The organism is Maricaulis sp. ABE4_448 (assembly GCF_056160825.1).
The window spans coordinates 1-55,054 of the sequence record NZ_JBSWXX010000005.1; the positions used below are offsets into that span (position 1 = coordinate 1).

Here is a 55,054-nt window from a genome sequence, read left to right on the forward strand (position 1 = left end):
GTTTTCGCATTTTCGAACCGCGAAACCGGTACCCACTTTCGCTGAAAATGCCGGTCCTTGGTGGTCGCATTTTCGAACCGCGAAACCGGTACCCACTTTCGCTGAAAATGCTCTAGAGATTTTTAGCCAGCGCGTCGAACTCGAGCAGGCGCGCGGCCAGGGCTTCGAATTCGCTCAGCGGCACCATGTTGGGGCCGTCTGAGGGAGCATTGTCGGGATCCGGATGGGTTTCCATGAAGACGGCGGCGACGCCTACGGCCACAGCCGCACGGGCCAGGGTCGGCACGAATTCGCGCTGACCGCCCGTCGTCGTGCCCTGCCCGCCCGGCTGTTGCACGGAATGGGTCGCGTCGAACACGACCGGCGCGCCGAAGCTGGCCATGATCGGCAGTGACCGCATGTCGGAGACGAGCGTGTTATAGCCGAAGCTGGCGCCGCGCTCGCAGGTCATGACGTTCGGATTGCCGGCATCGGCCACTTTGGCGATGACATTCTTCATGTCCCAGGGTGCCAGGAACTGGCCCTTCTTCACATTCACCGGCTTGCCGGTTTCGGCCGCCGCGATCAGCAGGTCGGTCTGGCGGCACAGGAAGGCCGGGATCTGGATCACATCGACGGCCTGGGCGGCGAGTTTCGCCTGCTCGGCCGTGTGCACATCGGTCAGCACCGGCAAGCCGGTCTTCTCCCGGATCTCGGCAAACACCGGCAGCGAGGCTTCCAACCCCATACCGCGCGCGCTCGAGAGCGAGGTGCGGTTCGCCTTGTCATAGGAGGTCTTGTAGATCAGGCCGACGTCGAGGCGGTCGGCGATCTCGCGCAATTGCTGCGAGACCTCCAGCCCGTGCTCACGGCTTTCCAGCTGGCAGGGGCCGGCAATGAAGGTGAGCTTGCGGTCATTGCCGATCTCGATCGGATCACGACCGGGACGGGAAACGGAAATCACGGAATTGACCTGGCTCATTCACGGCCTCCTTCGGGCCTCGTTCTGCTGCCGGCCTGCAGCCAGCGCTGGTGTCGCTCGTCTGATCCGATATCGGGTCGGCGGCGTATTCAGACAAGGCCCTTATCGATCCACAGGACACTCATGGCAACTGCAACCGCCACCGCACCTGCACTCGTCTGGTTCCGGCGCGATCTGCGCCTGGCCGATAATCCGGCACTGCATGCGGCGGTCCAGAGCGGCCGGCCGCTCCTGTTTGTCTATATCCGCGAAGAGGATAAGGGCCTGCGCCTGTCGCCGGGCGCCGCGGCCGACTGGTGGCTGCATCATTCGCTGACGGCCCTCGCCGCCGATATCGAACGCCTGGGCGGAAGGCTCAACCTGCGCCAGGGCGCGGCCGCGGATCTCATTCCGCAGATTGTTCGCGAGACCGGTGTGCGCGAGGTCTTCTGGAACCGGGTCGACTGGCCCTGGATCGACGCCCGCGACCGCGATATCGCCGAAGCATTGCGGGCGGAGGATGTCCGGCCGCGCGCCTTCCGCGCCACGACCCTGATCGACCCGGCAAGCGTGCTGAACGGCTCTGGCAAACCCTACAAGGTGTTCAGCGCTTTCTGGCGAGCTGCACAGAAGGACTTCTCGCCCCGCGCGCCCCTGCCCGCACCGGACCGGCTGAGCCCCGCCGGCGCAATCGCCAGCGACACGCTGGCGGACTGGGACCTGCTGCCGGTCAAGCCCGACTGGGCATCCGGTTTCCATGATCGCTGGACGCCCGGCGAAACGGCCGCGCGCAAACAGCTCGAAACCTTCCTCGGCGATGCGCTGCCCGGCTACAAGACCGATCGCGACCGGCCAGACCTGTTCGGCACCTCGCGCCTGTCGCCGCATCTGGGCTGGGGCGAGATTTCCCCCCGGGCGGTCTGGCACCGCGTCCAGCTGCAGGCCGAACGCGGCCAGTCCTTCGGCGCGGCCGAGAAATATCTCGCGGAAATCGGGTGGCGCGATTTCGCCTATTATCTCGTCCATCATTTCGGCGATCTGCGGCAAAAGAATTTCGACCCGCGTTTCGATCACTTCCCCTGGCGCGACAATCCCGAAGGCCTTGACGCCTGGCAGCGTGGCCGGACCGGCATCCCCATGGTCGATGCCGCCATGCGCGAACTCTGGAAGACGGGCTGGATGCATAATCGTCCGCGCATGATCACCGCCTCCTATCTGATCAAGCATATCGGCTGTCACTGGCGTGATGGCATGGCCTGGTTCGAGGACACGCTGGTCGATGCCGACCCGGTGGTGAATGCCGCAAGCTGGCAATGGGTCGCGGGCTCGGGCGCGGATGCTTCGCCCTATTTCCGCATCTTCAATCCGGCGACCCAGGGCGAGAAGTTCGACCCGGAGGGCCACTATGTCCGCCGCTGGGTTCCCGAACTCGTTGCGCTTGCCAAGCGCGACATCCATACGCCCTGGGAGGCATCAGCCGGTGAGCTCGCATCACAGGGCGTCGAGCTGGGGCGCACCTATCCACGCCCCGTGGTCGAACTGAAAGCCGGCCGCGAGGCCGCCCTCGCCGCCTTCGAACACATGAAATCGGAAGTCGCCGAAGCCGACGGCTAAATGTCCTGCAGGACGTAGCGGATCGTCTGGCCGCGCGCCTCAAAGGCACAACCGACCCAGCGTCCTTCGGCGTCATACCAGAGATCGACCGTCAGCGTGCCGGTCATGCGGATGTGGCGTGCCTCGATCGTGCCGGACGACGTCTCGATCGTTTCCAGGCCCAGATCCTCGATCTCCACAGGCATGGGTGCACCGGTTTCGGTATTCAGGATGCGCCGCACGGCAGTATCATAACCCAGCCAGTGGCTCGACGGGACCAGGTCCGTCAGACCGGTGTCGCCTTGCCCGACATCGACGGTCACCCGATCGCCATCCTTCAGTGTCTCGGCTTCCAGCGAGACCAGCTGGCCGTTGCGCCAGACTTCCTCGGCGGCATGTTCATAGCGAAATACGGTGATAGGGCCGAGGCCCGCCCGAAGTTCGATATCGATATCGACCAGAAGCGCGCCATCCTGCCCCTCATCGAAACGCACTTCATGGCGGCCAAAGGCCTGACCATTGCGTAGCACATCAAATACGATATCGGCCGGCGGTTCGGCGGGAACGGGCGCGGACGAGGTGAAGGCGGCGGACAGGAGGGTCAGGAAGAAGGTTTTCATACCCTGTCTACGCGCGAAGGTGCGATCCGGATCCCCGGATTTGCGTTTTGTGGCTGGAGACCCGACAAGACCGTGCCTATATCGCCCGGACCGTCCGCAAACTGGAGAACGCCCGTGACCCCCGCCAAGTCCGTCATCGACCTGATCGGAAACACGCCGCTGATCCGGCTCAACGCAGCCTCGGAGGCCACCGGCTGCGAGATTCTGGGCAAGGCGGAATTTCTCAATCCTGGCGGGTCGATCAAGGACCGGGCCGCCCTGGGCATTATCCGCGCCGCGGAAGCGTCCGGCGCGCTGAAGCCCGGCGGCGCGATCGTCGAGGGCACGGCCGGCAATACCGGGATCGGCCTGGCCATGGTGGGTGCGGCGCTGGGCTACCGGGTGGTGATTGTCTTCCCGCGCACCCAGTCGAAGGAAAAGAAGGACGCGATCCGGCTTCTCGGCGCCGAGCTGATCGAGGTCGATGCCGTCCCCTATTCCAACCCCAATCACTATGCCCGTTATTCCGGCACGCTGGCTGAGGAACTGGCCAGGAGCGAACCCAATGGCGCGATCTGGGCTAACCAGTTCGACAACACCGCCAATCGCGACTTCCATGCGGCCACCACGGCACAGGAAATCTGGGAGCAGACGGACGGCAAGGTGAACGGCTTCATCTGCGCGGTCGGTTCGGGCGGCACGCTGGGCGGCCTGTCGGCGGGCCTCAAGGCGAAGAATCCCGATGTGCAGATCGGCATCGCCGATCCCGGCGGCGCGGCGCTCTACGGCTATTTCGCCCATGGCGAGTTGAAGGCCGAAGGCACGTCGATCACCGAAGGCATCGGCCAGAGCCGTGTCACCGCCAATCTGGTCGACACCAAGGTCGACCGGGCCTATCGCATCCCCGATGAGGAAGCCCTGCCCCTGATCTTCGATCTGATCACGCAGGAAGGCCTCTGCCTGGGCGGATCGTCGGGGGTGAATATCGCCGGCGCCATCCGCATGGCGCGCGATATGGGGCCCGGCCACACCATCGTGACCGTGTTGTGCGATCACGGCTCTCGCTACCAGTCCAAGCTCTACAATCCGGACTTCCTGCGCGAGAAAGGCCTGCCGGTGCCGGCCTGGCTGGAGGCATGACCGACCCGCTGATCTTTGCTGACGAGGCCAAACGCCGGCTCGGTGACCCCGGCACGATTTTTCTCGACGCCAGCTGGACGTTTTCCGGCGGACCGGAATTCCGGTCCTCCGGCTATATTCTCGGTGCCCGGCCCTTCGACATTGACCTGGTCGCCGCCGACTCGCATCTGCCCCACATGCTGCCAGAACCGCAAGAGTTCGAACGCCATGCGCGCGAACTGGGTATCGGGCGGGACAACGCGCTGATCGTTTATGACCGGATCGGCATCTTTTCCTCGGCGCGGGTCTGGTGGATGTTCCGCGCGATGGGCCATGCCGATGTCCGCGTGCTCTCCGGCGGCCTGCCGCACTGGATCGAAATGGGCGGTCCTGTCGCCGATACCGCAGCCCATCTGTGGCCGGCCGGTGACTTCGTCGCGCGCTTCCAGCCCGAACGGGTTGCCGACCGGGACACTGTTGCGGCTGCCCTGGGCACGCCGGGCACGCAGATCCTCGACGCCCGTTCCGGCGGACGCTTCACCGGGCGGGTCCCCGAAACGCGCATCAATCTGCGCAGCGGCCACATGCCCGGCGCGCTGAACCTTCCCTATGGCACGCTGGTCGATGAGGACGGCCTTTACACCGGCCAGCCGGAAAATTTCACCCAGGCCGGTCTGCGCGACGATACAACCGTCATCACGACTTGCGGATCGGGGGTGACGGCCTGCATCCTTGCGCTCGGACTTGAAAGACTGGGCCGCACGGCCGCCGTCTATGACGGCTCCTGGATCGAATGGGGCAGCCGCGACGACACACCCGTCATCACCGGCCGGGACTGAACAACGGATTGAGGAATTTGATGAAGGACGAAACCCGGCTCACCCGGCTTGGACGGCCGCATGATGAACGCGGACAGGTCAATCCGTCCGTCGCCCGCGGCTCGACCATGCTCGCCCCGTCCGCGGCCGAGCTCTACGACTTCCCGCCGGGGCGCGTGCATTACGGCCGGGTCGGTCTGGAGACCCACCAGGCCCTGCGCGGCGCGCTGACCGAGCTGCAGGGTGGTGCCGGCTGTGCCCTGACCTCCTCCGGGCTGATGGCCAACACGCTGTCCATCCTCGCCTCGGTCGAGGCGGGTGGAACCGTTCTGGCGGCCGATTGCATCTATGGACCGGTGCGCAACTTCCTTTTGACCACCATGCCAAAATTCGGTGTGAAGACGGAATTCTTCGCGCCGCGCATGGGCGCGGAGATCGCCGATCTCGTCACGGACGAAACCCAGGCCATCCTGCTGGAATCGCCCGGCTCCCTGACGATGGAAATGCAGGACATTCCCGCCATCGCCAAAGTGGCGCGTGAGAAAGGCGTCATCACCATTATCGACGATACCTGGAGCGCGGGGCTGACCCTGAAGCCGCTGCAGCTGGGCGTCGATTATGCCGCCCAGGCGCTGACCAAATATGTCGGCGGGCATTCCGATCTTCTGCTGGGCGCCGTAGTGGCGCGCGACGAGGCGCTGTTCGCACGCCTGCAGGCGACCGAGCGCAGCTTCGGCTTCCACACCGCGCCCGACGATGTCTATCTCGCCCTGCGCGGTTTCCGCTCCATGGCCGTGCGCATGGAGCGCAGCTTCGCCAGCGCCATGACGATCGCCGACTGGCTGAAGTCCCGTCCGGAAACGGGCCGCATCCTGCACCCGGCCCATGCCGACCACCCCGACAACGCCCTGTTCCAGCGCGACTTTACCGGCGGCTGCGGCCTGTTTTCGGTGGAGTTTCCCGGCTGGGACATCCCGAAAAGCGAGCGCTTTCTCGATGCGCTCGACGTGTTCGGTATGGGCTTTTCCTGGGGCGGCTATGAGAGCCTGGCAATCCATTGCGACCCCCAGCTCAAGCGCACCAAGACCGCGCACCGCCATGACGGCGCCCTGATCCGTTTCGCGATCGGCCTGGAAGCGCCGGAAGACCTCATCGCCGATCTGGAACGGGGTTTTGCCGCCATTTCCTGACCCAGCCTGAAAGGAACGTAGAGATGTGGCTTTTTCTTCTGTGGTGGTTGGTCGACGATCACATCGCGGCCGCGCTCGACGCCCCCGGTGTCGGCGAATTGCCGATCTGGGTCCCGCTGATCATCGGCATCGCCTTCTCGGTGACTTTTTCCGCCAATGGCGGCGGGAGGGATCGCTGCCGGGATTGAGCGGCACGCCTTCGATTGCATGGGTTTTCCGAATTATGAACCGGTATTTCGGGTGCTTTTCTTCTTTGGAAGGGTGAATATCTTGGGTCGGCCCGTTGAAGAGGCCCGCCCCCGGATTGGATCCCGCCATGCAGAGCCAGACCCAGATCGCCGCCGACTTCCCCGCCATAAACCGGGGCTACAATAACGTCTTTCAGCCGGGCCGGCTGAGCGTCGGCCTGGTCCTGCCGCTTGAAAACCATGCCTCTACGCCCGTTCCGGACATGCAGCACCATGCGGAGCGGGCGCGCTTGGCCGATCAGCTCGGCTTTGCCGCGCTCTGGCTCCGCGATGTACCATTCAACGTGCCGAATTTTGGCGATGCCGGCCAGCTCTTCGACCCGTTCACCTATCTTGGCTTCCTGGCAGGCCGGACCGAGAACATCGCGCTCGGCGCCGCCAGTATCGTATTGCCGCTGCGCCACCCCGCCCATGTCGCCAAGGCCGCAGCGAGCGCCGACATCCTGTCAGACGGGCGTCTGATCCTCGGCATTGCGTCGGGAGACCGGCCCGAGGAATACCCGGCGATGAACCTGTCCTACGAGGAGCGCGGTGACCGTTTCCGCAGCGCGTTCGAGTATATCCGCCAAATGGCCGACCACTGGCCTGCGGTCTCCAACCCCTATGGCCGGTTGGCGCACGATATGGACATGTTGCCCAAACCCGCAGGACCACGCCTGCCGCTAATGATCACAGGCAGCAGCCGCCAGTCGGCGGACTGGCGCGCCCGTAACGGCGATGGCTGGATGACCTATCCCCGGGAACCGGTCCTTCAGGCGCGCGCCATCGCGGACTGGCGTGCCGATGTGGCGACTGCAGGACAAAGCGACAAATCGGTCATGCAGCCTCTCTATTTCGACCTCTCGCCGGATCCTGGCGCCGCGCCCGAACCCATTCATCTCGGCTTCCGCTCCGGCACCCGGTATTTGCGCAGCCATCTGGAAACCCTGCGCCGGATCGGCGTGAACCATGTCGCTCTCAATCTGCGTTTCAACCAGGCAGACATGGTGACGAGCCTGGAGCATCTTGCCCATGAACTCGGTCCCGATTTCCTCGCCCCCAAAGGCCCGAAAGGATAAACCATGCCCAAGACCATACTGATTACAGGCGCCACCGACGGGATCGGACTGGAAACCGCCCGCGCGCTGATCGCGGCGGGCCATCGCGTATTGCTGCATGGCCGCAATCCGGACAAGCTGGAACGGGTGGCCACAGAGCTCGGCGGCGATGTCGAGACCTATCGCGCCGACCTCTCCCGCCTGGCCGAGGTCGATGACCTCGCGGCCGCGATTTCTGCCAAGCACGCGCGGCTGGACGTGCTGGTCAATAATGCCGGCATCTACCGTACGCGAGAAACGGAGAGCCCGGACGGGCTGGATGTGCGCTTCGCGGTCAACACGATCGCGCCCTACCGGCTGACACGCAGACTTCTGCCGTTGCTGGATGACCAGAGCCGCGTGGTGAACCTTTCCTCGGCCGCCCAGGCCCCGGTCGACCTGACAGCGCTGGCCGGACCGCCACAGCTGGGCGAAGGACAAGCCTATGCCCAGAGCAAGCTCGCCCTGACCGCCTGGTCTTTCCAGCTCGCCGAGAAACTGGGCTCTGACGGCCCCGCCATCATCGCCGTCAATCCAGGCTCGCTGCTCGCCAGCAAGATGGTCAAGGAGACGTTCGGAATTGAGGGCAGCGACCTTCAGATCGGCGCGGACATTCTGGTGCGTGCATCACTATCGGATGCGTTCGCCGAAGCCTCCGGCAGGTATTTCGACAATGATTCACGCCGCTTCGCACCGCCACTCCCGGACGCCACCGACCCGCATAGACGCGGCGAGATCGTGCGGACGATCGAGGACGTACTGGGCCGCATCCTCACCTAGGCGAAACGTACCGGTTAGCCAAAGGGACGCGGAGCGGGAACAAGCTCGAACCCTGCAGCCCTGAGCGCGTTCCATGTGAGCATCGACCCGGCACCGAAGTTGGTATCAGGCCGGGGTCGAGCGGAGCGGGAACAAGGAAAAAATGGCGCCCCCGGCAGGACTCGAACCTGCAACCATCCGCTTAGAAGGCGGGCGCTCTATCCGGTTGAGCTACGGAGGCCAGACAGGCTCGGGTCTAGTGCGACCAGGGCTGTTTGCGATCGGCAGAGAAATTGTCCGCATAGGACTTCTCGTACCGCTTGGGTTCGTGCGGCTCGACGACCTGGAAAGGGATGCCCTGGCGCTTGGCATAGGCCACGGCGTCTTCCTGGCTATCGAACTTCAGGCGGATCTGGCTGCGCATGTCCGAGCTGGACGTCCAGCCCATCAGCGGGTCCGGCTTTTTCGCCATCTCCGGCGAAAATTCGAGCACCCACTTCTTCGTCTTGCCGCGGCCCGACTGCATCGCATTGCGGGCCGGACGATAGATCCTCGCGAACATGCGCGTCTCCCATTTCAACCGCATGGACCGGCGAAAACCGGTCATTGGTCGGGGCGGCAGGATTCGAACCTGCGACCCTCTGGTCCCAAACCAGATGCGCTACCAGGCTGCGCCACACCCCGAATATTGCCCTTATGTAAGCGCCCTCGCCTTTAGGCAAGCCTACTGCGCGTCTTCGGGCGTATCCTGTGCAGGCGTATCCGCATCCGGCGCGTCATCGGTCCCGGCATCCATATCTTCAGCCGCTTCTTCAGCGGCTTCTTCCGGGGCCGGCGCCACGTCGTCCGCACCCTCGTCCTCATTGGCGAAAAAGGCATGGCGGACGGTGTCGCCCGGGCGGATACCCAGTTCGAACGTGCGGCCGGCGGCCAGTTCCAGCACACCGGACACCACGGCATCCGATGCCAGGCTGCGGCGCGAGCCGGCCTGGGCGTGGCCGACAATCTTCACGATCTCGCCGTCCGGAGCAATGAAGACCAGATCGAGATCGATCAGCGTGTTTTCCATCCACATCGCCGTGCGGCGGGGCGGAGAATAGTGGAAGAGCATGCCGGCATCGGGATCCAGCGTCTCGCGCCACATCAGGCCGCGTTCCAGCTGTTCCGGTGTGGTCGCCAGCTCGGCCGCGAAGACATGACGGCCGTCGGCGCTGTCGATGACGACCGGTTCGGGCCCGCCAAACGCAATGGCGGACGCTTCCGCGGTTGGGTCGGAAACGGTGGCGTCGGGCGTTGCGGCCGCCGGTTCGGCGTCCTGCGCCCAGGCCGGCGCGGAGACGCCGACCAGAAGGGAAAGGATCAAGCTGCGCATGTGCCGGAAGCTAGCGGGCGTCTGCGCGTTGCGCAACGCCGGACAGACGCCGCGAGCCCGTCATCAACAGCCGGAGCAGACCTGCCCGGCTCAAGCGCCCTGGGCAGGCCGGATTTCCGCGGCCAGAGCGCCCTTGGGACCCTCGATGCAGCGCACGTCCAGTGTGTCGCCCGGCGCCACATCGTCCAGGCCGGCGCGGCGCAGGGTGGCGGCATGCAGGAAGACATCGCCCTCCACTTCCGCGCAATTGACGAAGCCATAGCCCCGCAGCGGATCGAACCATTTCACCACGGCTTGACAGAAAGGCGCGCTGGATACGGCATAAGGGTGGAAACGCCGCGGCCGCACCTCGGCCTGCGTGTCGCCGCCACTCATCTCGACCAGTTCGATGGCCTGGCGCCCCTTGTCGCCATTGACTGCCTTGCAGACCACTTTGGCGTTTGGCAGGGCCGGACCCTGCCCGAAACGGCGCAGACAGCTGGCGTGGAGCAGGATGTCGCCCTCGCCGTCAGCCGCGTCAATGAACCCGTACCCGCGCGCGGGATCGTACCACTTAACGCGGCCCTCCAGTTGAAGCACTTCGGTGTCTTCAAAAACTTCGTGAGCCAGAACCATGATATCGCTCGCTTAAACAACCCTCGAGTGAAGATTTGTACACAAATTCATGACTGAAGAGAAGACGAATCGGCCAACTGGTTGCGTTTTGCGACTTCGACATCTAGTCGCTGCGAGCTATTCTCAGGATAATTAACGCAATATGTTGTGGATGAATTGATTTTCAATCACAACCTGATGCGCTTTCTGTAACTTTGTCGTAAGAAAGAAAATTCGCCTGACAGGCGAATTTTCCAGCGTGAATCCGGTTCGGGAATTCACAAGGCGTGTAATTCCCGCCTCATCGCCGCCGTGCGCCGACACAAAATCGTGGAAAACTCGAAATTTTCCCGACGTATCAGCCGAGTTCTTCGTGCAGGCGGTCGCTGTCAGCGAGACGGGCGACGGCACGGGTCGAGCGATAGATGGCGCTGTTCGAGCCGTGCTCGGAGCACTCGACGGATTCCACCCAGCAGCGTCCGCCCGTCGCCTCCCGGACGATCTCGTCAGCCCTGTGAAAGGTCATCTCGGCCATGCGCTCGCAGCTCGTGCCGGGCACCACCCGGACGCGGGCAATGCCGCGCTCGCCCAGCGCTTCGAGCGCCGGGCGTTCCGGATCGTCCTCAGCGACGAGAAGCGAGTGATCGAACATCTCGTGCAGCCAGTCGCGGATCTTGCCGAAACCGCCCTTGCCGAAATCGAGCACCCAGCCACGCTTGTCGAGCTGTTCGGCGGCAAACACGAAGCGGAAACCGAAGGAATAACCGTGCAGGAGACTACAATCGCTGTCCGCCGCCCATTGCCGCGAGCAACAGGACAGGCCGCGCTCATTGCCATAGGTCTTGGTGGAAAGATGGGCCATTGCCTCACGCTCCCGACATCGCATCCGTGATCAAGGGGACTAACCTGCCCCACCCTCGCCGGCATACCCAGCGATCCTACCACGTCTGCACATGAGAAGAAGGAGATCGCGTGGCAGGCCCTAGGGGAATCGAACCCCTCTTTCCAGGTTGAAAACCTGGCGTCCTAACCGATAGACGAAGGGCCCGCGGCGATGAGGGCCGTCGTATAGAAAAGCCTGAGACCGCTTGCAAGCGGGAATTTCGCAAAAACGTCAGTCTTGCGCAGTTGCCAGGTCGTCCAGTTGCAGCTGCACGCGCTTGCGGCCCTGCCAGGCATCACACTTCACCCGGCCGACCGCATGCCACAGCCCCTCGCCTGCACTCAGCAGCGCCTCACCCAGCGGGGTGTCGGCGGTGCGGAAACTGATCCCCTGCACGCTCGCACCGCTGAGATCCTGCAGCGAAAAGCGCACATGGTCGGCCCCGACCCGCTTGGCGAAACTCACCCGCACCCGGGACAGTGCGAAGCGCGGTTCGGGATTGCCCTGACCGAAGGGACCTGCGCGCTCGAGCATTTCGGCAAGCTCGACGGTCACGCCCGACGCGGCGAGCACGCCATCGGCCTTGAGCGCCATGGCATCGCCCGCAGCGGCCAGTTCCGGCGCGAGCCGTTCGTCCAAATAGGCGACCAGCGCATTGATTCTGTCGGCCTCCACCGTCAGACCGCCGGCCATGGCATGGCCGCCCCCGGCCAGCAGCAACCCCTCATGGCGCGCCGCGGCGATGGCGCCGCCGAGATTGACGCCCGGCACGGAGCGCCCCGATCCCTTGCCGATCGCGACTTCGCCCCGGCGATCAATGCCGATGACAATGACAGGTTTGGAAAACCTGTCCTTCAGGCGGCCGGCCACAACGCCGATCACGCCGGGATGCCAGCCCTCGCCCGACGCCACCAGCACGGCCCTGTCTGCGCCCTGTCGCTCCAGCTGGGCCAGGGCTTCCTCCTGCACCGCCGTCTCGATCGTGCGGCGTTCGGCATTGAGCGCGTCCAGCTCGGCAGCGATACGCGCGGCCTCCTCAGGCTCGTCGGTGGTCAGCAGATGGGCGCCCAGATCGGAACGGCCGACCCGGCCGCCAGCATTGATTCGCGGACCGATCAGGAAGCCGGCGTGATAGACGCTGGCCTCGCCGTCGATACCGGCCGCATCGGCCAGGGCCTTGATACCCGGCTGCTGCCACTGGCTCATCACACGCAGCCCCTGGGCCACCAGTGCGCGGTTGAGCCCTTCCAGCGCCACGACGTCGCAGATCGTGCCGAGGGCGGCCAGATCCATCCACTGCATGATGTCCGGCTCGCCAGCCTCTCCAAAGGCGCCACGCCGGCGTCCCTCGCGATTGAGCGCCGCCAGCAGGACAAAGGTGACCCCGGCCGCCGCCAGATGGCCGCACCCGGAGGTGTCGTCGGGACGATTGGGATTGACCAGCGCCGCGGCCGGCGGGAAATCGTCATCCATGAGGTGATGGTCGATCACGACGATATCGAGCCCGATCCCGGCGCCGTGCCGCAGGGCCTCATGCGCCGCGGCACCGCAGTCCAGCGTCACGACGAGTTCGGCGCCGCGCTCGCGCAGGGTTTCGAAGGCCTTGGCAGACGGTCCGTAGCCTTCCTCGATCCGGTCGGGAATGTAGATCTCGGCACCCTGGCCCACATGGCGCAGCCAGCGCACCAGCTGGGCGGCAGACGTCGCACCGTCGACATCATAGTCGGCAAAGACCGCGATGCGCCGGCCCGCCTCGACGGCATCCCAGATCAGCCCCGCGGCCTTGTCCATGTCGGCGAGTGCCGAGGGGTCGGGAAACACGTCACGCAGACGCGGCGACAGATACTGTCCGGCCGCTTCCGGCGGCACGCCGCGCGCAGCGATGACCCGGGCCAGGGCGTCGGTCAGGCCGTGCTGGCGGGCAATGGTGGTCACAGCCGTCTCGTCGGCCTCGCGCAGACGCCATTTGCGTCCGCTCAGCGAGTTCTCAACGCCCAAAAGTGCGCCGGTGTGCCGTGTCGTGGCGTCCGTGACCATCCTCTGTCCGTGCTAGCCCTGCGGCCGGGCCGACCGGATGCGGCGTACCGAGTGGTCAGCCGAGTCGAGCAGGAGCGTATGCGTGTGAACCTGACCGGCGGACTTGCGGACACCGTCGACCAGATCGCCGTCTGTGACCCCGGTGGCCACGAAGAGGCAGTGGCTCGCCGCCAGCTCGGCGACATCATACTTGCGGTCGAGATCGGTTACGCCGACCCGCGCTGCCCGGGCGCGCTCATCATCATTGCGGAAGAACAGGCGGGCCTGCATCTGGCCGCCAATGCACCGCAGGGCCGAGGCCGCCAGCACGCCTTCGGGTGCCCCGCCCTGACCGATATACATGTCGACCCCAACGCCGAGGCCCGCCGCGCCCATGGCGCCGGCCACATCGCCGTCCGGGATCAGGCGGACACGGCCGCCGACCGATTTCACGCCATCGATGATGTGCTGGTGACGCTCGCGTTCCAGGACGCAGACCGTGATGTCGGACGGGGCGACACCCTTGGCCTTGGCCAGATTTTTTACATTCTCCGCCGCGCTGGCATCAAGATCGATGACGCCGGAGGGCAGGCCCGGACCGACGGCAATCTTGTCCATATAGGTATCCGGCGCATGCAGCAGCCCGCCGCGCAGCGCAAAGGAGACCACGGCCAGCGCATTGGCTTGGCCCTTGGCCGTCAGCGAGGTGCCTTCGAGCGGGTCGAGGGCGATATCGATCTCCGGCCCCTCGCCGGTCCCGACCTCTTCGCCGATATAGAGCATGGGCGCTTCGTCGCGCTCGCCCTCGCCGATCACGATCCGGCCTTTCATCGGCATGGCATTGAGACCATTGCGCAGAGCGTCAACGGCGGCCTGATCAGCGGATTCTTTCTCGCCGCGGCCAATCCAGTCAGAGGCCGCAACGGCCGCGGCCTCGGCGGCACGCACGGCCTGCAGTGCCAGATTGGTCAGGGCACGAGTATCGCTCATTTACAAAGTCTCCGGTCATCGCCCGGCACGGACCGGGTCGGTCTTGATCTAACGCTGCGGGGATTGCGGCGGCGTCGTGCGCGCCTGCCCCTCATTGACGAAATCGGATGCGCTGGACGGTGTGCCCTGCCCTTCGCGGTCTTCCGCCTCGGCATTCAGGGCATCGCGGCGCTCCAGCAGCCGGCGGGTCTGGGCGTCCATTGCATCGCCTTCGCCTCGCGGAAGCGAGCGTTCGGGCACGGTATGCGGTGCGGCACGATCTTCCACACCTGCTTCCAGGCGCTCCTCGACCCAGTCGGGATGCGTGGCTTCCATATTCGGCATATCGACCGCTGCACAGCCTCCCAAGAGGGCGGCAAGACCGGCAGTCGTGACAAAGCGATGCATGACAACTCCTCGCGCTGGACGCGCGACGCGCTTTCTATACGCTGATCGGTGTCAGAGTCACCTGCCGAAGACAAGGACAATCAATGCCGGGCAAGACGGAAAACGACGCGCAAGACCGCGACTCCAATCCCTGGGCCGGCATGACCGCAGCGGAATGGGAGGCGCTCGACGAGGTGTCGCGCAATCTCATGCAGGCCTCGCTGAAGTCGCAGAAACTGATGTCCGAGGTCATCCAGAAGGCACTGGAAGGCGAATCCGTCCTGCCCAAGGCCGACCCGTTCAACGCTGCCCCGGAATTCGGTGAAGTGTGGAATCACATCGTGCATCAGCCCGAGCTGATGATGCAGGCTCAGGCCGAGCTGATGAAGGGCTATCTCGATCTGTGGTCCAACACGACCAGGCATTTCGTGGCCGGCGAGGATGATGCCGTCAGCGCGCCGGTCATCGAGCCGGAGAAAGGCGACAAACGCTGGAAGAGCGAGGACTGGTCCACCAATCCGGTATTCAACGCCATCAAGCAATCCTACCTGCTCAACCAGCATTTCCTGATGGGTCTGGTTCGTAATGTCGACGGTATCGACGAGCGCACCCGGCGCAAGGTGGAATTCCTGACCCAGCAGATGACCGACGCCCTGTCACCGACCAATTTCGCCCTGACCAATCCGGACGTAATCCGCGAGACGATGGTCTCGCGCGGCGAGAACCTGACGCGCGGTCTGCAGAACCTGATGAATGATCTGGAAGCCGGTCACGGGCGGCTCGCCTTGCGCCAGACCGATACCGCCGGCTTCCAGGTCGGCAAGGATCTCGCCACGGCGCCCGGTCAGGTGATCTTCCAGAACGATGTGATGGAGTTGATCCAGTACGCCCCGGCCACCGAGACGGTGAAACAGCGGCCGCTGCTGATCGCGCCGCCCTGGATCAACAAGTACTACATCATGGATCTGCGGGAAAAGAACTCGATGATCCGCTGGCTCACCGAGCAGGGCTTCACGGTCTTCCTGATTTCCTGGGTCAATCCGGGCCCGGAACTCAAGGACAAGACCTTCTCCGACTACATGCATGAAGGCCTTTTCGCAGCGCTTCACGCCATCGAGGCGGCCACGGGCGAAACATCGGTGAATGCCGTGGGCTATTGCGTCGGCGGCACCCTGCTCGCCAGCGCCTTGGCCTGGCTTGAGGCCGAAGGCCAGGCGGACCGGATCGCGTCGGCGACCTTTTTCGCCGCCCAGACGGATTTCGAGCAGGCCGGCGATCTGCTGCTCTTCATCGATGAATACTGGCTCAAGGAGATCGAGCGTATCATCGACGCCCAGGGCGGCGTGCTGGACGGGCGCTCCATGGCCGATACTTTCAACCTCTTGCGCTCGAATGATCTGATCTGGTCCTTCGTGGTCAATAACTATCTGCTCGGACGCCAGCCCCAGGCTTTCGATCTCCTGTTCTGGAATTCCGACCAGACCCGCATGCCCAAGGCGCTGCACCTTTGGTATCTCGACAATCTCTACCGCAATAACCGCCTGTCGCGCGGCGAGCTCGAACTAGACGGCCACCGGCTGGACCTGGGTTCAGTCAAGACGCCCGTCTACATGCAGGCCTCGCGCGAGGACCACATCGCGCCCTACCCGTCCGTCTATCGCGGCGCCAAACGCTTTGGCGGGCCGGTCCGCTTCATGCTGGCAGGATCGGGACATATTGCCGGCGTGATCAATCATCCCGCGGCGAAAAAATACCAATACTGGACGAACAACAAGCTGCCCGCGAAAATCGAGACCTGGGTCAGGGGCGCCAAGGAGCATCCTGGCTCCTGGTGGACTGACTGGCGCGATTGGCTCAATGAGCGCTCCGGCAGCGATGTCCCCGCCAGGACACCGGGAGACGGCAAGCTCACCCCCCTCCGACCCGCTCCGGGCGAGAATGTCCTCGTGCGCAGCGACGCGCCTCAGAAGGCCGGTGATTGAGCCAGGCCGGTGCGGCACCCCAGCCTTTTCAGAGCTGAGCGAAACTCCGCATAGGCATGCATAAAATCTCAACAAAATCCTGACATTACAGCAACTGCCCCTTGCTCGCACCGCACTGCGCTGCAAAGACTGCAGTCAGACCGTTAACGTCGCTGAGGAGACAAGGACATGCTTGACACCCGATCGCTTGTCAGCGCCCTTGCGCTTATCCTGACGATCGGGATCCTGCTGCACTTCGTGAACTGGCGCATCCATCGCACCAGCGAGGGTGCGAAATACTGGTGCATCGGGCTGAGCGTCCAGACCGTCGGCCTTTTCCTGTCGACCGCCTTCAATATCGGACCGGACACCGATCCGGTCTTTCTCTTCTTCATGAACATGATGGTCAGTTCCGGTCATGTCCTGATGCTGTTCGGAACCGCCTCCTTTGCCGAACGTCCTTTCCGGCCGCACGTCTATGCAGGCCTCGCCGGCATCATGGCCCTGGGCTATGGCTGGTTCTGCCTGGTCGACACGAATGTTGTCGGCCGGGTCCTGACGCTCGCCGGCATCCTCATCGCGACCAACATGCTCAGCCTCTCCCGGCTTTGGACCATCGCCCGGCGCGACGGACCGGCCGGCGCCGTGGTACTCGGCGCCGCAATGGTCGCCACAATCCTGGTCTCCACGGCCCTTTTCGTGCTCCAGCTGGCCAATGCCGGAGCCAGCGTGGAAAACGTCTATGACAGCGATAATCCGCTCCTGCCCATCGCCGTGATGACGCTGATCGCCTTCGAGACGACGACAATCTTCGGCTATCTGCTGCTGAGCGCCGGCTATTCCCAGGCCCGGCTGAGCGAAATGGCGCTGACCGACCCGCTGACCGGCCTGGCCAATCGCCGGGCCTTCGACCGGGAAATCGTGCGCCGCCTGGCAACGGCAACCGCGCCGGACCGCCAGATCGCGATGATCCTGTTCGACATCGACCGGTTCAAACAGGTCAATGACACGCATGGCCACGATGTCGGCGACCGGGTTCTGCAGCACATTGCCACGATCGCCCGCTCGGTCTCGCGGCGGCGCGATATACTCGCCCGGATCGGCGGCGAGGAATTCGCAATCATCGTCGATGAACGCGACAGCGCCGCGCTCGAGCCCCTGGCCGGTCGCCTGCGCTCGGCCGTAGAGGCCGCGCCCGCACGGGTCGAGGGACTGCACGTTCCGGTCACGGTTTCAGCCGGGTGCGCCCGTGCGGTCTGCCGCGATGCGGCCGATGTGGAAAAACTGTTCCGCGCCGCCGACACAGCGCTCTACAGCGCCAAGTCAAACGGGCGAAACCGGGTGGAAATGGCCGCTTCCGCCGGACAAGCCTAGCGCTCGAAGCGGACGCGTACCGGCGCGCGACTCCCCGGCCCCTGCATCGCCGTGCGGACATGGGATTGGAAGCGCAAATTGGTCATCATCACCTGATCGTCGAACGCCTCAGCAAGAAGATCATTATCGACGATGAAGCTTTCGGTTTCCGACGGCTGCGGCGCGACAAAATAAATCCAGGCAAACTCGCCATCGACCTCGGCGCCGACATAGTTCAGCTCGAACAGGTCGCCCTCACCGTCCGCCATCCGGAACCGCTCACCGGCATAGGCGCCGACCGTTTCCAGCCCGGCTTCGGTCCCGAGGAACTGCGCCGCATCCTGTTCGTCGCGATCGAGCGCGGTCAGGAGGTCGTGGGCGAACAGCCGGTGCACGATCTCCATCTCGCCGGTGCGCGGATTGACGGCAATCTCGGTGACACCCGCGTGGACGCGGTGGGCGCTGGCCGGCGCTGCAACAAGCAGAACACCGGCCAGGCCTGTCAGAAGTGTGCGAAGCCGCAGCATTCGCGCAGATCCTTCCTATTGCGGACGCGTACGGATCGAGTCGCGCGTCACGCGCTGATCCATATCGTCCATCATCGTGCTGCTGCTCGATGAGGATGACCGGTAGACTTCCAGCCGGCTCGGCTCGATGCGCGGCGGGAAGAAATTGTCGGACCGGTCCGCATCGGCAGTCTCGTGCAGCGGATCGAGCTCCACCGACACGACTTCACGATCGGTCAGATAGGTCCAGGTGACATTCTCCGGATTATAGCGCCAGACCTCGGCCGGGATCCGCACGATCTCGGTGCCGCCATCCGCGAAGGTGAATTCGAGAATGATCGGCATCACCACACCGCCCTGGTTGGTGAAGTCGAGATAGTAGATGCGCTCGTCGCTGTCGACGATCGCCGCTTCCCAGTCCTCCAGCTCCTCGCGGAAGCTGTCATAGGCCTCGCGTTCGCGATTGGTCACCGTGTGGGCGTCATTGCGCGTATAGAAGTCGACCACCTCCGGATTGCGGGCGTCGTAATAGGCGATGCCTTCCTCACGATTGGCGGCCTGGGTCAGGCTTTCCGGATTGGCGTCGGCGGCGGCGCGCTCACGGGCATTCTCGATCTCCGGATTTTCCGTGTTGAACGTGCCCTCGATCACCCGGTCGAGCGAGATGTCGACATGGTCGGTCGAGTAGAACCAGCCGCGCCAGAACCAGTCGAGATCGACACCGGAGACCTCTTCCATCGTGCGGAAGAAATCATACGGGGTCGGCCGGCGGAAACGCCAGCGATTGGCATAGGTGCGGAAGGCTTCATCGAACAGTTCGCGGCCCAGAACGGTCTCGCGCAACACCACCAGCGCCGTGGCCGGCTTGCCATAGGCATTGCCGCCCAACTGCATGATCGAGTCCGACTGGGTCATGATCGGCATCTGGTTGGTCGACACCATGTAGCCTGTCATCAGGTCCGGATCGCCGCGGCGCGACGGGAAGTCCTCTTCCCACTGACGCTCGGCCTGGAATTGCAGGAAGGTGTTGATCCCCTCATCCATCCAGGTCCATTGCCGCTCGTCGGAATTCACCACCATCGGGAAATAGATGTGGCCGATCTCGTGGATGATCACGCCGATCAGTCCGCGCTTGGCGGTGCGCGAATAGGTCAGATTGCCGTCATCGTCCACCACCGGACGGCCATAGGTGCCGCCGTTGAAGGTGATCATCGGATACTCCATTCCACCCTGCGGGCCGGCGATCGATTGCGCCACCGGATAGGGATAGGGGAAGGAGAAGGAGGAGTAGACGTCCATCGTGTGCTCGACGGCGCGGGTCGAGAAGGCCGACCACAGCGGCTCGCTCTCATTGGGGTAGAAGGACATCGCCATGACGAGCTCGGGCGCCACGCCCTCGCCGTCCTGCTCGACACCCACCGCATCCCAGATGAATTTGCGCGAACCGGCCCAGGCGAAATCGCGGACATTCTCGGCGCGGAACTCCCAGGTGGCTTCGGACCGCGTGCCCCGGCGCTCGTTCGCACGGGCTTCGGACGGCGTCACGATAAAGACCGGCTCTTCGGAGGTCCGGGCTTCTTCCAGACGATCACGCTGGGCCTGGTTGAGGACATCTTCGGGGTTCTGCAGCACACCGGTCGCGGAGACGATGAAGTCCTGCGGCACGGTGATGGACACATCATAATCACCGAATTCAAGGGTGAATTCGCCGCGGCCCAGGAAGGCCTTGTTGTGCCAGCCCTCATAATCGGAGAAGGCCGCGGCACGCGGGAACCATTGCGCGATCTGGTAGATACAGTCGCCGCCGGTATCTTCGGTTTCCTCGAAGCATTCCCAGCCGGCGCGGCCGCCGATCACGCCGGTCTCGATCAGGCGATAATCCCACTCGATGTTCAGCACGACGCTTTCGCCGGTCTCCAGCGTATCGTCGAGATCGATCCGCATCAGCGTGTCGACAATGGTGAAATCGACCGGATTGCCGTCAGCATCGGTCACAGCGGTGATGTTGTGGCCATAACCGTCATCGGCGATCTGCTGGCGCCGGCGCACGGCCGAGGCGGAGATGCCTTCCGGATTGGAGCCGCCGGCACGGCCCGACGAGCGGCCGCCATCGCCGACCGTCTCGGTCATCACCGCGATGGAATCGGGGCGGAAACGGTTCTGGTCCAGCTGGAACCACAGGAAGTCCAGCGGGTCCGGCGCATTGTTTGTGTAGGTGACCGTCTCGGAGCCGTAGAGGTGTTTCTCGTTTTCATCGAGACGGATATCGATGTCGTAGTCGACGTCTTGTTGCCAGTAGTCCGGCCCGGGTGCGCCCGTCGCCCGCCGCTCGCGGTTCGGCGAGGGCCAGTCCTCGTCCTCGAGCTGGCGGAAGGCGTCACGCCAATTATTCGTGGTCTGCTGAATCGGCTGAGCGGCCGCAACGTTGAACGTTGCGGCCGCTGTCGCGATGGCAATCAGGCTGAAGTTACGCATATCCCAGATTCCCCATACCCCTGTTTGCGGGCTTCTATCTGGTTACGATGTAACGTCTGCGCGTGGAATCGTCACCCCATGCTTACTGTTTTGTCATCTTCCGGACTGTTTGCCGCAGCCGGAGCCGTATGACCGTTCTCCCGGCCCAGCGACATCAGCCAGGCGCCAAGGCCGATGAACATCAGGAAGAGACCGACCAGCGCACCCAGTCCCGGCACGGCACCCAGCGCCGCGGAAACCGCCAGCACCAGAATCAGGGACAGAAGGCGCATACCCAACCCCAGGGGCTGTTCCGGCTTGCGGTTGAAGATCAGGTCGCCAACCGCCAGCGCACCCAGCGCCAGGCACAGCAGCAGGAAGGGCCAGAACAGCAGCCACATGATCGGGATCAACAGCACGCCGATCACGGTGATCGCCAGCAGCACAGTCATGATGATCAGGAAGACCGGCGACAAGGCAAAGCTGATAAAGCCCAGGAAGCCGGACACGACAGGTTTGCGGCGGAAGGTGCGCGCCACCCGGGCGGTACCGCGCGGTGTCATCAACACAGCCAGCGCACCCAGCAGAAGCGCCGCACCCGGCACGGCCAGGCCCAGGAAGGCGAAGGGCGCACCGATGATTTCCCAGGGACCGTCGATATCGATATCGATATCGTCCCAGTGCTTGGCGCCGAAATTGAACGGTTCGTACTCATAATCGACCGAGCCGATCTGGGCGCCGGAAGCGACAACCGGCTGGGACGGACCGCGCACGGTGATCTCGCCGGTCACCCGGGCCGAATCGAGAATGTAGACTTCCTCGGCCAGGATCTCGACATCACCGTCGATCAGACCGGACAGCGTGACCTCGGAGCCTTCGACATCCACGTCGCCGCGGACAGTACCGGCAATCTCGATCTCGCCGCCGCCGACTTCCAGACCGTCGCCGAACACGGCATCGCCGTGAACGCCGACATACCCGCCGGCCAGCTGCACTGCGTCGCCAACGGTTGCATCGATCTCGACATTGCCGCCAGCAGCTGCCAGTTCACCGGCGATCGTGCCGCCGACATGGACGTCGCCACCAGCCGCGCTGACATCGCCGGCCACATTGGCGTCGATTTCGACATCGCCACCGGCGATCTCGATATCCCCGCCGACCGAGCCACGAATGGACACGTCGCCGCCAAAGAAGTGGATCGAGCCGGTAACGTCGGCATCGATCCGGCCATCGCCGGCAATCGCGGAAATATCACCCTGGACCTGGCCGCGGACTGTCATGTCTCCGCCGAGGAAGACGACATCATTGCCGCTGCCGTCGATCTCGACTTCGCCGCCGATCACCTGGGCGCCTGCGGCACCCGTCATTGCGGTGATGGCCAGCCCCAGGGCCATGATTGTGTGCTTGATGTTCATAACTCTCTCCCTGCGCCCCCCGGCAGTCAGGTCGTTTGTTGAAAAGAATCCCGGTCCCTACCGGTCTCAGTCGTCGATCAGGTCTTCGCAGTCGCGGCGGTCGCGCGGGGTGAAGACAAGGTCATCCACACGGGCGCCCGACTCGACCTCCGGCTCATGTTCGGCAAACACTTCGAACCGGCCGTCAATGCGGGCCGTCGACGCAATGGTCACGCGGATGCCGCAGACCTGGCCGCCATCATGGACACGGGCACCGATCTCGATATCGCCCTCATCGTCATAATCACGATTGCGGCGCATCTCGTTGATCGCAACGAGTTCAAGCGGACCATGGACCTCGCCATTGATCGTCATCGATCCGGCATGGGCTGTCAGGCCGTGCTGGAAGGTCGCATCGACCTCCATGTCACCGGACGCCAGGCTGGCCGGGCCCGTAATCTGGCCGTGCACGGTCAGGTCGCCTGCCGCGATGGAAAACTCGTCGCGGGCTTCGCCGTTCCAGCTCACATCACCGCCGGCAATGGACACCTCGCCATCGACCTTGCCGTTGAAATTCACGTCACCCGCCGCGATGGAGACTTCACCGCCGACTTCGAGACCGTCGGCATCGACATCGCCGGAGACCAGGCTGAGATCGCCGCCCAGACGGCCGCGCAGGTTCAGATCGCCACTCAGGCGGCTGAAATCGCCATCCCGGTCGAGTACGGTATAGCCGTCCGCGGACCGGTGCTGGCGCAGCATCTTGGTGCCGTCGCCTTCATCGGCGACGACAATAACGCAGCCCGACGTCATCAGTGCGGTGGTCAGGGCCGTGGCCGCAAGCCAGAGCTTGGTCATTCAACTCTCCCATAACGTCCCGGACCTCCTGCCGCCTGGCGTTTTGGAAATCCGGGTCTACGCTCCCCAGCGTTGATTCAGACCATACATTATCGAAAAACGATATCAAGGGAATTTTTCCGTTTTTCGATAAATGTTTTTTGAATTACGAGATGCCGCCCGCATAAAGCGGGGCCACACGCAGCCCCCCTCTTCCCTACGCTCCAAGGCCCGCTAAAATCGGCATCAATATACCGCGCCTGCACGTATGGGCGTACACGGGAGGATTACATGGCAGACACTCCGGCCGCCGGGCTCACCCCGGACACCGGTACGCAAGGCGTATCCGGACAGGTCTACAAGGGCGCCCACCTTGATCCGGCGCGCATTCGCAAGCCGGTCTTCAAGTCGCTGATCGAATCCAGAAACCGGTATGGCGGCAAGAAGCTCGCCGCCGTCGATGCCGACGGCCGGGAGCTCACCTATAACGATCTGGTGAAAGCTTCCTTCGCGCTGGGCCATGCTCTCAAGGCGGGAACCGAAAAGGGCGAAGCCGTCGGCGTGCTCCTGCCCACCGGCGCGGGTGCCATCATTTCCTTCTTCGCGATCTCGGCCTATGGCCGGATCCCGGCCATGCTCAACTTCACCGCCGGCGAACGCGCGCTGAAAGCGGCCTGCCAGGCCTGCAAGGCCAAGCGTATCGTCACCGCGCACCGTTTCATCGAGCTGGGTGAGCTACAGGATCTGGAAGCCGAGCTGAAGAAGGATCACGAGCTGATCTATCTGGACGATGTGCGCGAAAACCTGTCGCTCGGCGACAAGCTCGCCGCCGCCGTCGGCATGGTGATGCCGTCCCTGGTGCGTGCCCATCCCGATCCGGACAGCGCGGCCGTCTACCTCTTCACCTCGGGTACGGAAGGCGATCCCAAGGGCGTCGTGCTCAGCCATGCCAATCTGCTGGCGAATGTCGAGCAGGTGCGCGACCACATCAAGATCTACCCGACCGATCTTGTGTTCAATCCGCTGCCGACCTTCCACTGTTTCGGACTGACCGGCGGCGTGCTGGTGCCGCTCGGCCTCGGCGTGCCGGCGATCTGCCATCCCACGCCGTTGCAGGCCAAGACCATCGTCAAACGAATCGCCGAGACGAAGGCGACCATCCTGTTCGCCACCGACACCTTCATGAACCAGTATGCCCGCGCCGCCGATCCGGACGATCTGTCCTCGCTGCGCTTTGCGGTGTGCGGTGCGGAACGGGTGAAGGACGAGACACGCTCGGCCCTGCGCCGACGGTTCAATGTCGAGATCGTCGAGGGTTATGGCCTCACCGAAGCGGCGCCTGTCCTGTCGGTGAACCAGCCGGAAAACAACCGCCCGGGCACGGTCGGCCAGCTGATGCCGGGCTGCGAGGCGCGCCTGGTTCCGGTCGAGGGGATCGATGATGGCGGTCAGCTGCATATCCGCGGCCCCAATATCATGAAGGGCTATATCCGCCCCTCCGCCCCGCTGCAGCTGGAGGCGCCCGAGGGCGGCTGGCACGATACCGGCGATATCGTCTCGATCGACGAGGACGGTTTCATCCGCATCCGCGGCCGGGTGAAGCGCTTTGCCAAGCTGGGCGGGGAGATGGTTTCCCTCGCGGTGGTGGAAAACTGCGCCACCTCGCTCTGGCCGGACAATATGCACGCCGCCGCCGCCATCCCCGACAAGCGCAAGGGCGAACAGGTCATCCTGCTCACCGACTATGCCAAGGCCGACCGGGCGGACCTGGTGGCCTTCGCGCGCAATCATGGCATTTCCGAACTGGCAATCCCGCGCAAGATCATCCACGTCGAGTCGATCCCGGTGCTGGGCACCGGCAAGACCGATTACGGCACCGTCCAGAAAACGGTGGAGACGTTGATGGCCGAGGAATACAAGCCGGCCGCCGAGCCTGCGGAGTAAGGCCGCCCAACCATGATCCGCTACTCCTCCCCGCCGGCGATGGAACCGATCGGCGGGGTGCGGAGTTGTATCCTTCAACATCGCCTCCCAGGCGATCAGTCCCGCCTCGGGACGCTGCCGCAAGCAGCGAGGGGGCGACGGCAGATTGAGGAAAAGGATCAAGGCCGATGCGTGCCTATACGCTCATCACAGCCCCGGACACCCCCGCTTGTCACAAGGTCCGGACCTATCTGAGATGGCGCAATATTCCCTTTCTTGAAAAGCCTGCCACAGGTCTGGTCCTGCGCTCGGAGGTTCGTCCGCGGTTGCGCCGTATCGATGTGCCGCTGCTGATCGCCGCCGATCAACGCGCCTGGAGCGACAGCCGGGTCATCTTCGACGCCATAGACGCCAATCACGCCGGCTTCCCGATGCGTCCCGACAATGATGCCACCGATGTCGAAACCTGCGTGATGGAAGCCTGGCTCGACCAGCTGGTTGCCCCGGCCGCGAGTTTCTGGCTGTGGTCACGTGATGGAGAGATGGCTGGCGAACGCCTGGCCATGACGGCCTGGCCGGACCACCAAGCCGCCGCACGCAAGCGCCGCGCGCGCATGGCACGCCAGCAGATCGATTGCCGTTTCCGCAAGATGGGTTACCGCACGGGCGATCTGCCCGCGATCGAAGCCCGGCTGGACGATATCCTGGACATGGCCGAAGCCGTTCTGGTTGACACGCCCTTTCTGTTCGGGGGCAGCCCGACCCTCGCCGACTGCTCGCTCCACGCCATCGTGCTGACCCTTACGGGAGCCGGAGACGGCCAGCGTTTCGTCCAGAACCGTCCGGCCCTGCAGGCCTGGGTTTTGCGCATGGCCGGGCCGATCGACCCGCAGCGGGAACCGGTCAAGGGGAGTGGCCGCATCCCCTCACCGCTCTCCTTCCTGCTGGAGCGGGCGGTGAGCGAATTCGTGCCCGTCGGTGTGCGCGCGACCTCGGTCGTTGCCGAATGGGGCGAAGCAAACCCCGGCCAGCAGGTACTGCCGCAAAGCTTTCCCGACCCGTCCGACCCGTCACCGGAGACTTACAATCCGCGCGCCCTGCGTCCGGCCGATGCCTGGCTGCTGCAACGCCTGTGCAACCGGATCCGGGAGATCAAAGGAGCCAGGGTCACCCGGTCGCGCGAGGCACTCGACCGGCTCGGCCTGTCCGAACTGCGCGAATTCAAGCCGCGCCGCACAGTCCAGCGCCGCAACTATCGTTTCGAACTGGAAATGGTGCCGAGCAATGAACGCCCCGTGCCCGATGCTGTCGTCCAGCAAGTGCTCGCAGCGATGGGAAAGGCCGGCCACGAAGCGGCGACGACCAGCGATGTGGTCAATCTCGTCCAGCCCTGACCGGCGCTGCTGCTAGATCCGCTCGCAATCGCGGCCGTCCAGCGCTTCCCAGCTGAACCCGTTCCCGCGCGGACGCGTATCGGAGATGATACGGACCTCTCCCTCCAGCCGCGCACCGGACCGCAGTTCGACTTCCGCGGCGCAGATCAGCCCGCCCTGCCCCAGGCGCCCGGAGATCTCGACCCGGCCATTGCCCTCGTCGCGCCCATGACCGCGCACGGTCACCGGCCCGTCGACATCAGCGCGCAGCACCATGTGCCCGCCATCCATCTCCAGTGCCCCGCGCAGATGACCGTCCAGCGTGACCCGGCCGCCCGCGATTTCGGTATTGCCGGCAATGCGCGCATCGATATCGGCTGTACCGGCCGAGATTTCGGCATCGCCGCCCACCTCGCCGGTGAAGCGCACCCGCCCGCCGGACGCTTCCAGATCACGCCCGACGATCATGTTCGAGCGCACGGTCGCGCCGGACAGTTCCAGATCCCGGCCGACGCGGCCATCGGCACCGACGAACATGCCGGAGAATTCAGCATCGCCGGGCACATCAACATTGCGCGAGGCCACCAGGCCGGCGGCATCGACCGAGCGATCCTCCCCCCGGCCATGAACATCATAGGTACAGGCCGCCAGAGCCGTTGCAGCCGCGGCGCAGAACAGGAAAGGTTTCAGCATGGCATCCTCACGAGATCGGGTTTCGATCCCATGATGCCCGGCACACGCGTTTTGGATGCAGATCAGATGTGCAGGACCCGCCCGTACGCGTCCAGCACGCTTTCATGCATCATTTCCGACAGGGTCGGGTGCGGGAAGACCGTGTGCATCAGCTCGGCCTCGGTCGTCTCCAGCTGGCGGGCGATGGCATAGCCCTGGATCAGCTCGGTCACCTCGGCGCCGACCATGTGGGCGCCCAGCAGCTCGCCGGTCTTCGCGTCGAACACGGTCTTCACCAGGCCCTGATCGTCACCCAGCGCGATCGCCTTGCCATTGCCCACGAAGGGGAAACGGCCAACCTTGACCTCGTGCCCCGCCTCCTTCGCCTTCGCTTCGGTCAGCCCGACCGAGGCGATCTGCGGATGGCAATAGGTGCAGCCCGGAATATTGCCGGTCTCGAAGGCGTGCACGTCCTGGCCGGCGATCTTCTCCACGCAGACCACGCCTTCGTGCGAAGCCTTGTGGGCCAGCCAGGGCGGTCCGGCGACATCGCCGATGGCATAGAGCCCTTTCACATTGGTACGGCCAAACCCGTCATTGACGACATGGCCCTTCTCGATCTTCACGCCGAGCTCTTCCAGGCCGAGATTCTCGACATTGCCGACAATGCCGATGGCCAGGATGACCTTTTCGACCTCGATCGTCTCGGTCTTGCCCTTCGATGTCTTCACGCTGACCTTCGCCGTCTTGCCCGAGGTGTCGAGCTTCTCGACCTGGGCGCCGGTCAGCAGCGTCATGCCCTGCTTCCTGAAGCTCTTGGCGGCGAAGGCAGAGATTTCCTCGTCCTCGACCGGCAGAACGCGATCCATCATCTCGACGACCGTCACATCGGCGCCCATCGTGTTGTAGAAGCTGGCAAACTCGATACCGATCGCGCCGGAACCGATGACCAGGACGGATTTCGGCATGCTCTCGGGCACCATGGCCTCGCGATAGGTCCAGATCTTGTCGCCATCCGGCTCCAGTCCGGCCTGCGGCACAGTGCGCGCCCGGGCGCCCGTCGCCAGGATGACGTGCTTGGCGGTATAGCTGTCCTTGCCGACGACGACCTTCGGGGCCTCGCCGCCCCTGGCCAGTTTCGCCTCACCCTCGATCACCTGGATCTTGTGCTTTTTCATCAGCATGCCGACACCGCCGGACAGGCGGCCCGCGACATCGCGCGAACGCTTGACGATCGCCTTGACGTCATAGCCGATCTTCTCGGCCGACAGGCCGAAATCCTTGGCGTGCTGCATGAGGTGATAGACTTCAGACGTCCGCAGCAGCGCCTTGGTCGGGATGCAGCCCCAGTTGAGGCAGATACCGCCCAGATGCGCGCGCTCGACAACAGCCGTCCTGAAACCCAGCTGGGAGGCCCGGATCGCGGCCACATAGCCGCCAGGTCCGCCGCCGATCACGATCACGTCGAATGCGTTGGAGCTCATGCGGAGACCTCATTTGTTTGCATGCGAAATATATCCCGGGCCGGGAGTCGCGATATAACGGCTGCACCCGTCGCGATCAATGGGAGAACCAGGCCGTACGCCTAGAGGTCCGAGATCGTCTGGGTCAGATCGCTGTCCGGATTATCACCGGTATTCACCACTCCGGCGCGCTCGATCAGCATCATGTGGACTTTCTCGGTCTGTGCGACCGGCCGGTGCCGCACACCCTTGGGAATCACGCACATTTCACCCGGTCCCAGAAGGACCGGATCGGCATTCTCGATCTCGATCTTCAAGATGCCGCGCGTGACAAGAAAGAACTCGTCCTCTTCCAGATGCGCATGCCAGTCGAACGCCCCTTCGGCCTTCGCCAGCTTGATCTCGTAATTGTCCAGCTTTGCCACCCGGCGCGGCGCCCAGGCGTCCTTGAACTGGCTGTGTTTTTCCACCAACGAGATGACTTCAACAGACATGGCATCCTCCGCCCGCCTATATGGCGATGATGTACCAGCCATACCATGATCTGCGCTGAACGAAGGAGTCCGCGATGCACGGCGAGACCGATCTTGAAACCCTGCTTAAAGGCATGTCTGCCCGCCTGCACCCGGGCGTGTGGGCGTTTGCCACCCTGCCGCCCGGCACGCCGGAACCGGCCGGCCTCTCGCCCCTGATGCGCTATGTCGAGGATGAGGGCGTCACGCTGATTCTAGACGCCGCTGCGGCCGCCGATGCCGGCCTGGAAACCGTCTTTCCCTGCCGCCGCATTACCCTGCACATCCATTCCGCCCTCGACGCCGTCGGCTTCATGGCGGCCATCGCGCAGGCGCTGGCCGGAGCCGGAATCGGCTGCAACCCGGTGGCGGGATATTTTCATGACCATCTCTTCGTCCCCGCCGACCGCGCCGACGACGCCATGGCCGTTCTGGAACGGCTCGCCGCCGGCTCCGATTTCGATTGACCGACCGGCCACCCGGCCCTATCAGCGCGCATCTTCCTCGACAGGTGACACGGCATTGAGCCTTCCTGCCCTCGGCCTGACCGGCCTGCCCGCCTTCAACGCCGACACGCTGTGCGACGATCTCGCCGGACAGGGCTGGTCGGTGTGCCGTCTTGCCGATGCGGACATGCTGGGCGCACTGGCGCAGGAAGCCGAAACGCTCTGGCAGGAGTCCGAAATGACCCCGGCCGGTATCGGCCGCGGCGACGCACACGAGTTGGTCCGCCAGGTCCGGCGCGACAAGACGAAATGGCTCGACGGCTCCAGCCCGGCGCAGATCGCTTACCAGGCCTTTGCCGAAGCCCTGCGCCGCGACGTGAATTACCGGCTCATGCTGGGCCTGTTCGCCTTCGAGGCGCACTACGCGGTCTACGAACCCGGCGGCTTCTACAAGCGCCATCTGGACAGTTTCCGCGGCGCCCGCAACCGCGTCCTCTCCACGGTGCTCTACCTCAATCGCGACTGGGACGCGGCCGATGGCGGACAATTGCGCATCTATGCGCCCGACAGCGACCAGGTGCTCGACGAGGTGCGCCCGGAATTCGGTACGCTGGCCGTCTTCCTGTCCGAGGACATTCCGCACGAGGTGATCCCGGCCCGGCGCGAACGCTTCTCCATCGCCGGCTGGCACCGCTGCAATGATCGCGGTCTTGCCCCCGCATTGCAGACCCGTGCTCTGCCCATCAGCTGACCGCGCGTCTAGACGATCCAGCGGCCCAGCATCCACAGCCCCATGCCGAGCATCATCAGGTTCTCGCTCAGCGAGACGAAGCCCAGCGGGACATTGCTGTCACCGCCCATGCAGGCGCATTTCAGTGAGCGCTTGTCGATGTAAACTGCCTTGAACACCGATACCGCGCCCACGCCGCCGATGAAGATAGCCACCGGCGCCGCGATGAAGGTCAGCGCGCCCGCGAGCATCAATATCCCGGCCAAAGCCTCGCCGAACGGGTAGAGGTAGGCATAGCGCACCCAGCGCCGGGCGAGCAGGTCATAGCCCAGGAACATGGTCGAGAAACTTTCGATATCGCGCAGTTTTTGCACCGCCAGCAGGCACATGGCGATCGGGATGGCGGTGACGAGCCACAGGCCCGGATCGAGGGCGCGAACCGCCAGCCAGCTCACCGCGCCGCCCATCAGGGCCGCCATCGCGAACAGGGCGATCACCAGCTGATAGGTCGTCTCGCCCGCCTTCACCCGCGGCTTGCCGAAATAATCGAGCAACTCGTCATAGCCGCCGATCCGCACGCCATCGATGAAGGTCTGGGGCGTTGTCTCCACCCCGTGCTCGGCCTTGAAGGCGTCTGTTTCAGGGCGGGAGGACAGGTGATGGTCCTTCACCTCATAGCCCTCACGCTCCAGCAGCGCCCTGGATTTGAGCCCGTAAGGGCAGACATGATCGGGCATGACCATGCGGTAGAGCCGGGCCGTGCGCGGAGCGCGGTCAGCGGTCTGGGTATGGATGGCGGTCATGATGGGGTTCCCTTCCAGCTCGACCGGTAAAACGGCCGTGCTGGAAGCTGGGTTCCGCTCGCCGGCATCGCCCAAAAGACTTTGCGAGCGTCTGGAACCCGCCTAGGCTGCGATACGATGAACTGGCGCAAACGGCCATTGAGCGGGACAGACACTTTGAAGCCACCCCTCCACCCGGATTCCCAGGCGCGCATTCAGGCGCTGCACAGCTATGATATCCTCGACACGCCGCGCGAACCGGAATTCGACCAGATCGTCGATCTCGTCGCCCGCCTTTGCAATGCGCCGATCTGTGTCATCAACCTGATCGACGAGGAGCGTCAGTGGTTCAAGGCGGAAACCGGTCTTGGTGTACGGGAAACCCCGCTTGAAACCTCGATCTGCGCCCATGTCATCCTCGGTGAGGACTTCATCGAAATTCCCGACACGCTGGAGGATCCGCGCATGTGCGACAATCCGCTCTGCGTGGATGATCCACATTTGCGCTTCTATGCCGGCGCGCTGCTGAAAACCTCCGAAGGCCTGCCCTTGGGTACGCTGTGCGTGCTCGACCATGAGCCCCGGCGCCTCACGCCACTTCAGGCGGACACGGTGCGTGTTGTCGCCCGCCAGGTGATGACCCAGCTGGATCTGCGCCGGACCCTCAAACAGCGCGATGTACTGCGGGCGGAAATCGATCACCGGGTGAAAAATTCACTGCAGACGGTCGCGTCCATGGTCAATCTCCAGGCTCGCGAGGCCGGAGCCGAAGAAAGTGCAGCGGTGACAGCAATAACGCGCCGGATCGAGGCGATCTCCTTGTTGCATGCGGAGCTGAACCGCACGGATGCTCACGACTCGATCGCTCTGGACCGTTACATGCGGCAGATTGGAGACCTGCTGACCCGCAGTGCACCAAGCAATATCGGCGTCATCATCGATATACCGCATCTTTTTGTCACCTCGTCTCTGGCCTCTTCCCTGGCGCTGATCGCCAATGAATTCGTCGCCAATTCGATCAAGCATGGTTTCGACGAGGCCGGCGGAGACGTCCGGCTGTACGGAGCACTTCAGCCGTCCGGCGATCTACAGTTCCGGCTGGAGGATAATGGTGCAGGTCCGGGCGATGCCACCGACCCGGCAGAGACCGGCGGGCTTGGCCTGAAGATCATGCAGAGCGCCGCGCTGCAACTCGGCGGCTCGCTCGAACGGGTTTCAACGGCACGCGGCTATGCGCTCGAAACCACCATACCGGCCGACAGGCTCGCACACCCGTCACAGCTGTCCCAAACTTGACCGAACAAAAAAGCCCCGGCCAAACGGCCGGGGCTTTCCTGTGTCGTGATTATGCCCTGCCCTAGCTTGCCAGGAAGGCCAGCAGGAGGAGTGCCACGATATTGGTGATCTTGATCATCGGGTTCACGGCCGGTCCGGCCGTGTCCTTGTAGGGATCGCCCACCGTATCGCCGGTCACGGAGGCCTTGTGGGCTTCCGAGCCCTTGCCGCCATGATTGCCGTCTTCGATATATTTCTTGGCATTGTCCCAGGCGCCGCCGCCGACGGTCATGGAGACCGCGACGAAGAGGCCGTTGACGATCACGCCGAGCAGCATTGCACCGACGGCTGCCAGGGCCTGGGCCTGATCGGCAATGCCGAGGATGACGAAGTAGAGCACGATCGGTGAAAGCACCGGCAGAAGCGACGGCACGATCATCTCGCGGATCGCCGCCTTGGTCAGGATGTCCACCGCCCTGCCGTAATCCGGCTTGGCCTTGAACTCCATGATGCCCGGTATCTCCTTGAACTGGCGGCGCACCTCGGCAACGACCGCAGTCGCAGCGCGGCCCACAGCCATCATCGACATGCCGCCGAAGAGGTAGGGCAGAAGCCCGCCGAACAGCAGGCCAACGATCACATACGGGTTCTCGAGCGAGAAGTTCGGCTCGATACCCAGGAGATGTTCGACATCGGTCGTGTAGGCCGCAAAGAGCACCAGCGCACCGAGGCCCGCAGAGCCGATGGCATAGCCCTTGGTGACGGCTTTCGTGGTGTTGCCGACCGCATCCAGCGTGTCGGTGGTTTCACGCACGGACTCATCCAGACCCGCCATTTCCGCAATACCGCCGGCATTGTCGGTGACCGGGCCGAAGGCATCGAGCGCCACGATCAGGCCGGCCAGGGCCAGCATGGTCGTCACCGAGATCGCGATACCGAACAGGCCTGCCAGCGAGTAGGTGCCCAGAATGCCGCCGATGATGATCAGCGCCGGCAGAGCGGTGGATTCCAGCGACACAGCCAGACCCTGGATCACATTGGTGCCGTGACCGGATTCAGACGCCCGTGCGACGGATTTCACGGGCCGGTAGCCGGTGCCGGTATAGTATTCGGTCACCCAGATGATGGCCGCTGTGACGACGAGGCCGATCAGGCCGGAGAAGAACAGGTTCTGCCCCGTGATCATCTTGCCGTTCACTTCGGCAATCTCGCCCATACCGATCGTGTAGTTCGTGACCAGCCACAAACCGCCGATGGACAGGATGCCTGCCACGATGAGGCCCTTGTAGAGCGCGCCCATCACATTGGTGCCCTTGCCCAGGCTGACGAAGAAAGTGCCGATAATCGAGGTGACAATGCAGACCGCGGCGATCGCCAGCGGGTAGAGCACCAACTGCGCGGCCAGACCGCCGGTGAAGAAGATCGCTGCGAGCACCATGGTAGCGACCACGGTCACCGCATAGGTCTCGAACAGGTCGGCCGCCATGCCGGCGCAATCGCCGACATTGTCACCGACATTGTCGGCAATGGTCGCGGCATTGCGCGGATCATCTTCCGGGATCCCGGCCTCGATCTTGCCGACCATGTCGCCGCCGACATCCGCACCCTTGGTGAAGATACCGCCGCCCAGACGGGCAAAGATCGAGATCAGCGAGGCGCCGAAGCCGAGCGCGACCAGGGAGTCGATGATGATACGGCCGGAGGCCCCTTCACCGAGGACCAGTCCCATCGGTCCGGTCAGTATCCAGTAATAGCCGGCGACCCCCAGGAGGGCCAGGCCTGCCACAAGCATCCCCGTGACCGCGCCGGAGCGGAACGCCACAGCCAGACCGGCGGCCAGACTCGTGCTGGCGGCCTGCGTCGTGCGTACATTCGCCCGCACCGAAACCAGCATGCCGATAAAGCCTGCCGCGCCCGACAGGACCGCGCCGATGGCGAAGCCCAGAGCGACCTGCCAGCCCAGAAAGACCGCGATCAGGATGCAGACGACAATGCCGACAATGGCGATGGTGGTATATTGGCGCTTGAGATATGCGTTCGCGCCTTCCTGGATGGCCGATGCGATCTCCTGCATCTTCTCGGTCCCTGCGCTCGCCGCCATCAAACGCTGCGTCTGGATGACGCCGTAGATGATGGCAAGGACAGCGGCCCCAATGGCCAATAAAAGCATGTTCATGGCTTCCAGCCCCGTTTTATGACTTCTCTTTGGTCACGAAAGGATAGGGGGAAGCATACGCGTGAGAACCACGCGAACTGCCTGCATGTCCCCCGCTTCTTCTTGTTATTGTTAAGGTGACTATGCCCAAGTCATAAGGGCGGCGCAACACGCGAACTTTGGATTTCGAAATCCAATACTTACCGCAGTTGCGAAGAGACTTTAGCGCATCAGGAGACGCGTATCGGAGCTGCGAATCTCGATGCGGTCGATCGCGTCGGCGCCATACTGTTCGCGCAGCACCTGGGCCCACACGTCTTCAGCCCGGGAAATGTCCAGCTGCTGACCGTCGGAACGGCTGACAGACGTGCGGTAGGCGGCCCGCACCAGGGCATCGAGCGCGTAGTGCGCGTTTTCCTGCATCGACCAGACATTCTGGCCGTCCGCGGCGCGCACCCGCACATGCACATAGGCAAAGCCCGTCAGGCGTCCGTCGCGTGACAGGGGGGCGACGAGGGCCGGCAGGTTGAAGGCGCGCGGATCATCGTCCACCTCGTCTTCATCGCCGACATAGCTGTCGCCATGATCATCCTCGTCCTCGACTGTCCGGTTGAAGACCAGGAGAAAGCGATTGCCATTGCCATTGTTGGATGAACCATTGCCGCCACCACCGCCGCCTCCGCCGCCGAGGGCAAAGGCCCCGGATTGCAGGGCAAGGGTCAGGATCGCGGCAAGCAGAAGGCGCATGGGATCAACTCCAATCGCCCGCAGCCTGCCAAAAACGCCTCAAAAATGCGTAAATCCGGCCCGGTCAATTGTCACGGGTTGGCCATCGGGTCCCAGACAGGTGACGCCCTCACCGTCCAGGGCACGGCCGATCCGCGTCACCGGCGCATCGAGTGACAGGGCTTCGATCTCTGAGCGACGCGAGGCCGGTGCGGTGAAGAGAAGCTCGTAATCATCGCCGCCGCTCAACAAGCGGCCCGGACCGCCCTCTCCGCCCGCATCGAGCCAGGCCCGCGCCGGCACCGACAGTGGAACCAGATCCGCGGATATCTCGAGCGCCAGCCCGCTCGCTTCGGCGATATGGGCGGCATCCGCCAGAAGACCGTCAGAAACATCGATGGCGGACGTCGCGATCCCCCTGAGCGCCAGACCGGCCGCCAGGCGCGGCATCGGGTGGGTATAGCGCGACACCAGCGCCTCCGGAGCGCCGGTTTCCCCCTCCAGTGCCGCCAGACCCAATACGGCATCGCCGATCGTGCCCGTCACCCAGACATCATCGCCCGCAATGGCACCGGAACGTAGCAGCGATGTCCCCTCTATGACGCATCCAAGGAGCGTCAATGTCACTGTCATGGGACCGGGAGTGGACGTGGTGTCCCCGCCCAGAAGCACCAGGCCGAACCGGTCCTGCTCTTCGGCCAGCGCCGCCACGAATTCATCCCGCCAGCGCGGATCGATCCCGCGCGCCCAGCTCAGCGCACTGAGATAACCCAGCGGCTCGGCACCCATCGCGGCGAGATCGGACACGTTCGAACGCATGGCGCGCGCAGCCGCCACATCGGCGCCGTCATCCGTCCGGAAATGCACGCCGGCGACCAGCGTGTCGCAGGCCAGCACCAGCCGCTGTCCTGCAGGCACATCCAGCACGGCAGCATCATCGCGCAAGCCGAGCGCCGCCGCATGGTTCCGGGTCAGCGGTCCCAGGCGTGTCCGGATGAAATCGAACTCGCCGCCGGACGCCATGCTCAGAATTCGTCCGGACGCGCCTGGCGGGCACAGCGGTCGAGCGCCGCATTGACGAATTTCGGCTCGGAGCCCTCGAAAAAGGCATTGGCGACATCGACATACTCGTCGATCACCACACGCGCCGGCACATCCTTGCGCTGGAAAAGCTCATAACCGGCCACGCGCAGGATGGCGCGCACCGTGGCGTCCAGCCGCTCCATGCGCCAGCCATCGGCCAGCAGGCCGTCGATCGCCGGATCGACCACGGCCTGGCGTTCCACGACGCCGGATACGAGCGAGTCGAAGAAGTCCTCATCGGCCTCGACGAATTCCTCGCCCTCACCGGCACCGCCGAAGCGGTGGTCGCGGAATTCACGGATGACCGTACTGGCGCCGCGTCCGCCGATCTCCATCTGGTAGAGTGCCTGAACGGCGGCCAGACGGGCCGCACGGCGCAGACGCGCACGGGCCTCGGACGGGGTTTCCTTGGATTTTTGCGGTGCGCTCATTTCGAACTCCCGAAGCGGTCGCGCAGCGCGATCAGCGCCAGGGCCGCATTCGCTGCATCCGCACCCTTGTTCTTGTCGACAGCCCGCTTGAGGGCCTGGGCACGGTTCTCGACCGTCAGGATACCATTTCCGGCGATGACACCGTTGAGATTCAGCTCCATCAGACCACGCGCGCTTTCGGAGCACACATAATCGTAATGCGTCGTCTCGCCCCGAATGACGCAGCCCAGGGCGACATAACCGTCAAAATCGGATTCGGCGATCTCGGCCTGGACGATGGCGCCCGGGATTTCCAGCGCACCGGGAACCTCGACCAGTTCGGCCGTGGCGCCGGCAGACTCGGCGGCTCCTTTGGCGCCCTTGATCAGGGCGTCGGCAATATCGCGGTAGAAAGTCCCCGCGACGATCAGGAGTTTGGGGGCGCTCATGCGCTAGTCCTCCGGAAAATGGCGCTCTTCGCGCACGCTCAGCCCGTAGCCCTCCAGGCCGACAATCGTGTGCGGCTTGGTAGAGAGCAGGATCATGTCTTTCACGCCCAGATCCAGCAGGATCTGTGCACCGACGCCGTATTCACGCAGGCGCTGGGCCTCGCGCTCATCATCCGCCTTCACAGGCTTGGCGCCCAGGCGTTCCATGATCGCGGTGTGGGAGGTCTCCCGGATGAAGACCATAACCGACGGCCCCTCGGCGGTCGCGATTGCACGTATACCGGCCTCGACCAGTTCGCCGCGCGGACCTTCTTCGTGCAGCACGTCGTCCACGAAGGAGACCTTGTGCATGCGCACCGTGGTCGGCTGGGCGTGCGAAGGCTCGCCCTTGACCAGCGCGACATGCTCGGCGCCATCGATCGTGTTGCGGAAGACGATGAGTTTCAGCGGTCCGCCATGCCGGCTGGTGAAGTCGGTCTCCAGGCGGCGCTCGATGAAGCGATCATTGCGGCGGCGATAGGCGATCAGGTCGGCAATCGTGCCGATCTTCAAACCGTGCAGCTGGGCGAAGGCGACGAGGTCCGGCAGGCGGGCCATCGTACCGTCCTCATTCATGATCTCGCAGATCACGCCGGACGACCCGGCCCCCGCCAGCCGGGCAACATCGACAGAAGCCTCGGTGTGGCCGGCGCGGACCAGAACACCGCCATCACGCGCCACCAGCGGGAAGACGTGTCCCGGTGTCGCGATATCGTCAGCGCCCTTCGACGGGTCGGTCGCCACCTCGATGGTGCGGGCGCGGTCATGGGCGGAAATGCCGGTGGTGACGCCCTCGCGCGCCTCAATCGACGTCGTAAAGGCCGTCTGGTGACGCGAGCGATTGTCCGACGCCATCAGCTTCAGCCCGAGATGCGCGATCCGCTCCTGGTCCATCGCCAGACAGATCAGACCGCGGCCATGCTTGGCCATGAAGTTGATCGCGTCCGGCGTCGCGAACTTCGCCGGGATGACGAGGTCGCCCTCGTTCTCGCGGTCCTCCGCATCGACCAGGATGAACATCCGGCCATTGCGGGCGTCCTCGATGATGTCCTCGATCGAGGACAGGGGGATATCGCTCTCGCTCACGCGGGGGTCTCCGAAAACTCGTTCAGGCGCGCGGCGTAGCGCGCCATCGTGTCGACCTCAAGATTGACGCGTGCGTCTTTTTGCAGCGCACCGAGTGTTGTGACCTCGGCGGTGTGCGGAATAATCATCAGATCGAAGGTGGTGCGGGTGACTTCATTCACCGTCAGGGACACGCCATCGACCGTGATCGATCCCTTTTTCGCGATGTATTTGTTCAGGTTTTCCGGCGGCTCGACGGTGAAGACCAGCCACTGGCCCTCCTCACGCCGCTCGACGATCCTGCCGACGCCGTCGACATGACCGGTCACGAGGTGGCCGCCCAGCTCGTCACCCATTTTCAGCGCGCGCTCGAGATTGACCGTGTCGCCCTCATCCCATCCGCTCAGCGTGGTGAGGTTCAGCGTCTCCGGCGAGACTTCCACCGTGTACCAGCCGCCCTCACCCCACTCGCCCTTGTCGACCACGGTCAAACAGACGCCGGCATGGGCGATGGAGGCGCCCATATCGATCGTGTCCGGCTTCCAGGGCGCCTCGATATCGAAGCGGCGCACCTCATTGCCGGTTATGCTTCGGATACGGCCCTTGGCCGTGACGATACCGGTAAACATCAGCGGATCCGTTCGTAGCTTTCCTGCAGGTCGGCACCGCGTTCGCGAATACCAGTGCGCTTGAAGATGGGGGCCGCCTCCAGCGTCTCAAGCCCGAGCGCTGCGACAACCGCCAGACCATCGCCACCAAGAACCACCGGCGCGCGGAACCATTCGATCCGGTCGACCAAATCGGCCGCAATGGCCGAGGCGGCAATCTGCGCGCCGGCCTCGATCATCACCGTATCGTAGCGGGCGACGGCCCTCGTCAGGTCCCGGTGCGGAACCAGCGTTACCGAACGCCCGGATTCCGCAAACACGGCCGCGTTGCTTGGCGTTCGGTCCCGGCTGTCCATGATCACGACATCCGGCTGGCGGTCGCAGCCGCCTTCCGGCCGCGCCGTAAGACGCGGATTGTCGGCTAGAACGGTGCCGATACCGGTCAGGATCGCCTCATGCGCCGCTCGCATGCGGTGCACCTCGGCGCGGCTCTCGGGACCGGTGATCCACTGCGACGCGCCATTGGCCAAGGCAATCCGCCCGTCCAGCGAGGTTGCCAGTTTCAGGGTGACACGCGGACGCGCCGCGCCGGTCATTCGTCGTCGTCAGCCGACACGCCCTTCATGGCGGTCAGGTGCTCGTCGGTGATGAATTCGCGGAAGTCCTCGACCTTATGGAAGTCCTTGTAGACCGAGGCGTAACGGACATAGGCCACCGCATCGAGTCCTTTGAGACCTTCCATCACCAGTTCGCCGACCCGGTCGGAGGTGACATCCGTCTCGCCCGTCGACTCAAGCCGCCGGACAATGCCCGAAATCATCTGGTCGATCCGGTCCGGTTCGATATTCCGCTTCTGCATCGCCAGCTGGATCGACCGGTTCAGCTTCTCGCGGTCGAACGGCACGCGCCGGCCCGACTTCTTGAGCACGGTCAGCTCGCGCAGCTGAACGCGCTCGAACGTAGTGAAACGGGCCGCGCAGGATGGACACTGGCGACGGCGACGGATGGCATTCCCGTCCTCTGCAGGACGGGAATCCTTAACTTGGGTATCGGGATGACCGCAAAAAGGACAACGCATCCGTGCAGTTTAGGCCAGTTCAGGGTAGATGGGGAAGCGTGCGGTCAGTGCTTTGACTTCTTCGCGCACAGCCGCCTCGATCTCGGCATTGCCGTCCGGGTTGTCCACGAGCGCGTCGAGCACCCGCACCATCATCTGACCGATCTGGGTGAACTCGGCCTCGCCGAAGCCGCGCGTGGTGCCTGCCGGCGAACCAACACGCAGGCCTGACGTGACCGTCGGCTTTTCCGGATCGAAGGGCACGCCATTCTTGTTGCAGGTGATATAGGCCCGCTCCAGCGCCTGTTCGGCGGCATTGCCCTTGAGCCCCTTTGGACGCAGGTCGACCAGCGCAAGATGGCTGTCGGTTCCGCCGGAGACGATGGCATAACCGCCATCGATGATCGCCTGGGCCATGGTCCGGCAATTGACAATGACCTGGCTCGCATAGTCCTTGAAGTCCGGCTGCAGCGCCTCGCCAAAGGCGACAGCCTTGCCGGCGATGACATGCATCAACGGACCGCCCTGCAGGCCCGGGAAGATCGCCGAATTGATCTTCTTGGCCAGCGCTTCGTCATTGGTCAGGATCATGCCGCCGCGCGGACCGCGCAACGTCTTGTGCGTCGTTGTGGTAACGACATGGGCATGCGGCACCGGGTTGGGATAGCTGCCGCCGGCCACGAGGCCTGCGAAATGCGCCATGTCGACGAGGAGATAGGCCCCCACCTCGTCGGCAATGCTGCGGAACTCGGCGAAATCGATCTCGCGCGGATAGGCCGAACCACCGGCCACAATCAGCTGTGGTTTGATCTCGTTGGCCTGCTTGCGCAGCGCATCGTAATCGATCCGGGCATCCTCCTCACGCACGCCATAGGCATGGGCTTCGAACCACTTGCCCGACAGGTTGGGCCGCGCGCCATGGGTCAGGTGACCACCGGCATCCAGCGACATGCCCAGGATCTTGTCGCCCGGCTTGAGCAGCGCCAGGAAGACACCCTGGTTCGCCTGGCTGCCGGAATTCGGCTGGACATTGACATAGGCCGCATCGAACAGCGCCTTGGCGCGCTCTATGGCCAGGGTCTCGACGACGTCGACATGCTCGCAGCCGCCATAATAGCGCCGGCCGGGATAGCCTTCGGCATATTTGTTGGTCAGCGGCGAGCCCTGTGCTTCCAGCACGGCACGCGAGACGATATTCTCGGAGGCAATCAGCTCGATCTGCTGTTGCTGACGCTGAATCTCGGCATGAACCGCGTGGGCCACCTCACGGTCGGATTCGACGATGGAGCGGGAAAAGAACGGGGTGTTGGCGCCCGTTTCGGCCTGATTGTCCGGCATGACGACTCCTTACTCGGCTGCCCCGTGTGATAAGGCCCGCTCCCGTGCGATACAAGCCGGGTTTCTGCCGGACAGCCCGAATTTTTCACACTCGTCTCAATTTGAGATTATTTGAGAGTGCTGCCGCCGACTGCTCTGTCACAAATAGAATTTGATACTTGAGCTTGAACTTCACATTGCCGCATAATATCCAACGTCCATCGATAATTTGAATCGGGCCACTATTCCGGCCCGGCCGCCCCCCGAACGTTTGAAGGTTTGATCATGGCAGATGACAATTTCCCCGAAATCGACAAGGAAGAACTCCTGCGCATGACGACGGATGTCGTTGCCTCCTATCTGTCCCACAATTCCATGCCGGCCGAGCATGTGCCCGATCTGATCAAGTCGGTGCATGCGACCATGAAGGACGTGTCGGAAACGACGGTCAAACAGGAACCGAAGACCAAGCCGGCGGTGGCCGTTTCGAAATCGGTGAGCGACGATTACATCGTCTGCCTGGAAGACGGCAAGAAGCTGAAAATGCTGAAGCGCTACCTGCGCTCGCAATACAACATGTCGCCGGATGATTATCGCCGCAAATGGAACCTGCCGTCGGACTACCCGATGGTCGCTCCGGCTTATTCGCGCAAGCGTTCGCAGTTTGCCAAGGACATCGGTCTGGGGCGTGGCAAGAAGGACGGCTGATCGCCCTTCGGATCATCACACACGAATACCACGGCCGGACCCTGTGTCCGGCCGTTTTTTATTGTCTGCATTGCGTGAGAGCTTCCACTCGACCTTCGCGCGGGCGAGCGCATCGATCTCTTCGCGCGGCGTGTTGCGGGGGACCTGGAAGACCAGCTCCTCGCCCGTCTCCGCATCGATGGCGGCGACCCGGAGCGCCTTCCCGATCGCGATCACCTCGATATAGATTTCACGACCGGACATTGCCGCTCCAGAATGACCGCCGCCGGTTTGTCAGGCGCGGGCCACCCCGGTCTGTTCCGACGCGCGCTGCCAGACATCGTCCAGCGCCTCGATCAGCGTGTCGAACATTGCGTCCGTGTGCAAGGGTGTCGGCGTCAGGCGCAGCCGCTCCGTGCCGCGGGGCACGGTGGGATAATTGATCGGCTGAACATAGATGCCGTAGTCGTCGAGCAGCATGTCAGAGATACGCTTGCACAGCACCGGATCGCCGACATGCACCGGCACAATATGCGTGACGGAGCTTTCCAGCACCGGGAAGCCGGCCCCGTTGAGGCGGGCCTTCAGTGTGGCGGCGCGTTCCTGGTGCTGCTCGCGCAGGTGATGCGATGATTTGAGGTATTCGACACTGGCGCGGGCCCCCGCAGCCAGGGCCGGCGGCAGTGCTGTGGTGAAGATGAAGCCCGGCGCCATCGAGCGGATCGCATCGCAGATCGCCCCGTCGGCAGCGATATAGCCGCCCATCACGCCGAAAGCCTTGCCCAGCGTGCCTTCAACGATATCGACGCGATCCATGAGACCATCGCGTTCGGCAATACCGGCACCGCGCAGGCCGTAGAGGCCCACCGCATGCACTTCATCGAGATAGGTCAGGGCGTTGTATTTTTCGGCCAGGTCGCAGACTGCCTCGATCGGACCGATATCGCCATCCATCGAATAGACCGACTCGAAGGCGATGACTTTCGGCGCATCCGCCGGCGCTGCGGCCAGCAATTCTTCCAGGTGCGCGACGTCATTATGCCGCCAGATCCGCTTCTCGCAGCGCGCGCCCTTCACACCCTCGATCATCGAGGCGTGATTGAGTTCGTCGGAGAACATGATCAGGCCGGGCAGGATCTTGCCCAGGGTCGACAGCGTCGCCTCATTGGCGATGTAGCCCGAGGTAAAGAGCAGCGCGCCATCCTTGCGGTGCAAGTCGGCCAGCGAACGCTCCAGTTCGACATGATAATGGGTCGTGCCGGAGATGTTGCGGGTACCGCCGGCGCCAGAACCGACATCGTCGATCGCCTTCTTCATCGACTCGACGACGCAGGGCACCTGGCCCATGCCGAGATAATCGTTCGAGCACCACACCGTCACATCGCGTACATCGCCGCCCGGCGACCGCCAGCGTGCAACGGGGAACTCGCCCTTGCGGCGCAGCAGATCGGCAAACACCCGATAGCGGCCTTCCGCCTTGACCCGGCGGACCGCGTCCGCAAAGGCGTTCTGATAGTTCATGGGCGGTGCCTTTCGTGATTCTGCAGCCAAATCAGGCCTCGGATCGGGTTTTAGAGGGATTGTTTCCCGATCGCGACAGGACAGAGCGCCGCACCTCTGCAATATTTCACAACAGGCGCCGCGCAGGCCTCTATAGCTGCATCATAACTGACACTTAGGCCCAAAGAAAAGGCGCGGCTTCCGGAGAAACCGCGCCTCGACCCAGGTCAGAGACAGTCGCTGCCTACATGCGGAACCGGATATGATCGGCCCAGAAACGTTCAATACGGGTCAATGCTGTATTCACTGCCGGCAACTGGTCGACATCCACGCCACCGACCGGCGACAGCGCCGTGCCTTGACGGGCAAACAGCGTATTGAGCTGGGCACGGACCGCGTGACCGGTCTCGGTCAGGCTGACGCGGACCGAGCGGCGGTCGACTTCCGAACGCTCGTGGCGGATATAACCCGCATCGACGAGCTTCTTGAGATTGTAGGAAACGTTGGAGCCAAGATAGTGGCCGCGCGTACGAAGTTCGCCGGCAGTCAGTTCCTGGTCACCGATATTGAAGAGCAACAGCGCCTGGACCGAGTTCAGATCGTCCAGCCCCTCGCGGTCGAGCTCGTCCTTCACAACATCCAGGAGCTGCCGGTGCAGGCGCTCCACGAGTTGGAGAAGCTCGAGATATTCCGCGTTCGGCGCCGCATCCGGCGCCATGTTTTCTGCCATGACCATTTTGACCACTCCACCCGATCTTTTTCGATCTTGTGGGAGAACCCTAACGGCAAAGGGCAAAAATCCCCTTAACGCAGGGAAATCCGTTGCGTCCGCCCCTGCCAGCCTCGCGCGCGGGACTGGCGGCGAACCGCAGTCCGCCACAGCGCAATGCCCGCCAGGAGCATGACCGCGATGACGGCCGGTGCGGCCAGCGTCGCCACTGTGTCCAGCAAGAAACCTGCGCGATCCAGGGGTTTTCCCTGGATCAGATCTTCCGCAAAATCGATGATTTCATTGGCCAGCTGCACGCCTGTCAGGAGCAAGAGCGGCAAGGTCGCGCGGCGCAGAACGAGAGCCAGCCCGAGATAGATCGCAAGGCCGAGCAGGATGTGAAGGTCGTAAGGCGTGGCGCCGGTGATCTGCAGCAGCAGGCTCTTGAATTCACCCCACATGGGACAGGCTCCGGTATCGGTTTGACGGTGAACGCGACCGCCCTCTCCCCGATACGCCGGCAAGCCTTAAGAAGTTGTCTTTCGTGCGGGCAAAAGCGCGCCGGCTATTCGCCCCAGCTGCCGTCGAGCAGTTTGTAGATGCCGGAGAAATCCGATGGGCCGCCACCGAGATTGTCGAACATGGCGTAGAGCGCTTCGGCCTGGGCACCCAGCGGCGTCGTCGCTCCGGCGGTCTGGGCGGCATCCTGGGCGAGTTTGAGATCCTTCAACATCATCGCCGTGGCAAAGCCCGGCTTGTAGCCATTGTTTGCCGGCGTGGTCGGGATCGGACCCGGGACGGGGCAATAGCTGGTCATCGACCAGGACTGGCCCGACGCCTTGGACGAAATATCGAAGAATTTCTGCGCATCCAGACCCAGCTTGTCAGCGAGCGCAAAGGCCTCGCACGTGCCGATCATGGTGATCGCCAACAGCATGTTGTTGCAGATCTTGGCCGCTTGCCCGGCGCCCAGATCGCCGGCGCGCAGCACCGCCTTGCCCATCGCATCGAGGAAGACCTCGGCGGCCGCAAAATCGGCTTCCGACCCGCCGACCATGAAGGTCAGCGTGCCGGCCTGGGCGGCGGCCACGCCCCCGGACACCGGCGCGTCGACAAAGCGGAAGCCTTTCTCCACAGCCAGTCCGCCGACATGGCGCGCACTGGCAACATCGATCGTCGAGCAGTCCATGAACAACGTGCCGGGCGACGCTGCGCCGAAAATTTCGCCTTCATAGACCGCGCGCACATGCTTGCCCGCCGGCAGCATGGTGACCACGGCTTCCGCAGCCGCAACCGCTTCGGCAGCCGATGCAGCGGCGCTGGCGCCACTGTTCACGGCGTGAGCGACAGCATCGGCGCTGAGATCGAAGGCCAGGACCTCATGTCCGGCCTTCACCAGATTGGCCGCCATGCCCGATCCCATGTTTCCAAGACCGATAAAGGCAATCTTCGCCATCGCTGCTTCTCCCGTGGAATTGTCTCGTTGGACCGGCGCTACTCGCCGAGGAATGTCATTTCATGATCGCTGTCGAGCGGCGCGAAAGCGGTCTCAATCACCGCGTCGTCGACCTCGACCACCGTCGCCGGCGACCATTTCGGCGCATGATCCTTGTCGATAATCACGGCGCGCACGCCTTCATAGAAATCCGTGCCCGTCAGGCACCAGCTGGACACGCGCAAATCCTGGCGCATCACGTCCTCGAAGCTGAGATCCCCGCCCTTGCGCAGGCAGGCTAGCGTCAACTTCAGCGCCGTCGGCGACTTGCCGGCGATGATCTGGGCCTGTTTGGCCGACCAGCTGTCGCCCGCACCCTCGATCCGCGCCACAATGTCCTCGACCCGGTCGCCCGCAAAGGCGGCGTCGATCAGGCCGCGCGTGTGCGCCAGCTCGCTGTCGCCGGGATCGCCGGAGAACTCCTCCAGCAAAACCTCCAGTGCGTCCTCGTCGGACAGGTCCGCCGTCTCCAGCGCCGCGATCAGCGCTTCGGTCTGGCCGGAGGGGCAGTAATGCGTCGCCAGACCCGCCGCGATGCAGTCCGGCGCCTTCAGGCGCGCACCGGTCAGTCCCATCCAGGTGCCAATCTCGCCGGCCAGGCGCGGCAGGAAATAGGCGCCGCCGACATCCGGATGAAAACCGATCCCGGTCTCCGGCATGGCAAACATCGTGCGATCGCCGGCCACACGGTGCGAGCCATGCACCGACACACCGACCCCGCCGCCCATCGTGATACCGTCGATCAGGGCGACATAAGGCTTGGGATAGTGATGGATCAGCGTGTTGAGGCGGTATTCATCGCGCCAGAACAACCAGGCCCGGTCGTCACCGGCCTTGCCCGAATTATGCAGCTGGAGAATATCGCCGCCGGCGCAGAACCCCTTCTCGCCGGCCCCGTCGACCACGACCGCCTTAACCGCGTCATCATCCTGCCAGGCTTCCATCGCCTCGATCATGGCGAGGCACATGCCATGGGTCAGCGCGTTGAGCGCCTTGGGACGGTTCAGCGTGATACGGCCCACCTGGCCGGTCTTGCGGGCAATGATTTCCGGTTCGTCGGTCATGGGCGCAGGCCTTTTTTGTCTTACTCACTGATGCGCTGTTTAGGCCGGGCGCCGCCGGCATCCAAGACCGCGTCTGCGGCCTATTCGGTATCGCCGTAGAATTCGCGCATCACCCAGTCGCCATCCTTCCATTCCGGCTCCAGGGCCGCGAAGACCAGACCGACCCAACCAAAGCGCTCATCATTGGATTCCTTTGCAAGCGCCTCGTCATGCTGCAGCGGCACCCAACAGACCAGATCGCCGGCATCCAGCCCCTTCTCCGGAGCGCCGATGGTGCGCGAGAAGACGACGAAACCGCCATCTTCGGACGCCACTTTCAGCATCACATTGGCATTGCCATCGCTGTCGAAAGCGAGCGGCGCGTCCGAGCCGAACTCGCTGCGCGCATCCAGGATCATGGCCGGCAGCGGCTGCTCCGGCACCAGAACGGTGTTCAGCTCGTCGCAAGCCGCCTGGAACGCGGCCTCGCTGGTCTCGAATGCCCGGTTCGGCAGGGCCTGCGTGTCGTCGGCGATGACGCTCTCCTACTTCAGTTCATCCTTGGCAATGATGACGCGCATGATCTCGTTCGTGCCCTCCAGGATCTGGTGCACGCGCAAGTCACGCACGATCCGCTCGAGCGGATAGTCCTTGAGGTAGCCGTAGCCACCATGCAGCTGCAAGGCCTGATTGGCGACGTCGAAACAGGTGTCCGTCGCAAACCGCTTGGCCATGGCGCAATACTTCGCCGCCGACGGATCGCCGGCATCGACCGAGGCCGCAGCGCGATAGAGCATCAGGCGCGAAGCCTCCAGCTCGGTCGCCATGTCGGCCAGCTTGAACTGGGTTACCTGGAATTGCGCCAGCTCGCGGCCGAACTGCTTGCGGGTTCCGACATACGCCTTGGCCACCTCGAACGCCTCGGTCGCGCCGCCCAGGGAACAGGCGCCGATATTGATGCGGCCGCCATTGAGTCCCTTCATCGCCAGGGTGAAACCCATGCCCTCTTCGGCGAGCAGGTTCTGCGCCGGCACGCGGCAATCCTCGAAATTGACGATGCGCGTGGGCTGGGCATTCCAGCCCATCTTCTTCTCATTGGCCCCGAAGGAGAGGCCCGGCGTGTCCTTTTCCACCACGATGGTAGAGATGCCCTTGGGCCCCTCGCCGCCCGTGCGGCACATGACGACGTAATAGTCCGACGTGCCCGCGCCGGAGATGAAGGCCTTGGCGCCGTTGAGCACATAGTGGTCGCCGTCGCGCACGGCCTTGGTCTTCAGACTGGCCGCATCCGAGCCCGCACCCGGTTCGGTGAGACAGTAGGAGGCGATCTTCTCCATCGTCATCATCTGCGGCAGGAAGCGCTGGCGCTGGTCCTCATTGCCCCAGGTGTCGATCATCCAGGCGCACATGTTGTGGATCGACAGGAAGGCCGCCGTGGCGACACAGCCGCGCGACAATTCCTCGAAAATGAGTGCGGCATCGAGACGCGTGAGATTGGAGCCGCCGACATCCTCGCGCGTGTAGATACCGGCAAAGCCGAGCTCGGCCGCCTCGCGCATCACCTCGACGGGGAAGTGTTTTTCCTCGTCCCAGCGGGCCGCATTGGGCTTGAGACGGTCGTCGGCGAATTTTCTCGCCATGTCGCGAATGAGGGTCTGATCTTCTGTGAGAGCGAAATGCACCGCAGCGCTCCTGTTGCTTATATGGTGTCTTGCAGACAAATTTTGCCGAAGCGATCTGGAACGGAGCCGTAACGCGGGCTGACGCGCACGGCAAGTTCGATAACGCACACCCCGGCCGACATTCCGGCCTCTGACGACAAGGACACGCGCCCGCCATGTACCCGTCTACACGCCTTCGCCGCACCCGTCAGGCCGACTGGTCGCGCCGCCTCGTGCGCCAGAATACCCTGACAGTGAACGATCTGATCTGGTCCGTCGTGGTGTCCGACACCGCCGATCCGGTCGAGCCGGTCATGGCCATGCCGGGCGTCGACCGCCTGTCGCTTTCCGCACTGGCGAAGGCGGCAAAGGAAGCCCAGGATCTGGGCATTCCGGCGATGGCGATCTTCCCGCACATCGACCCGGCGAAGAAGGATGATTCCGGTTCCGAGGCTCTCAATCCGGACGGTCTGGTCCCCAATGCGATCCGCACCATCAAGGACGCCGCGCCCAATGTCGGCGTGATCTGCGATGTCGCGCTCGATCCCTTCACCACGCACGGCCATGACGGCGTGCTCGACGGCGATCGCATCGCCAATGACGCCACCGTCGAACAGCTGGTCGCCCAGGCCCTGGTGCAGGCGCAGGCCGGCTGCGATGTCATCGCGCCGTCCGACATGATGGATGGTCGTATCGGCACGATCCGCGACGCGCTGGAGGCGGACGGCCATCACGATACGCTGATCCTCTCCTACGCCGCCAAATACGCCTCGGGTTTCTACGGCCCCTATCGCGAGGCGATCGGCTCGGCGGCCTTGAAGGGCGACAAGCAGACCTATCAGATGGACCCGTCCAATCGCGACGAGGCGATCCGCGAGGTCGAGCTCGATATCGCCGAGGGCGCCGACATGGTGATGGTCAAGCCCGGCCTGCCCTATCTCGACATTGTCCGCGCCCTTTCAGACACTTTCCCCGTGCCCGTCTACGCCTTCCAGGTCTCCGGCGAATACGCCATGATCGAAGCCGCCGCTGCCAATGCCTGGATCGACGGCGAACGCGTGATGATGGAAAGCCTGCTCGCCTTCAAGCGCGCGGGCGCTGCCGGGATCATCACCTATTTTGCGCCACGGGCGGCGCGGGTGTTGAACGGATAAGCGAGGTTGCCTGCATGAGTTGGGGGACAATCACCTGTCTGGATTGCGGGCACAAGTTCGACTCTGAAACCGCCGAGCTGAAAGCTCTGCGAAAGATCCAGGGGCCGGTCGGATCGCCGGCTCCGCCCTTTTTTTGGCATTCGGAAATCTCGGCTGTGGACCCGATCCCGCGATGCCCCGAATGCGGGCTCGCGCAACGGGAAGCACGCTGGCCCGCAGCATTCCTGCTGGTTCCGCTTGCCTTGTTGTGGATGACGGGACTGGCCGCGGCCGTAGCCGCCAGTTCCGAAAAAATTCCGTTATCCGTGGTGATGTATGGGGTCTGGTTCAGCATCGGCCTGACGGGCGCCGGCCTGATGGCCAGCCTTGTCGCCCACGCAATTGCCAAACCTGTGCGGTGCTAGACCTGGACTTCTTCGGCACCCCTGAAACGCGTCTATTCGCTGATCCGCACCCCAGGCAGCGACCATTTGAACCGGATCGCGCAGCCGCGCAGGATCAGTGCCAGCGCCGCCGAACCCAGGGTCACGGCGCTGGGATTGAGGCCCAAGGCCAGTCCCGCAACATAGGCCGCCGCGCCCGCCATTGCCGCGAGTGCATAAATGTCCTCGCGCAGCACCAGCGGCACGTCATTGACGATGATATCGCGCAGGAGGCCACCAAAGGCCGCGCTCATCATCCCGGTGAGGATGGCGATGGTCCAGTGCGCCCCGGCCGCCAGCCCGGCCTCGGCTCCGATGACGCAGAAAACGGAAAGGCCGATCGCGTCGGCCCAGATCAGGGCGGCACGGCGGGTGGCGATGGCCTGCGCCCAGGGCGAGGTGAAATAGCCCAGCAGCGCGCCGCCGACCGCAACCGCGAGATAGTTCGGTTCGGCGATCCAGTAGACCGGCAATTGCCCCAAAAGCACATCGCGCAACGTGCCGCCGCCCATTCCCGTCACCGCGCCGACGATGGCTGCACCGAACGGGTCGAGCGCCTTGCGTGCCGCCAGCATGCCGCCGGAATAGGCGAAGAAGGCGATGCCGCCATAATCCAGCAGGGTGAACAGGAATTCGACATTCATGATCCCGCTCCTGTTGCCTCGGGAAGCGCCGGCACAATCGGCACCCCCTCGCCTGTCTCGACCGTCAGCAGCACCGCCAGCCCGGTCAGGGCGACGATCAGCACGGCCCAGACCGCCAGATTGATATAGATCGACCGCGTCGCCGAGCGCCGCTCGAGCCAGGTGCGCGGCCTTATCCCCTTGTAGAAGAAAACCAGCAGCGCGGCGAGATTGACGCTGACCACATTGATCGCCAGCAGAAGGCCGGCGCGCAGGGCGAGTTCGGTCTCGCCGGCGCCCAGCAACAGGCCCGCCGTCGCCGCCGGCGGCAACAACGCCACGGCGACCATCACACCCACCAGGGTGGAGGACAGTCCCGTCGCGATCGACAGGGCGGCCGCGGCCCCCGACGCCAGGGCGAGCACGGTGGAATCGAGCCCGACAACCGTGCGGCCGGACAATTCCTCAGATGTCAGATCCGCGCCGAACGCCAGGCCGATCAGGGCCGACAGCGCCATCCCGAAGGCGAGCCCCACCAGCGCGGTGCGCGCCGAACGGGCCATCAGTTCCAGATCGCCCAGCGCCGAGGCGAAGGAGAAGGCGAGGATCGGGCCCAGCAAGGGTGCGATTACCATCGCGCCGATCACCACGGCGACATTGTCGGCCGACAGGCCGAACACGGCGACGATGGTGGATAACAAGGTCAGGAGCAGGAAGTCGCGATGCAGTTTCGCACCGCCCGCCACGTCCTGGTAGAGCTCCTCGCGCAGGGCGATGAATTTGCGGCGCGCCGAAGCCTCGACCAGTTTCGCCGCCGGCTTGGGCAGGCTGGCCTCGACCGGCAGCACGACCAGGCGCCAGTCTTCCAGACCGTCCATCAGGCCGTTGATCGAATCAATGGCGGCCTGCCCCTCGCCATCGCCGAAGACCAGACGCAGGACGCGCCGGCCGCGCGAGGTGGGCTCGCTCAGCACGGTATCGAGTGGTTCGGCCCGCTCGCTGGCCGCCATCAGGCGTTCCACAAGCGCCGCATCGTCCCGGAAGCTCAGCTCGATCAGACGCATCCCGGCTCACGCCTTGCCATTCTGGCGCGCGAGCATTTCGCGGCGCGCGTGTTCGAATTCCAGCAGGTCGGCCAGATCGCGTGCGCGCCAGGCCGCGCCCATCATCATCAGGCTGAACACCATCCACACCCCCAGAATACCGATCAGCGTATCAATGCGCTCAAAGCCGATCCGCAGCCAGAAATCCGGCTCCATTTCGGAAATGCCGAACACGGCCGCCACCGGGACCGAGACCAGCAGCAGTGTCGTTGTGCGAAAAACCCGCTCGACGCGGTGTGCATTGAGCGCGGCATAGGTTTTCAGGAATTCGACCTGGGCGTCGTCCAGCCCGCCCAGAAGGCCCAGCCCGACCTTCCAGTGCACCGCCCGCGTCAGCGGCGTAAGCTGGTCATTGGCCATCTGCGACAGCGAGCGCCGGGTGAAACCGGCCAGCAGCATGCGCCAGGTCGCGAACAGCGAAGTCAGGCGTTTCCACACGCCCATGGCGACCGGATCGGTGCGGATCAGCTGGCCCTCGCCGCTCACAGGTCACGCTCCAGCCGCGCGATCAGCGAGGAGGTGTCCCAACGATGGCCGCCCATGGCCTGCACATCGGCATAGAACTGGTCGACAAGCGCCGCCACCGGCAGGCGCGCGCCATTGCGCCGGGCTTCTTCCAGCGTGATGCGAAGATCCTTGCGCATCCAGTCGATGGCAAAGCCGAAATCGAACTCGTCCTTCACCATGGTCTGCCAGCGGTTTTCCATCTGCCAGGATTGCGCCGCGCCCTTGGAGATCGCGCCGATCACCAGCGCCGGATCCAGCCCCGAGCGCTTGGCGAAGTGCAGGCCTTCGGACAGGCCCTGGACAATGCCGGCGATACAGATCTGGTTGACCATCTTGCACAATTGCCCGGCGCCGGCCGGCCCGATCAGTGAGCTTGCCTTGGCATAGGCGTCCATCACCGGTTCGGCGCGCGCGAACGTGTCGGCCTCGCCGCCGCACATGATGGTCAGCTGGCCGTTTTCCGCTCCCGCCTGGCCACCGGAGACCGGCGCGTCGAGAAAGCCCAGACCGGCATCGCGGGCCGCCTGGTCTAGCTCCCGCGCCAGCTCGGCCGAGGCGGTGGTGTGATCGACCAGCACGGCTCCGGGCTTCATCGCCGGGATCGCCTTTTCGGCAACGCTGCGCACATCGGGATCATCGCCCAGGCAGGCAAAGACGAAGTCCGCATCCGCAACAGCCGCCTCAACCGAGGGGGCTGACACGCCGCCATGCTCGGCCGCCCACTCTTCCATTTTTGCCGCAGTGCGGTTCCAGACGACGACGTCATGGCCGGCTCCGGCGAGGTGGCCCGCCATCGGAAAGCCCATCACGCCCAGACCGAGAAATGTGCAACGCGCCATGAAGCTCTCCCCTTTGCGCTTTCCCCTTGCTAGTCTCCCGGCAATTGGGGAGCAAGTCATCATGATCGCACGTTTTCTTCGCTATGCCGGTCTGGCCGCCGCCGGACTGCTGGCCCTCGCCCTTGTCGCGGCACTGGTTGTCGGCAACCGTCTCTATGCCTCGCTGCCGCAGACGCGCGGCACCATGGATGCCCCCGGCCTGCAGAACACCGCGCATATCGTACGCGACAATTGGGGCATTCCGCACATCTTCGCCGATCGCGATCGTGACGCTTTCTATGCGCTCGGTGTTGCGCATGCGCAGGACCGGCTTTGGCAGATGGAGATCACCCGCCGGGCCCTGCGCGGCCGCGTCGCCGAAGTGCTGGGCGAACCCGGCGTCTCCTCCGACATTTTCTTCCGCACGATGGGGCTTGGCCCGGCTGCAGATACCGCAGCAGAAAACCTGCCGGCCGATATCCGGGCCGCGCTGGAAGCCTATGCCGCCGGCGTCAATGCGGTGATCGACGCACCGGGCTTCGTCGCGCCGCCGGAATTCCAGATCCTGATGATGCAGCCGGAACCCTGGACGCCGGCCGACACGGTGGTGGTCTACAAGGCGATCGCGCTCGACCTGTTCGGCAATGCCTTCGAGGAACCGCGCCGTGCCGCGCTGGAGGCCCATCTTGGTGAGCAGCGCACGCTGGAATTCATCGGCCGCTATCCCGACGACGCCCCCCGCTCGCTCTCCATGGCTGATCTGGGGCTTGAGGAAACGGGTGCGACACCCGAGCCCGAAACGCCGACTCAGGGGCCGGAAGACAATGGCCGCGACGGATCGAACAACTGGGTGCTCTCCGGCAGCCACACCGTGTCCGGCCTGCCCATTCTGGCAAACGACCCGCATCTTGGCCTGCGCGCACCGGCAATCTGGTATCTCGCCCGCATCACGTCACCGGACGGGTCGGTGGTCGGCGCCACCCTGCCCGGTACGCCCTTCGTGACGCTGGGGCGCAATGACAATATCGCCTGGGGATTCACCAATACCGGACCCGATGTCGGCGATCTGCATGCCGTGACCGAGGCCGATGTGACCGGCTCTCGCGAGGAGACCATCGCCGTGCGTTTCGGTGACGACATCACCATCACGCGGCGCGAGACGGCAACGGGCCCGGTGCTCGATCCGGAACACTTCCCTGCCTATACCATCCCGGAGGGCGCCGACTTCTTTGCGCTGCAATGGATGCTCGACGAACCGGACGACGCCACGACCGGTGTCGGCATGCATATTCTGGCCGGTGAGGACTGGCAGGACTTTGTCGACGCCGTGCGCAATTTCGTGGCGCCGCAGCAGAACATGGTCTTTGCCGCCCGCGACGGGGATATCGGTTTCTACGCCCCGGCCCGCATTCCGGTGCGCGACGCTGACGGCAACTGGGGCTCGACCATTCCCTTCGAGGAGCTGCCCCACACCCGCAATCCCGACCGCGGTTTCATTGCCACCGCCAACAACAAGATCGTGCCGGACGGCTATCCGCATTATCTGACCGGCGACTGGTATGGCGTGAACCGGATCCGGCGCATCTATGAAGGCATCGAGAGCACTGACCGCCACGATATGGACAGTATGGCTGCGCTGCAGATCGACACGGTTTCAGTGATGGCGCGGCAGGTTCTGCCGGTCCTGATGACCGCAGAGCCCGCCAGCGAGGCCGGCCGCGAGGCCCTGGCGATGCTCGCCGGCTGGGATGCCGACATGGCCGTCGACCGGGCAGAACCGCTGATCTATGCCGCCTGGATGCGGTCGCTGTCGCGGGCCGTCTATGCCGACGATCTCGGCGATCTGTTCGATCGCTGGTATGCCGACCGCCGCGTCTTCATGACCGACGTGCTGACCGGTGATCTGGGCGCCTGGTGCGATGACGGCACGAGCGATGCAGTGGAAACCTGCCTGGACCTTCTGGGCCCGGCCCTCGACGAAGCGATGGAACAGACGATCGCCGATCACGGGGCCGACATGTCGGCCTGGCGCTGGGGCGATGCCCATTACGCCCGTCACGCCCACACACCGTTTTCCGATTTCCCGGTCCTGTCGGACTGGTTCACCATCGAAACGCCGATCCCGGGCGATGGCTCGACGGTGAATGTCGCCCACTTCTCCTACCGCACCCCGGGATAT

57 protein-coding genes and 3 tRNA genes (1 of these 60 cut by a window edge) are annotated in these 55,054 nt (G+C 64.0%); 18 read left to right on the top strand and 42 right to left on the bottom strand.

The features are described 5' to 3' along the window. Positions 1 to 112: 112 nt before the first annotated feature. The gene (kdsA, locus tag ACXAJV_RS13755) at positions 113 to 961 is read right to left on the bottom strand and encodes a 3-deoxy-8-phosphooctulonate synthase (RefSeq protein WP_475086008.1); all 849 of its coding nucleotides are present in this window, start codon (positions 959 to 961) and stop codon (positions 113 to 115) included. Between the two features lie 123 nt (positions 962 to 1,084). On the opposite strand from kdsA, the gene ACXAJV_RS13760 reads away from it, so the two are divergent. After that, on the top strand, positions 1,085 to 2,554 hold the full coding sequence (locus tag ACXAJV_RS13760) for a cryptochrome/photolyase family protein (RefSeq protein ID WP_475086009.1): 1,470 nt from the start codon (positions 1,085 to 1,087) through the stop codon (positions 2,552 to 2,554). Here ACXAJV_RS13760 and ACXAJV_RS13765 read toward each other — a convergent pair. Beyond that, positions 2,551 to 3,153 (bottom strand): DUF6134 family protein, encoded by a 603-nt coding sequence (locus tag ACXAJV_RS13765; protein WP_475086010.1) that lies wholly within the window; start codon positions 3,151 to 3,153, stop codon positions 2,551 to 2,553. The two genes, ACXAJV_RS13760 and ACXAJV_RS13765, sit on opposite strands and share 4 nt — an antisense overlap. Before the next feature lie 114 nt (positions 3,154 to 3,267). Here ACXAJV_RS13765 and ACXAJV_RS13770 point away from each other — a divergent pair, with 114 nt between their 5' ends. From ACXAJV_RS13770 to ACXAJV_RS13795, 6 genes are all read left to right on the top strand, one after another. Further along, positions 3,268 to 4,272, top strand: coding sequence for a cysteine synthase A (locus ACXAJV_RS13770; RefSeq protein ID WP_475086011.1), 1,005 nt, complete (start codon positions 3,268 to 3,270; stop codon positions 4,270 to 4,272). Then, a complete protein-coding gene (locus ACXAJV_RS13775; RefSeq protein ID WP_475086012.1) occupies positions 4,269 to 5,090 on the top strand; it encodes a sulfurtransferase in 822 nt (273 codons plus the stop codon). The genes ACXAJV_RS13770 and ACXAJV_RS13775 overlap by 4 nt, the downstream gene beginning before the upstream one ends. A 20-nt stretch (positions 5,091 to 5,110) precedes the next feature. Then, complete coding sequence (metC, locus tag ACXAJV_RS13780) at positions 5,111 to 6,259, top strand: cystathionine beta-lyase (RefSeq protein ID WP_475086013.1); 1,149 nt, start codon at positions 5,111 to 5,113, stop codon at positions 6,257 to 6,259. Between the two features lie 23 nt (positions 6,260 to 6,282). Then, a complete protein-coding gene (locus tag ACXAJV_RS13785; protein WP_475086014.1) occupies positions 6,283 to 6,447 on the top strand; it encodes a hypothetical protein in 165 nt (54 codons plus the stop codon). A 128-nt stretch (positions 6,448 to 6,575) separates the two neighbouring features. Beyond that, a complete protein-coding gene (locus ACXAJV_RS13790) occupies positions 6,576 to 7,565 on the top strand; it encodes an LLM class oxidoreductase (protein WP_475086015.1) in 990 nt (329 codons plus the stop codon). 3 nt (positions 7,566 to 7,568) lie between these two features. Further along, on the top strand, positions 7,569 to 8,363 hold the full coding sequence (locus ACXAJV_RS13795) for an SDR family NAD(P)-dependent oxidoreductase (protein ID WP_475086016.1): 795 nt from the start codon (positions 7,569 to 7,571) through the stop codon (positions 8,361 to 8,363). A gap of 143 nt (positions 8,364 to 8,506) precedes the next feature. Here ACXAJV_RS13795 and ACXAJV_RS13800 read toward each other — a convergent pair. The 10 genes from ACXAJV_RS13800 to ACXAJV_RS13845 all read right to left on the bottom strand — a co-directional run bounded on the left by ACXAJV_RS13800 (position 8,507) and on the right by ACXAJV_RS13845 (position 14,584). After that, positions 8,507 to 8,583, bottom strand: a tRNA-Arg gene (locus tag ACXAJV_RS13800). A gap of 15 nt (positions 8,584 to 8,598) precedes the next feature. Further along, positions 8,599 to 8,904 (bottom strand): ETC complex I subunit, encoded by a 306-nt coding sequence (locus tag ACXAJV_RS13805; RefSeq protein ID WP_271186568.1) that lies wholly within the window; start codon positions 8,902 to 8,904, stop codon positions 8,599 to 8,601. A 45-nt stretch (positions 8,905 to 8,949) separates the two neighbouring features. Continuing rightward, positions 8,950 to 9,026: transfer RNA gene (locus ACXAJV_RS13810), tRNA-Pro, on the bottom strand. Positions 9,027 to 9,066: 40 nt separating this feature from the next. Then, positions 9,067 to 9,705: a DUF192 domain-containing protein gene (locus ACXAJV_RS13815; RefSeq protein ID WP_475086017.1), complete on the bottom strand. Its 639-nt coding sequence runs from the start codon at positions 9,703 to 9,705 to the stop codon at positions 9,067 to 9,069. A gap of 99 nt (positions 9,706 to 9,804) precedes the next feature. After that, positions 9,805 to 10,329 (bottom strand): cold-shock protein, encoded by a 525-nt coding sequence (locus ACXAJV_RS13820; RefSeq protein ID WP_475086018.1) that lies wholly within the window; start codon positions 10,327 to 10,329, stop codon positions 9,805 to 9,807. Positions 10,330 to 10,666: 337 nt separating this feature from the next. After that, positions 10,667 to 11,170 (bottom strand): 6-pyruvoyl trahydropterin synthase family protein, encoded by a 504-nt coding sequence (locus ACXAJV_RS13825; RefSeq protein ID WP_475086019.1) that lies wholly within the window; start codon positions 11,168 to 11,170, stop codon positions 10,667 to 10,669. Positions 11,171 to 11,281: 111 nt separating this feature from the next. Beyond that, positions 11,282 to 11,356 (bottom strand) — tRNA-Glu (locus tag ACXAJV_RS13830). Between the two features lie 66 nt (positions 11,357 to 11,422). Further along, on the bottom strand, positions 11,423 to 13,228 hold the full coding sequence (gene recJ / locus ACXAJV_RS13835) for a single-stranded-DNA-specific exonuclease RecJ (RefSeq protein ID WP_475086020.1): 1,806 nt from the start codon (positions 13,226 to 13,228) through the stop codon (positions 11,423 to 11,425). Positions 13,229 to 13,240: 12 nt separating this feature from the next. Next, positions 13,241 to 14,197 (bottom strand): class II fructose-bisphosphatase, encoded by a 957-nt coding sequence (gene glpX, locus ACXAJV_RS13840; RefSeq protein ID WP_475086021.1) that lies wholly within the window; start codon positions 14,195 to 14,197, stop codon positions 13,241 to 13,243. 48 nt (positions 14,198 to 14,245) lie between these two features. After that, positions 14,246 to 14,584 carry a hypothetical protein gene (locus ACXAJV_RS13845; RefSeq protein WP_475086022.1) on the bottom strand — a complete coding sequence of 113 codons (339 nt, stop codon included), beginning with the start codon at positions 14,582 to 14,584 and terminating at the stop codon, positions 14,246 to 14,248. Between the two features lie 83 nt (positions 14,585 to 14,667). On the opposite strand from ACXAJV_RS13845, the gene phaC reads away from it, so the two are divergent. Then, complete coding sequence (phaC, locus tag ACXAJV_RS13850; RefSeq protein ID WP_475086023.1) at positions 14,668 to 16,545, top strand: class I poly(R)-hydroxyalkanoic acid synthase; 1,878 nt, start codon at positions 14,668 to 14,670, stop codon at positions 16,543 to 16,545. 168 nt (positions 16,546 to 16,713) lie between these two features. Continuing rightward, a complete protein-coding gene (locus tag ACXAJV_RS13855) occupies positions 16,714 to 17,898 on the top strand; it encodes a GGDEF domain-containing protein (protein WP_475086024.1) in 1,185 nt (394 codons plus the stop codon). On the opposite strand, the gene ACXAJV_RS13860 is transcribed toward ACXAJV_RS13855, so the two are convergent. The 4 genes from ACXAJV_RS13860 to ACXAJV_RS13875 all read right to left on the bottom strand — a co-directional run bounded on the left by ACXAJV_RS13860 (position 17,895) and on the right by ACXAJV_RS13875 (position 23,089). Next, on the bottom strand, positions 17,895 to 18,404 hold the full coding sequence (locus ACXAJV_RS13860; protein ID WP_475086025.1) for a DUF6702 family protein: 510 nt from the start codon (positions 18,402 to 18,404) through the stop codon (positions 17,895 to 17,897). The two genes, ACXAJV_RS13855 and ACXAJV_RS13860, sit on opposite strands and share 4 nt — an antisense overlap. A 15-nt stretch (positions 18,405 to 18,419) precedes the next feature. Continuing rightward, entirely contained in the window at positions 18,420 to 20,858 is a 2,439-nt protein-coding gene (locus tag ACXAJV_RS13865; protein ID WP_475086026.1) for a M1 family metallopeptidase, read from the bottom strand. A gap of 71 nt (positions 20,859 to 20,929) precedes the next feature. Beyond that, entirely contained in the window at positions 20,930 to 22,252 is a 1,323-nt protein-coding gene (locus ACXAJV_RS13870; protein WP_475086027.1) for a DUF8173 domain-containing protein, read from the bottom strand. Positions 22,253 to 22,318: 66 nt separating this feature from the next. Next, on the bottom strand, positions 22,319 to 23,089 hold the full coding sequence (locus ACXAJV_RS13875; RefSeq protein ID WP_475086028.1) for a hypothetical protein: 771 nt from the start codon (positions 23,087 to 23,089) through the stop codon (positions 22,319 to 22,321). A 270-nt stretch (positions 23,090 to 23,359) separates the two neighbouring features. Between ACXAJV_RS13875 and ACXAJV_RS13880 the strand changes: the two genes are divergently transcribed. After that, a complete protein-coding gene (locus ACXAJV_RS13880) occupies positions 23,360 to 25,012 on the top strand; it encodes an AMP-binding protein (protein WP_475086029.1) in 1,653 nt (550 codons plus the stop codon). 167 nt (positions 25,013 to 25,179) lie between these two features. Further along, positions 25,180 to 26,385, top strand: coding sequence for a glutathione S-transferase family protein (locus ACXAJV_RS13885; protein WP_475086030.1), 1,206 nt, complete (start codon positions 25,180 to 25,182; stop codon positions 26,383 to 26,385). 12 nt (positions 26,386 to 26,397) lie between these two features. On the opposite strand, the gene ACXAJV_RS13890 is transcribed toward ACXAJV_RS13885, so the two are convergent. From ACXAJV_RS13890 to ACXAJV_RS13900, 3 genes are all read right to left on the bottom strand, one after another. Continuing rightward, positions 26,398 to 27,057 carry a hypothetical protein gene (locus tag ACXAJV_RS13890; protein ID WP_475086031.1) on the bottom strand — a complete coding sequence of 220 codons (660 nt, stop codon included), beginning with the start codon at positions 27,055 to 27,057 and terminating at the stop codon, positions 26,398 to 26,400. A gap of 62 nt (positions 27,058 to 27,119) precedes the next feature. Then, positions 27,120 to 28,520, bottom strand: coding sequence for a dihydrolipoyl dehydrogenase (gene lpdA, locus ACXAJV_RS13895; RefSeq protein ID WP_475086032.1), 1,401 nt, complete (start codon positions 28,518 to 28,520; stop codon positions 27,120 to 27,122). Positions 28,521 to 28,621: 101 nt separating this feature from the next. Further along, positions 28,622 to 28,993: a cupin domain-containing protein gene (locus ACXAJV_RS13900; protein WP_475086033.1), complete on the bottom strand. Its 372-nt coding sequence runs from the start codon at positions 28,991 to 28,993 to the stop codon at positions 28,622 to 28,624. Positions 28,994 to 29,067: 74 nt separating this feature from the next. Here ACXAJV_RS13900 and ACXAJV_RS13905 point away from each other — a divergent pair, with 74 nt between their 5' ends. Continuing rightward, the gene (locus tag ACXAJV_RS13905; RefSeq protein WP_475086034.1) at positions 29,068 to 29,478 is read left to right on the top strand and encodes an ACT domain-containing protein; all 411 of its coding nucleotides are present in this window, start codon (positions 29,068 to 29,070) and stop codon (positions 29,476 to 29,478) included. A 55-nt stretch (positions 29,479 to 29,533) separates the two neighbouring features. Then, positions 29,534 to 30,208 carry a 2OG-Fe(II) oxygenase gene (locus tag ACXAJV_RS13910; RefSeq protein ID WP_475086035.1) on the top strand — a complete coding sequence of 225 codons (675 nt, stop codon included), beginning with the start codon at positions 29,534 to 29,536 and terminating at the stop codon, positions 30,206 to 30,208. 8 nt (positions 30,209 to 30,216) lie between these two features. Here the strand turns inward: ACXAJV_RS13910 and ACXAJV_RS13915 are convergent, their stop codons facing one another. Then, the gene (locus ACXAJV_RS13915) at positions 30,217 to 30,990 is read right to left on the bottom strand and encodes a MauE/DoxX family redox-associated membrane protein (RefSeq protein ID WP_475086036.1); all 774 of its coding nucleotides are present in this window, start codon (positions 30,988 to 30,990) and stop codon (positions 30,217 to 30,219) included. Positions 30,991 to 31,146: 156 nt separating this feature from the next. Between ACXAJV_RS13915 and ACXAJV_RS13920 the strand changes: the two genes are divergently transcribed. Then, positions 31,147 to 32,265 carry a histidine kinase dimerization/phosphoacceptor domain -containing protein gene (locus ACXAJV_RS13920; protein ID WP_475086037.1) on the top strand — a complete coding sequence of 373 codons (1,119 nt, stop codon included), beginning with the start codon at positions 31,147 to 31,149 and terminating at the stop codon, positions 32,263 to 32,265. 61 nt (positions 32,266 to 32,326) lie between these two features. Here the strand turns inward: ACXAJV_RS13920 and ACXAJV_RS13925 are convergent, their stop codons facing one another. The 10 genes from ACXAJV_RS13925 to glyA form a co-directional block, all read right to left on the bottom strand. Then, positions 32,327 to 34,420: a sodium-translocating pyrophosphatase gene (locus ACXAJV_RS13925; protein WP_475086038.1), complete on the bottom strand. Its 2,094-nt coding sequence runs from the start codon at positions 34,418 to 34,420 to the stop codon at positions 32,327 to 32,329. A 201-nt stretch (positions 34,421 to 34,621) separates the two neighbouring features. Continuing rightward, the gene (locus ACXAJV_RS13930) at positions 34,622 to 35,146 is read right to left on the bottom strand and encodes a hypothetical protein (RefSeq protein ID WP_475086039.1); all 525 of its coding nucleotides are present in this window, start codon (positions 35,144 to 35,146) and stop codon (positions 34,622 to 34,624) included. 39 nt (positions 35,147 to 35,185) lie between these two features. Next, entirely contained in the window at positions 35,186 to 36,148 is a 963-nt protein-coding gene (gene thiL, locus ACXAJV_RS13935; protein ID WP_475086040.1) for a thiamine-phosphate kinase, read from the bottom strand. A 2-nt stretch (positions 36,149 to 36,150) separates the two neighbouring features. Next, positions 36,151 to 36,639 (bottom strand): transcription antitermination factor NusB, encoded by a 489-nt coding sequence (gene nusB, locus ACXAJV_RS13940; RefSeq protein ID WP_475086041.1) that lies wholly within the window; start codon positions 36,637 to 36,639, stop codon positions 36,151 to 36,153. Further along, positions 36,636 to 37,067 carry a 6,7-dimethyl-8-ribityllumazine synthase gene (gene ribH, locus ACXAJV_RS13945; RefSeq protein ID WP_475086042.1) on the bottom strand — a complete coding sequence of 144 codons (432 nt, stop codon included), beginning with the start codon at positions 37,065 to 37,067 and terminating at the stop codon, positions 36,636 to 36,638. Before ribH ends, nusB begins: the two co-directional genes overlap by 4 nt. A gap of 3 nt (positions 37,068 to 37,070) precedes the next feature. After that, on the bottom strand, positions 37,071 to 38,192 hold the full coding sequence (gene ribB, locus ACXAJV_RS13950) for a 3,4-dihydroxy-2-butanone-4-phosphate synthase (RefSeq protein ID WP_475086043.1): 1,122 nt from the start codon (positions 38,190 to 38,192) through the stop codon (positions 37,071 to 37,073). Continuing rightward, the gene (locus tag ACXAJV_RS13955; RefSeq protein WP_475086044.1) at positions 38,189 to 38,800 is read right to left on the bottom strand and encodes a riboflavin synthase; all 612 of its coding nucleotides are present in this window, start codon (positions 38,798 to 38,800) and stop codon (positions 38,189 to 38,191) included. Before ACXAJV_RS13955 ends, ribB begins: the two co-directional genes overlap by 4 nt. Beyond that, entirely contained in the window at positions 38,800 to 39,375 is a 576-nt protein-coding gene (locus ACXAJV_RS13960) for a RibD family protein (protein WP_475086045.1), read from the bottom strand. The genes ACXAJV_RS13955 and ACXAJV_RS13960 overlap by 1 nt, the downstream gene beginning before the upstream one ends. Beyond that, complete coding sequence (gene nrdR / locus ACXAJV_RS13965; RefSeq protein WP_475086046.1) at positions 39,372 to 39,857, bottom strand: transcriptional regulator NrdR; 486 nt, start codon at positions 39,855 to 39,857, stop codon at positions 39,372 to 39,374. Before nrdR ends, ACXAJV_RS13960 begins: the two co-directional genes overlap by 4 nt. A gap of 9 nt (positions 39,858 to 39,866) precedes the next feature. After that, positions 39,867 to 41,174 (bottom strand): serine hydroxymethyltransferase, encoded by a 1,308-nt coding sequence (glyA, locus tag ACXAJV_RS13970; RefSeq protein WP_475086047.1) that lies wholly within the window; start codon positions 41,172 to 41,174, stop codon positions 39,867 to 39,869. A gap of 264 nt (positions 41,175 to 41,438) precedes the next feature. Here glyA and ACXAJV_RS13975 point away from each other — a divergent pair, with 264 nt between their 5' ends. After that, positions 41,439 to 41,861, top strand: a complete 423-nt coding sequence (locus ACXAJV_RS13975) for a Ros/MucR family transcriptional regulator (protein ID WP_271186537.1) — start codon at positions 41,439 to 41,441, stop codon at positions 41,859 to 41,861. 15 nt (positions 41,862 to 41,876) lie between these two features. Here ACXAJV_RS13975 and ACXAJV_RS13980 read toward each other — a convergent pair whose 3' ends face one another. The 8 genes from ACXAJV_RS13980 to ACXAJV_RS14015 form a co-directional block, all read right to left on the bottom strand. Then, positions 41,877 to 42,104, bottom strand: coding sequence for a DUF6898 family protein (locus ACXAJV_RS13980; protein ID WP_475086048.1), 228 nt, complete (start codon positions 42,102 to 42,104; stop codon positions 41,877 to 41,879). Positions 42,105 to 42,134: 30 nt separating this feature from the next. After that, positions 42,135 to 43,361 carry a 5-aminolevulinate synthase gene (gene hemA, locus ACXAJV_RS13985; RefSeq protein WP_475086049.1) on the bottom strand — a complete coding sequence of 409 codons (1,227 nt, stop codon included), beginning with the start codon at positions 43,359 to 43,361 and terminating at the stop codon, positions 42,135 to 42,137. A gap of 223 nt (positions 43,362 to 43,584) precedes the next feature. Then, positions 43,585 to 44,076, bottom strand: coding sequence for a transcriptional regulator LdtR (gene ldtR / locus ACXAJV_RS13990; RefSeq protein WP_475086050.1), 492 nt, complete (start codon positions 44,074 to 44,076; stop codon positions 43,585 to 43,587). Positions 44,077 to 44,144: 68 nt separating this feature from the next. Further along, complete coding sequence (locus ACXAJV_RS13995; protein WP_475086051.1) at positions 44,145 to 44,510, bottom strand: hypothetical protein; 366 nt, start codon at positions 44,508 to 44,510, stop codon at positions 44,145 to 44,147. A 104-nt stretch (positions 44,511 to 44,614) separates the two neighbouring features. After that, complete coding sequence (gene mmsB, locus ACXAJV_RS14000; RefSeq protein ID WP_475086213.1) at positions 44,615 to 45,559, bottom strand: 3-hydroxyisobutyrate dehydrogenase; 945 nt, start codon at positions 45,557 to 45,559, stop codon at positions 44,615 to 44,617. Next, positions 45,544 to 46,608: an enoyl-CoA hydratase/isomerase family protein gene (locus tag ACXAJV_RS14005; protein WP_475086052.1), complete on the bottom strand. Its 1,065-nt coding sequence runs from the start codon at positions 46,606 to 46,608 to the stop codon at positions 45,544 to 45,546. Before ACXAJV_RS14005 ends, mmsB begins: the two co-directional genes overlap by 16 nt. An 80-nt stretch (positions 46,609 to 46,688) precedes the next feature. Then, positions 46,689 to 47,006 carry a hypothetical protein gene (locus tag ACXAJV_RS14010; RefSeq protein ID WP_475086053.1) on the bottom strand — a complete coding sequence of 106 codons (318 nt, stop codon included), beginning with the start codon at positions 47,004 to 47,006 and terminating at the stop codon, positions 46,689 to 46,691. Between the two features lie 126 nt (positions 47,007 to 47,132). Next, positions 47,133 to 48,269, bottom strand: a complete 1,137-nt coding sequence (locus ACXAJV_RS14015; RefSeq protein WP_475086054.1) for an isobutyryl-CoA dehydrogenase — start codon at positions 48,267 to 48,269, stop codon at positions 47,133 to 47,135. 155 nt (positions 48,270 to 48,424) lie between these two features. Between ACXAJV_RS14015 and hemB the strand changes: the two genes are divergently transcribed. Continuing rightward, positions 48,425 to 49,402, top strand: a complete 978-nt coding sequence (gene hemB / locus ACXAJV_RS14020) for a porphobilinogen synthase (protein ID WP_475086055.1) — start codon at positions 48,425 to 48,427, stop codon at positions 49,400 to 49,402. A 14-nt stretch (positions 49,403 to 49,416) separates the two neighbouring features. Next, complete coding sequence (locus ACXAJV_RS14025) at positions 49,417 to 49,806, top strand: hypothetical protein (protein WP_475086056.1); 390 nt, start codon at positions 49,417 to 49,419, stop codon at positions 49,804 to 49,806. A gap of 32 nt (positions 49,807 to 49,838) precedes the next feature. Here ACXAJV_RS14025 and ACXAJV_RS14030 read toward each other — a convergent pair whose 3' ends face one another. Genes ACXAJV_RS14030 through ACXAJV_RS14045 form a run of 4 tightly spaced genes read right to left on the bottom strand, consistent with a single transcriptional unit; the run spans position 49,839 to position 52,896 of the window. Next, positions 49,839 to 50,468, bottom strand: a complete 630-nt coding sequence (locus tag ACXAJV_RS14030) for a trimeric intracellular cation channel family protein (RefSeq protein WP_475086057.1) — start codon at positions 50,466 to 50,468, stop codon at positions 49,839 to 49,841. Beyond that, the gene (locus tag ACXAJV_RS14035; RefSeq protein WP_475086058.1) at positions 50,465 to 51,511 is read right to left on the bottom strand and encodes a TIGR00341 family protein; all 1,047 of its coding nucleotides are present in this window, start codon (positions 51,509 to 51,511) and stop codon (positions 50,465 to 50,467) included. The genes ACXAJV_RS14030 and ACXAJV_RS14035 overlap by 4 nt, the downstream gene beginning before the upstream one ends. Positions 51,512 to 51,517: 6 nt before the next feature. Then, the gene (locus ACXAJV_RS14040) at positions 51,518 to 52,036 is read right to left on the bottom strand and encodes a hypothetical protein (RefSeq protein ID WP_475086059.1); all 519 of its coding nucleotides are present in this window, start codon (positions 52,034 to 52,036) and stop codon (positions 51,518 to 51,520) included. Further along, on the bottom strand, positions 52,033 to 52,896 hold the full coding sequence (locus ACXAJV_RS14045) for an NAD(P)-dependent oxidoreductase (protein ID WP_475086060.1): 864 nt from the start codon (positions 52,894 to 52,896) through the stop codon (positions 52,033 to 52,035). The genes ACXAJV_RS14040 and ACXAJV_RS14045 overlap by 4 nt, the downstream gene beginning before the upstream one ends. A 61-nt stretch (positions 52,897 to 52,957) precedes the next feature. Between ACXAJV_RS14045 and ACXAJV_RS14050 the strand changes: the two genes are divergently transcribed. Continuing rightward, on the top strand, positions 52,958 to 55,054 hold the 5' portion of the coding sequence (locus ACXAJV_RS14050; protein WP_475086061.1) for a penicillin acylase family protein. It continues 228 nt past the right edge of the window; 2,097 of the gene's 2,325 nt are visible here — the first part of the coding sequence; the start codon lies at positions 52,958 to 52,960; the stop codon falls past the right edge of the window.

Coding starts and splice junctions, on each gene's coding strand:
- kdsA (WP_475086008.1), bottom strand. CDS start 961: ATGAGCCAGGTCAATTCCGTGATTTCCGTTTCCCGTCCCGGTCGTGAT.
- ACXAJV_RS13760 (WP_475086009.1), top strand. CDS start 1,085: ATGGCAACTGCAACCGCCACCGCACCTGCACTCGTCTGGTTCCGGCGC.
- ACXAJV_RS13765 (WP_475086010.1), bottom strand. CDS start 3,153: ATGAAAACCTTCTTCCTGACCCTCCTGTCCGCCGCCTTCACCTCGTCC.
- ACXAJV_RS13775 (WP_475086012.1), top strand. CDS start 4,269: ATGACCGACCCGCTGATCTTTGCTGACGAGGCCAAACGCCGGCTCGGT.
- metC (WP_475086013.1), top strand. CDS start 5,111: ATGAAGGACGAAACCCGGCTCACCCGGCTTGGACGGCCGCATGATGAA.
- ACXAJV_RS13785 (WP_475086014.1), top strand. CDS start 6,283: ATGTGGCTTTTTCTTCTGTGGTGGTTGGTCGACGATCACATCGCGGCC.
- ACXAJV_RS13790 (WP_475086015.1), top strand. CDS start 6,576: ATGCAGAGCCAGACCCAGATCGCCGCCGACTTCCCCGCCATAAACCGG.
- ACXAJV_RS13795 (WP_475086016.1), top strand. CDS start 7,569: ATGCCCAAGACCATACTGATTACAGGCGCCACCGACGGGATCGGACTG.
- ACXAJV_RS13805 (WP_271186568.1), bottom strand. CDS start 8,904: ATGTTCGCGAGGATCTATCGTCCGGCCCGCAATGCGATGCAGTCGGGC.
- ACXAJV_RS13820 (WP_475086018.1), bottom strand. CDS start 10,329: ATGGTTCTGGCTCACGAAGTTTTTGAAGACACCGAAGTGCTTCAACTG.
- ACXAJV_RS13825 (WP_475086019.1), bottom strand. CDS start 11,170: ATGGCCCATCTTTCCACCAAGACCTATGGCAATGAGCGCGGCCTGTCC.
- recJ (WP_475086020.1), bottom strand. CDS start 13,228: ATGGTCACGGACGCCACGACACGGCACACCGGCGCACTTTTGGGCGTT.
- glpX (WP_475086021.1), bottom strand. CDS start 14,197: ATGAGCGATACTCGTGCCCTGACCAATCTGGCACTGCAGGCCGTGCGT.
- ACXAJV_RS13845 (WP_475086022.1), bottom strand. CDS start 14,584: ATGCATCGCTTTGTCACGACTGCCGGTCTTGCCGCCCTCTTGGGAGGC.
- phaC (WP_475086023.1), top strand. CDS start 14,668: ATGCCGGGCAAGACGGAAAACGACGCGCAAGACCGCGACTCCAATCCC.
- ACXAJV_RS13855 (WP_475086024.1), top strand. CDS start 16,714: ATGCTTGACACCCGATCGCTTGTCAGCGCCCTTGCGCTTATCCTGACG.
- ACXAJV_RS13860 (WP_475086025.1), bottom strand. CDS start 18,404: ATGCTGCGGCTTCGCACACTTCTGACAGGCCTGGCCGGTGTTCTGCTT.
- ACXAJV_RS13865 (WP_475086026.1), bottom strand. CDS start 20,858: ATGCGTAACTTCAGCCTGATTGCCATCGCGACAGCGGCCGCAACGTTC.
- ACXAJV_RS13870 (WP_475086027.1), bottom strand. CDS start 22,252: ATGAACATCAAGCACACAATCATGGCCCTGGGGCTGGCCATCACCGCA.
- ACXAJV_RS13875 (WP_475086028.1), bottom strand. CDS start 23,089: ATGACCAAGCTCTGGCTTGCGGCCACGGCCCTGACCACCGCACTGATG.
- ACXAJV_RS13880 (WP_475086029.1), top strand. CDS start 23,360: ATGGCAGACACTCCGGCCGCCGGGCTCACCCCGGACACCGGTACGCAA.
- ACXAJV_RS13885 (WP_475086030.1), top strand. CDS start 25,180: ATGCGTGCCTATACGCTCATCACAGCCCCGGACACCCCCGCTTGTCAC.
- ACXAJV_RS13890 (WP_475086031.1), bottom strand. CDS start 27,057: ATGCTGAAACCTTTCCTGTTCTGCGCCGCGGCTGCAACGGCTCTGGCG.
- lpdA (WP_475086032.1), bottom strand. CDS start 28,520: ATGAGCTCCAACGCATTCGACGTGATCGTGATCGGCGGCGGACCTGGC.
- ACXAJV_RS13900 (WP_475086033.1), bottom strand. CDS start 28,993: ATGTCTGTTGAAGTCATCTCGTTGGTGGAAAAACACAGCCAGTTCAAG.
- ACXAJV_RS13905 (WP_475086034.1), top strand. CDS start 29,068: ATGCACGGCGAGACCGATCTTGAAACCCTGCTTAAAGGCATGTCTGCC.
- ACXAJV_RS13915 (WP_475086036.1), bottom strand. CDS start 30,990: ATGACCGCCATCCATACCCAGACCGCTGACCGCGCTCCGCGCACGGCC.
- ACXAJV_RS13925 (WP_475086038.1), bottom strand. CDS start 34,420: ATGAACATGCTTTTATTGGCCATTGGGGCCGCTGTCCTTGCCATCATC.
- ACXAJV_RS13930 (WP_475086039.1), bottom strand. CDS start 35,146: ATGCGCCTTCTGCTTGCCGCGATCCTGACCCTTGCCCTGCAATCCGGG.
- thiL (WP_475086040.1), bottom strand. CDS start 36,148: ATGGCGTCCGGCGGCGAGTTCGATTTCATCCGGACACGCCTGGGACCG.
- nusB (WP_475086041.1), bottom strand. CDS start 36,639: ATGAGCGCACCGCAAAAATCCAAGGAAACCCCGTCCGAGGCCCGTGCG.
- ribH (WP_475086042.1), bottom strand. CDS start 37,067: ATGAGCGCCCCCAAACTCCTGATCGTCGCGGGGACTTTCTACCGCGAT.
- ACXAJV_RS13955 (WP_475086044.1), bottom strand. CDS start 38,800: ATGTTTACCGGTATCGTCACGGCCAAGGGCCGTATCCGAAGCATAACC.
- ACXAJV_RS13960 (WP_475086045.1), bottom strand. CDS start 39,375: ATGACCGGCGCGGCGCGTCCGCGTGTCACCCTGAAACTGGCAACCTCG.
- nrdR (WP_475086046.1), bottom strand. CDS start 39,857: ATGCGTTGTCCTTTTTGCGGTCATCCCGATACCCAAGTTAAGGATTCC.
- glyA (WP_475086047.1), bottom strand. CDS start 41,174: ATGCCGGACAATCAGGCCGAAACGGGCGCCAACACCCCGTTCTTTTCC.
- ACXAJV_RS13975 (WP_271186537.1), top strand. CDS start 41,439: ATGGCAGATGACAATTTCCCCGAAATCGACAAGGAAGAACTCCTGCGC.
- ACXAJV_RS13980 (WP_475086048.1), bottom strand. CDS start 42,104: ATGTCCGGTCGTGAAATCTATATCGAGGTGATCGCGATCGGGAAGGCG.
- hemA (WP_475086049.1), bottom strand. CDS start 43,361: ATGAACTATCAGAACGCCTTTGCGGACGCGGTCCGCCGGGTCAAGGCG.
- ldtR (WP_475086050.1), bottom strand. CDS start 44,076: ATGGTCATGGCAGAAAACATGGCGCCGGATGCGGCGCCGAACGCGGAA.
- ACXAJV_RS13995 (WP_475086051.1), bottom strand. CDS start 44,510: ATGTGGGGTGAATTCAAGAGCCTGCTGCTGCAGATCACCGGCGCCACG.
- ACXAJV_RS14005 (WP_475086052.1), bottom strand. CDS start 46,608: ATGACCGACGAACCGGAAATCATTGCCCGCAAGACCGGCCAGGTGGGC.
- ACXAJV_RS14010 (WP_475086053.1), bottom strand. CDS start 47,006: ATGATCCTGGATGCGCGCAGCGAGTTCGGCTCGGACGCGCCGCTCGCT.
- hemB (WP_475086055.1), top strand. CDS start 48,425: ATGTACCCGTCTACACGCCTTCGCCGCACCCGTCAGGCCGACTGGTCG.
- ACXAJV_RS14025 (WP_475086056.1), top strand. CDS start 49,417: ATGAGTTGGGGGACAATCACCTGTCTGGATTGCGGGCACAAGTTCGAC.
- ACXAJV_RS14030 (WP_475086057.1), bottom strand. CDS start 50,468: ATGAATGTCGAATTCCTGTTCACCCTGCTGGATTATGGCGGCATCGCC.
- ACXAJV_RS14035 (WP_475086058.1), bottom strand. CDS start 51,511: ATGCGTCTGATCGAGCTGAGCTTCCGGGACGATGCGGCGCTTGTGGAA.
- ACXAJV_RS14045 (WP_475086060.1), bottom strand. CDS start 52,896: ATGGCGCGTTGCACATTTCTCGGTCTGGGCGTGATGGGCTTTCCGATG.